The sequence below is a fragment of the Olleya sp. AS48 genome (assembly GCF_038900355.1).
Lineage (GTDB): Bacteria > Bacteroidota > Bacteroidia > Flavobacteriales > Flavobacteriaceae > Olleya.
This window is the reverse complement of sequence record NZ_JBBMRD010000003.1, coordinates 230,687-281,329: the sequence shown is the minus strand read 5'-3', so window position 1 is coordinate 281,329 and position 50,643 is coordinate 230,687. Positions and strand designations below refer to the sequence as shown.

General features: G+C 32.8%; 39 protein-coding genes (1 of these 39 running past the window's edge). 2 read left to right on the top strand and 37 right to left on the bottom strand.

What is annotated here, in order from left to right; genetic code table 11:
• A partial coding sequence (locus tag WNY60_RS06265; protein ID WP_342861851.1) for a choice-of-anchor L domain-containing protein occupies positions 1 to 2,692 on the bottom strand: 2,692 nt, incomplete at its 3' end.
• A gap of 254 nt (positions 2,693 to 2,946) precedes the next feature.
• On the opposite strand from WNY60_RS06265, the gene WNY60_RS06260 reads away from it, so the two are divergent.
• Entirely contained in the window at positions 2,947 to 3,759 is an 813-nt protein-coding gene (locus WNY60_RS06260) for a mechanosensitive ion channel domain-containing protein (protein ID WP_145003566.1), read from the top strand.
• On the opposite strand, the gene tsaB is transcribed toward WNY60_RS06260, so the two are convergent.
• The 35 genes from tsaB to WNY60_RS06085 all read right to left on the bottom strand — a co-directional run bounded on the left by tsaB (position 3,760) and on the right by WNY60_RS06085 (position 47,535).
• Complete coding sequence (gene tsaB / locus WNY60_RS06255; protein ID WP_342861850.1) at positions 3,760 to 4,431, bottom strand: tRNA (adenosine(37)-N6)-threonylcarbamoyltransferase complex dimerization subunit type 1 TsaB; 672 nt, start codon at positions 4,429 to 4,431, stop codon at positions 3,760 to 3,762. It lies immediately after the preceding gene.
• 2 nt (positions 4,432 to 4,433) lie between these two features.
• Entirely contained in the window at positions 4,434 to 5,822 is a 1,389-nt protein-coding gene (locus tag WNY60_RS06250) for a TolC family protein (protein WP_145003572.1), read from the bottom strand.
• Positions 5,812 to 6,927, bottom strand: a complete 1,116-nt coding sequence (locus tag WNY60_RS06245) for an efflux RND transporter periplasmic adaptor subunit (RefSeq protein WP_342861849.1) — start codon at positions 6,925 to 6,927, stop codon at positions 5,812 to 5,814. Before WNY60_RS06245 ends, WNY60_RS06250 begins: the two co-directional genes overlap by 11 nt.
• Positions 6,928 to 6,998: 71 nt before the next feature.
• Positions 6,999 to 8,237: an ABC transporter permease gene (locus WNY60_RS06240; protein ID WP_342861854.1), complete on the bottom strand. Its 1,239-nt coding sequence runs from the start codon at positions 8,235 to 8,237 to the stop codon at positions 6,999 to 7,001.
• A gap of 3 nt (positions 8,238 to 8,240) precedes the next feature.
• Positions 8,241 to 9,470: an ABC transporter permease gene (locus tag WNY60_RS06235; protein WP_339808714.1), complete on the bottom strand. Its 1,230-nt coding sequence runs from the start codon at positions 9,468 to 9,470 to the stop codon at positions 8,241 to 8,243.
• On the bottom strand, positions 9,463 to 10,164 hold the full coding sequence (locus tag WNY60_RS06230; RefSeq protein WP_028283412.1) for an ABC transporter ATP-binding protein: 702 nt from the start codon (positions 10,162 to 10,164) through the stop codon (positions 9,463 to 9,465). The genes WNY60_RS06235 and WNY60_RS06230 overlap by 8 nt, the downstream gene beginning before the upstream one ends.
• A 137-nt stretch (positions 10,165 to 10,301) precedes the next feature.
• On the bottom strand, positions 10,302 to 11,189 hold the full coding sequence (locus WNY60_RS06225; RefSeq protein ID WP_342861847.1) for a carboxypeptidase-like regulatory domain-containing protein: 888 nt from the start codon (positions 11,187 to 11,189) through the stop codon (positions 10,302 to 10,304).
• Positions 11,190 to 11,260: 71 nt separating this feature from the next.
• On the bottom strand, positions 11,261 to 11,482 hold the full coding sequence (locus WNY60_RS06220) for a hypothetical protein (RefSeq protein WP_145003588.1): 222 nt from the start codon (positions 11,480 to 11,482) through the stop codon (positions 11,261 to 11,263).
• A 35-nt stretch (positions 11,483 to 11,517) separates the two neighbouring features.
• On the bottom strand, positions 11,518 to 12,063 hold the full coding sequence (locus WNY60_RS06215; protein ID WP_339808716.1) for a DUF420 domain-containing protein: 546 nt from the start codon (positions 12,061 to 12,063) through the stop codon (positions 11,518 to 11,520).
• Positions 12,064 to 12,105: 42 nt separating this feature from the next.
• The gene (locus WNY60_RS06210) at positions 12,106 to 12,852 is read right to left on the bottom strand and encodes an SCO family protein (protein WP_145003594.1); all 747 of its coding nucleotides are present in this window, start codon (positions 12,850 to 12,852) and stop codon (positions 12,106 to 12,108) included.
• A 10-nt stretch (positions 12,853 to 12,862) separates the two neighbouring features.
• Positions 12,863 to 13,579, bottom strand: a complete 717-nt coding sequence (locus WNY60_RS06205; protein WP_342861845.1) for a hypothetical protein — start codon at positions 13,577 to 13,579, stop codon at positions 12,863 to 12,865.
• 90 nt (positions 13,580 to 13,669) lie between these two features.
• The gene (locus tag WNY60_RS06200; protein ID WP_028283407.1) at positions 13,670 to 14,050 is read right to left on the bottom strand and encodes a cytochrome C oxidase subunit IV family protein; all 381 of its coding nucleotides are present in this window, start codon (positions 14,048 to 14,050) and stop codon (positions 13,670 to 13,672) included.
• A 23-nt stretch (positions 14,051 to 14,073) separates the two neighbouring features.
• Positions 14,074 to 15,072, bottom strand: a complete 999-nt coding sequence (locus WNY60_RS06195; RefSeq protein ID WP_342861844.1) for a cytochrome c oxidase subunit 3 — start codon at positions 15,070 to 15,072, stop codon at positions 14,074 to 14,076.
• Between the two features lie 121 nt (positions 15,073 to 15,193).
• Positions 15,194 to 15,778, bottom strand: coding sequence for a cytochrome c oxidase subunit 3 (locus tag WNY60_RS06190; protein ID WP_099568806.1), 585 nt, complete (start codon positions 15,776 to 15,778; stop codon positions 15,194 to 15,196).
• 1 nt (position 15,779) lies between these two features.
• Entirely contained in the window at positions 15,780 to 16,673 is an 894-nt protein-coding gene (gene cyoE, locus WNY60_RS06185; RefSeq protein ID WP_028283404.1) for a heme o synthase, read from the bottom strand.
• A gap of 96 nt (positions 16,674 to 16,769) precedes the next feature.
• On the bottom strand, positions 16,770 to 17,396 hold the full coding sequence (locus WNY60_RS06180) for a hypothetical protein (protein WP_342861843.1): 627 nt from the start codon (positions 17,394 to 17,396) through the stop codon (positions 16,770 to 16,772).
• 174 nt (positions 17,397 to 17,570) lie between these two features.
• Positions 17,571 to 19,706, bottom strand: a complete 2,136-nt coding sequence (locus WNY60_RS06175; RefSeq protein WP_342861842.1) for a gliding motility protein RemB — start codon at positions 19,704 to 19,706, stop codon at positions 17,571 to 17,573.
• 111 nt (positions 19,707 to 19,817) lie between these two features.
• Positions 19,818 to 20,627: an energy transducer TonB gene (locus WNY60_RS06170; RefSeq protein ID WP_145003617.1), complete on the bottom strand. Its 810-nt coding sequence runs from the start codon at positions 20,625 to 20,627 to the stop codon at positions 19,818 to 19,820.
• A 111-nt stretch (positions 20,628 to 20,738) separates the two neighbouring features.
• Positions 20,739 to 21,464 carry an energy transducer TonB gene (locus WNY60_RS06165; RefSeq protein WP_145003620.1) on the bottom strand — a complete coding sequence of 242 codons (726 nt, stop codon included), beginning with the start codon at positions 21,462 to 21,464 and terminating at the stop codon, positions 20,739 to 20,741.
• A gap of 58 nt (positions 21,465 to 21,522) precedes the next feature.
• Positions 21,523 to 21,894: a VanZ family protein gene (locus tag WNY60_RS06160; protein WP_145003623.1), complete on the bottom strand. Its 372-nt coding sequence runs from the start codon at positions 21,892 to 21,894 to the stop codon at positions 21,523 to 21,525.
• The gene (gcvH, locus tag WNY60_RS06155) at positions 21,887 to 22,267 is read right to left on the bottom strand and encodes a glycine cleavage system protein GcvH (protein ID WP_342861841.1); all 381 of its coding nucleotides are present in this window, start codon (positions 22,265 to 22,267) and stop codon (positions 21,887 to 21,889) included. Before gcvH ends, WNY60_RS06160 begins: the two co-directional genes overlap by 8 nt.
• Positions 22,268 to 22,330: 63 nt before the next feature.
• A complete protein-coding gene (gene sprA, locus WNY60_RS06150; protein WP_342861840.1) occupies positions 22,331 to 29,530 on the bottom strand; it encodes a cell surface protein SprA in 7,200 nt (2,399 codons plus the stop codon).
• Between the two features lie 6 nt (positions 29,531 to 29,536).
• Positions 29,537 to 30,118 (bottom strand): Holliday junction branch migration protein RuvA, encoded by a 582-nt coding sequence (gene ruvA, locus WNY60_RS06145; RefSeq protein ID WP_145003633.1) that lies wholly within the window; start codon positions 30,116 to 30,118, stop codon positions 29,537 to 29,539.
• 48 nt (positions 30,119 to 30,166) lie between these two features.
• Entirely contained in the window at positions 30,167 to 32,464 is a 2,298-nt protein-coding gene (locus WNY60_RS06140) for an NADP-dependent malic enzyme (RefSeq protein ID WP_145003637.1), read from the bottom strand.
• 187 nt (positions 32,465 to 32,651) lie between these two features.
• Positions 32,652 to 33,578 (bottom strand): tRNA epoxyqueuosine(34) reductase QueG, encoded by a 927-nt coding sequence (gene queG, locus WNY60_RS06135; RefSeq protein WP_342861839.1) that lies wholly within the window; start codon positions 33,576 to 33,578, stop codon positions 32,652 to 32,654.
• 2 nt (positions 33,579 to 33,580) lie between these two features.
• The gene (locus WNY60_RS06130; RefSeq protein WP_342861838.1) at positions 33,581 to 34,903 is read right to left on the bottom strand and encodes a cytochrome P450; all 1,323 of its coding nucleotides are present in this window, start codon (positions 34,901 to 34,903) and stop codon (positions 33,581 to 33,583) included.
• A 60-nt stretch (positions 34,904 to 34,963) separates the two neighbouring features.
• Entirely contained in the window at positions 34,964 to 35,986 is a 1,023-nt protein-coding gene (gene ruvB / locus WNY60_RS06125; protein WP_145003646.1) for a Holliday junction branch migration DNA helicase RuvB, read from the bottom strand.
• Between the two features lie 136 nt (positions 35,987 to 36,122).
• The gene (locus tag WNY60_RS06120) at positions 36,123 to 37,913 is read right to left on the bottom strand and encodes a cbb3-type cytochrome c oxidase subunit I (RefSeq protein WP_145003649.1); all 1,791 of its coding nucleotides are present in this window, start codon (positions 37,911 to 37,913) and stop codon (positions 36,123 to 36,125) included.
• A gap of 33 nt (positions 37,914 to 37,946) precedes the next feature.
• Positions 37,947 to 39,023 carry a cytochrome c oxidase subunit II gene (locus WNY60_RS06115; protein ID WP_145003652.1) on the bottom strand — a complete coding sequence of 359 codons (1,077 nt, stop codon included), beginning with the start codon at positions 39,021 to 39,023 and terminating at the stop codon, positions 37,947 to 37,949.
• A gap of 30 nt (positions 39,024 to 39,053) precedes the next feature.
• On the bottom strand, positions 39,054 to 40,433 hold the full coding sequence (locus WNY60_RS06110; RefSeq protein WP_145003655.1) for a quinol:cytochrome C oxidoreductase: 1,380 nt from the start codon (positions 40,431 to 40,433) through the stop codon (positions 39,054 to 39,056).
• 26 nt (positions 40,434 to 40,459) lie between these two features.
• Complete coding sequence (locus WNY60_RS06105) at positions 40,460 to 41,017, bottom strand: cytochrome c (protein WP_186439213.1); 558 nt, start codon at positions 41,015 to 41,017, stop codon at positions 40,460 to 40,462.
• A 9-nt stretch (positions 41,018 to 41,026) separates the two neighbouring features.
• Positions 41,027 to 41,557 (bottom strand): DUF3341 domain-containing protein, encoded by a 531-nt coding sequence (locus WNY60_RS06100; RefSeq protein WP_145003658.1) that lies wholly within the window; start codon positions 41,555 to 41,557, stop codon positions 41,027 to 41,029.
• Between the two features lie 3 nt (positions 41,558 to 41,560).
• On the bottom strand, positions 41,561 to 43,018 hold the full coding sequence (gene nrfD, locus WNY60_RS06095) for an NrfD/PsrC family molybdoenzyme membrane anchor subunit (protein WP_145003661.1): 1,458 nt from the start codon (positions 43,016 to 43,018) through the stop codon (positions 41,561 to 41,563).
• Positions 43,019 to 43,050: 32 nt separating this feature from the next.
• The gene (locus WNY60_RS06090; protein WP_342861837.1) at positions 43,051 to 46,152 is read right to left on the bottom strand and encodes a TAT-variant-translocated molybdopterin oxidoreductase; all 3,102 of its coding nucleotides are present in this window, start codon (positions 46,150 to 46,152) and stop codon (positions 43,051 to 43,053) included.
• A gap of 75 nt (positions 46,153 to 46,227) precedes the next feature.
• Positions 46,228 to 47,535: a c-type cytochrome gene (locus WNY60_RS06085; protein ID WP_342861853.1), complete on the bottom strand. Its 1,308-nt coding sequence runs from the start codon at positions 47,533 to 47,535 to the stop codon at positions 46,228 to 46,230.
• Positions 47,536 to 47,747: 212 nt separating this feature from the next.
• Here WNY60_RS06085 and WNY60_RS06080 point away from each other — a divergent pair, with 212 nt between their 5' ends.
• A complete protein-coding gene (locus WNY60_RS06080) occupies positions 47,748 to 48,146 on the top strand; it encodes an SPOR domain-containing protein (RefSeq protein ID WP_342861836.1) in 399 nt (132 codons plus the stop codon).
• A 70-nt stretch (positions 48,147 to 48,216) separates the two neighbouring features.
• On the opposite strand, the gene infB is transcribed toward WNY60_RS06080, so the two are convergent.
• On the bottom strand, positions 48,217 to 50,643 hold the 3' portion of the coding sequence (gene infB / locus WNY60_RS06075) for a translation initiation factor IF-2 (RefSeq protein ID WP_145003671.1). It continues 351 nt past the right edge of the window; 2,427 of the gene's 2,778 nt are visible here — the last part of the coding sequence; the start codon falls outside the window, past its right edge; the stop codon is at positions 48,217 to 48,219.

Here is a 50,643-nt window from a genome sequence, read left to right as displayed (position 1 = left end):
TTAAATCTATACTTGTAAATCCGTCTGGTGTACCATCATCACAAACTTCTAATGGTGTTGGTGTGATTGCTGTTGGTAATGCATTTACTATAAGATTAAAAGTTGTAGACCCATAACATGTTGGATTAATATTATCGTTAACTCTAACATATACAATTTGTTCTGGCGAATCTATATTTTGATAAGTAGTTGGATTTAAAATAGGATTAGTTTCTGCCTCTAAATCTGTTAAGTTTTCATAAAAAGTAACTGTATAGTTTGCTGGATCTTGACCTCCAAGAATTGTAGTTTCTTGAGTTGTTAAATCAAAAATCTCAAATCCATCTTCAGAAACATCATCACATACTACCATGTTAGAAGGTTGTACAGCTATAGCATTTGGATTAACAATTAAGGTAAATCCTCCGTTTGGTAAGGTAGTAGCTGTATAACAGTCTGAATCAATTAAGCTTTCGATACGAACAAAAATATATTCACCATTGCTACCATTATATGGACTAACTAATGGGTTATCACCTGAATCAGCATCTGCAAATGAGTTATGATACGTTACTGTATATTCTGAAGCTAGTTGCGTACCTAAAACTGTTGCAGTCTGTAATTCTAAATTAAACATTTCAACTCCATCATTAGACACATCATCACAAACCTCCATGTCTGGTGCTTGGTTAAGAACCGAAGTTATCACATCTAGATTAAAAGTATCAACATCTGAACAAGTTCCTGATGCCACATCTTCAATTCTGATATGAATAATTTCTGGATAGGTTTCATTTCCAATATAGTTGGCTGGATCCGCAATAGGATTAAGTCCCAATTGTGCATCTGACAAACTATTATGATAACTAATAGTTACGTCTGCAGCGATTTGACTTCCTATCGCTTCGGTATCATTAACCGTTAAATCAAAAATTTCATTTCCGGAAGGATTATTACATGTAATAATATCAATGGTATTTTCCACCATTGGTCCTGGAATAAATTCTATTAAAACAGAATCTGTCGCTTGACATGTAGCAGAAAAAACAACATCAACACTATAAACACCATTTTCCGTTGCGTTTAAAGTAGATCCCGTTTCTCCTGGTATAACAACTCCGTCTAAATACCAAGTATGAGTTGCTGTAGGTAAGTTTGTATCTAAAGGTACAGAACCTCCTGAACATATTGCTGTACCAGCATCTATGGTAACATCATCTCCTAAATCTCCTCCTAAATTAAATGTTCCTGCTCCTAAAAACACTGCTGCATTGTAGGCTGTATCACCATCATCCGCAATAACTAGTTTAATGTTATAAGTGTTACCAGGCGTTACATTAGAAAAAGCAGTCATAGAAGTTGTATAACCTCTAAAATCGATTGGAGAATTTCCTGGAGGCAATCCTCCTGCTCCATAATAAGAGTCGAAAAAAGTTGGATTAACCGATGGACAACTTGCATTATACGCATTGTCTCTAACCGTAAACACAGAAACAACATCTGTTGTTCCTGGCACGATTGCCAAATTAGTAACTGCAGTCGTTGATAAATCCGTTAATAAAAATGCAAAAGCATCTGTAAATCCACATTGGAAACCTCCATACTCTTCTGATGCGAATAAGAAATCAAAACTTATACTATTAGCAATTGGCACAAAATTAAACTCGATAAAAGAAGCATCATTAGAATCTCCTGGGTTTAATGCTGGTATTGCATTTTCTAAATCTGCATCTCCTGGCCATCCACCACTACTTTGTGTTCCTGTTTCAGGTCCTTCAGCTTCCATTGCATCACCAGAATTTAAAACAATACCTGCTTCAAATGGAAATGCACCTGGAAGTGCTGTAAAATATCCAATCCCATTTTCTTGCCCAAAATTGCTTCCTGTACTCCAATTAAAATTAGAAACTGTAGCACATGGGCTATCAATTAATACATCCTCTATTAATTCTGGAACTGTATAAGTTGTTTGATTTACAGTAATATATGGACTTAAAACTTCTACTTCAATAGTTGTCGAAGCAGAACATCCTGTTGGATTGCTATCTGTTGCTGTAAATGTTACAGTAAACGTCCCTAAATTGTTAAATACATGACTTGATGATAGTCCTGTTGCTGAAGATCCATCTCCAAAATTCCAGTTATAAGTTGCTCCTGTTCCGTCATCTTCAAAAATTGCACTACCATCAAAACTAACAGTACCACCTAAAGGAATTTGAATAACACCTAAACCATCAGCTACTGGGTTTGTAGCATCTATAGTAGGTGTAATTGTTTGACAGGATTGTAAACATGAAATATTAGCAGCCCAACCTGAAGTATTTGCTGCTGCACTACTTACAAACTCTATTGTAATACAACCTGTTGCACTAGTTGTTGATGCAGAAATTGTACCTGGATTATTTGCTGCTCCACCACCAGAATATGTACCAATTACCGCAGCACTTGTATCATCACCATCATAGATAGTCATTACGTCGGAACCTAGTTGTGTACTAAATGTTGTAAATTGTATTTGAATAAATTGATCTGGTCCATCTGGACATAGCGTTAAAACAAAATTCTCGTTATCAGCATAATTAGCCGATGCTCCTCCTGAATCATAAAGCACACCTGAACATTGGGAAAACGTTCCGTTTTGCATCAAAACATCTTGAGATTGAGCAGTGAATAAAGCACCTAGAAAAGTAACAATAAGTAGAAATTTTTTCATTTCTTATTTAGTAAAAGGGTTGAATAATTGGTTAATTTACAATTATACTAAAATACTGCCTAATAATTTGATTAAAATCATCTTAAAAAATGATAAGAATTGCTCATACATAGATCAATTGATACGCATTTTTATAATAAAAACAGACAAAGTTGAATAGTATATATATTAAACAGTTACAATTCAAAAACTCCTACCCAACACTAGAGTTTGCAAATTATATCTATATTTGTTTTAACTTATAAAATCATACAATGGAATTACAAAAATGGATAGACAAAGGGTCTGAAATTATTATTGAATACACGCCTAAAATGTTAGCTGCAATAGCTATCTGGATTATTGGTGCTTTTGTTATCAAACAAGCTCTAAGAGCTTTGAAAAAATTAATGCTAGTTAGAAATTATGATGAAAGCTTACAAAAATTTTTAATAAACCTATTACGTTGGGTTTTAAAAATTGTACTAATTATAATCGTACTAGGGACTTTAGGCATTGAAACTACATCCTTTGCTGCGATATTGGCTGCAGCAGGTTTAGCAATTGGATTAGCTTTACAAGGGTCTTTAGCTAATTTTGCTGGAGGTGTATTAATTATGTTATTTAAACCTTTCAAAATTGGCGACTTGATAGAAGCACAAGGTCAAGTTGGAGTTGTAAAAGAGATCCAAATTTTTACGACTAAACTTACAGGATTATCAAACCGAGAAATTATTATCCCTAATGGCTCTTTGTCCAATGGAAATATTATTAATTTTTCTACTGAAGGTACGCGACGTGTAGATTTGGTTTTTGGCGTTGGGTATGAATCTGACATTAAAAAAACAAAAGAAGTTTTAATGTCTGTATTAACCGCTAACCCTAAAGTGTTAGAAACACCTGCACCTACGGTAAATGTGATTGAATTAGCAGATAGCTCTATTAATTTTGCTGTAAGACCTTGGTGTAAAGCTGAAGATTATTGGGCTGTTTATTTTGAGACAACCGAACAAACTAAAGAAGCACTAGATGCTGCTGGTATTGACATACCTTATCCACATAGTGTTGAAATACAAAAACAGGCTTAATTATTTTTTAGATTTTATTGCTACAAAATCTTTTAAGTAATAGGGTTCAAAATAGGCGACATCTTCGGTGTCGCTTTTTTTGTATTTATTAAAACTTAAAGCACTCATTTGATCTGCAGAAGGTAATTTGTTTTCAATAAACACTGCATTGTCATTATCTAATAACGCTTTAGTTTTAGCCACACCATCACCAATAAAGTAGACTTTATTTTTTGACAAATAAGATTGAAATGACGTCTCATTAAGCACTTGCGCTTCAATTGCTCTAATGCTATTAAACTGAGTATCAAAAATAGCAGAATACACCTCTAAACGTCTAGCGTCTAACATTGGTATAATTAATCCAGAATCTGCTTTTACTTGATGCGCTAAGGCTTCTAAAGTAGATACTGATATTAATGGTATGTTTAAAGCAAATGCTAAACCCTTAGCTGCAGACACACCTATACGTAATCCTGTATATGATCCTGGTCCTTTACTTACTGCTATGGCATCTAATTGTAACGTTGAAATCTTTGCTTCTTTTAACACCTCATCAACGTAAACGTGGAGTTTTTCTGCATGAGAATAACCATTTCCGTAATCTTCTTTTAGCACCAAAGTCTCTCCTTTATGAGAAAGAGAGACTGAGCAGTTAGTTGTAGACGTTTCAATATTTAAAATATATGCCACTTTTATTCTGTTATTGGTTTATCAAGATAAAAATCTAACACTTTAGTTTTAAAAACGTAATTGTATTTTGCGTTTAAAAAAGACGATTGTGCATTTATTAGTCGGTTACGAACTTGTTCTAATTGAAACGATGTACTGACACCTAAATCGTATTTATCTTGTTCGTTTTGAAAAGCTAACTCTTGAGATTCTAAAGATATTTTAGATGCTTCATATTGAATTAATGAAGCCTTAGCATCAGCAAAAGCTTGCTCTACATTGGAAGTTAGCGTTTGTTTTTCTTGCTCTAAAGCTAAAACGATTCGATCTTTACTAATCTCTGCTCTTTTAACACTTGCGTCTGTTCTAAATCCATTAAAAATTGGCACGTTTAAACTAAAACCAACATTGTATCCAAGGTTATTTTCAATTTGCTCTGCAAATCCATTTTTTTGTAATTCAATAATAGCTTCTCCTGACGTTGCATCAAATCCTGTAACTATAGGTAAAACATCGTCTTGTCCTTGTAAATGTTGGTAAGATGTACTTGCACCAACACCAAAACTTAAAGAAGGTAAATAGGCACTTCTAGCAATTTGATAGTTTAATTCAGCATTATCAATATTAAGTTGTGCGCCTTTAATTTCTGGACGATTATCTAACGCGTAGGATAAAATTTCGTTTGAATTGTTGTAAGCTAAGACTGCTTCCGTTAAATCAATATCTACATTTTGAATGTCAAACCCTTGCGATGGTATTTGTAATAACTGTGATAAATTTAATAGTGACAATACCACATTGTTTTCTGCATTAACTAAGCGCTCATTATCTGAAGCTAATTGCGATTTAGAGACTAACAAATCTGCACTTGCTCTGGCTCCTGCATCAACAAGTTCTTGCACTTGCTCTAAACTTTTTTGGCTAATTGCCACTTGCTCCTCTGCTTGCTTTACAGCTTCGCGATTAAACAATATATTTAAATACGCATTTACTACATTTAACGAGATATTATTTTTTAAAATATCTAATTGAATCTTACTACTTTCAATACCTAGTTCTGCTTGCTTTTGAAGATTTGTGTTTCTAAAGCCATTAAATAAGGTAACACCTGCATTTAAACCAAATCCATTACCTCTAGAATCTCTTGAAATCCTACTTCCGTTTTGATCTATAAACGAACCAAAATTCCAATTTTGAGAGGCACTTGCATTTACTGTAGGTAAAAAGTTTCCTTTTGCAGATTTTAAATCTTGTTCTGCAATTTGTTGATCTAGCAGTGACTGTCTAACGGTTATGTTGTTTTGTAATGCGTAATCAACACTTTCTTTTAATGACCACTTTTTTTCTTGAGCAAAAGCTGTGAAGCCTACTAAGAATACTAATGTGAATTGTATTATATTTCTAGTTTTCATCTTCGTTATCTTCTTTTGATGCTTTGTTCCACACTTTAATTTTTTCTCCTTCTTTAACACCTTCTGTGATTTCGACATTAATACCATCAGACAATCCTATTTCCACATCTCTTTTTTCAAAAGTACCTGGAGCTGTTTCAATGTCAACAAATGGTTTTTCAGTAATTCTGTTAAACTGTAATAATGATTCTTTAATTACTAAAATACTGTCCTTGCTTTCCATTTCAATTTCAGCATTAGCACTGTAACCAGCTCTAATTTTAGTTGAAGGTTCTACCGTTACATCTGCTTTAATAGTAAATTGTACTGCTCCATTCTCTTCCATACCTTTTGGTGCAACAAATGTAAGTTTAGCAGGAAACACTTTTTCGTTAATCGCACCTAAAATTACTTTAATATCTTTTCCTTCTTCTAATTTACCAACTTCAGCTTCATCTACTTTACCTTCAAAAATCATTTTGCTCATGTCTGCAATAGTCGCGATTGTAGTACCAGCATTAAAGTTATTACTTTCAATAACCTGATCACCTTCTCTTACTGGAATCTCTAGAATTGTCCCAGGAATTAAAGCGATAATATTTGTATTTGCAGATCCACCACCAGACAATGATCCTCTTTTAATAATTTGGTAATTATTTTGAGCTTGATTTAAGGTTTCTTGTGCTTGGTTTAAAGACAATTGACTGTTTTCAAAATCTTGTCTAGATATAACCCCTTTTTCAAATAAAGCTTTATTACGATCGTATAATGTTTTAGCATTATTAAACGCTAGTTTTGCTGTAGATATTTGTCCACTTGCACCAACCAAACTTTGCTCGTTTGGTACGACTCTAATTTTAGCAATCACATCTCCTTTTTTAACGATGTCACCTTCCTCGACTAGAATTTTATCGATAATACCAGAAATTTGAGGTTTTAGCTCTACTTCTTCCTCTGGATTTAATTTACCTGTAGCTACCGTTTTAGTATTTATTGAGGTATAAAAAGGCTCAGCTGTTTTAAACTCTTCCACTGATTTAGAACTTGAGTCTTTAAAGTATTTTAACACCATTAAAAGTGCTATTACCAAAGCAACAATTACAATTATTTTTATTACTTTTTTCATTTTTATATAGTTTACTCGGTTGATTTTAAAAGTTTTTTAGACTTTACTTTAATTATATTTAATTGATAAAATTATTCTTCTCTTAATGCCTCAATAGGCTTAATACTTGTTGCTTTAAAGGCTGGTATTAGTCCTATTAAAGTCCCTAATACCACCAAAATTATTAAGGCAATAAATACCACTGCTATAGACACTGATGCGTTAACAATAACAGCTTCTGCACCTTGACCAAAAGCACTATCCAACGCTATTAGTATCCAGCCACCAGTAATTATACCTAATAGTCCTGCAACTAAAGTGATTGATACAGCCTCCACAACAATTTGTCTTTTAATCTCATAAGGTGTGGCACCTAAAGCACGTCTAACACCAATCTCTTTAGTTCTTTCTTTAACTGTAATAAGCAATATATTACCAATTGCAAATACACCTGCAATTAAGGTTGCTATACCAACAAACCAGGTTAAAAATTGCATTCCTGTTAAAAATCCAGTGATTTTTGCAAACTCTTTACCTAAATTAAAACTACCAAATGCACGTGTATCATCTGGATGCACTCTATTTAAGTTTCTTAAAATTAGTTTGGAGTCTGCTTCAATTTGCGAAATATCATATTCTGGTTTACCAGTAATCATCATCCAACCAATATTTTCACCCATATTATATATTTGTTGAAAAGTGGTGAACGGAATATGCATATCTTCACTGGGTCCCATATTCCCTCCAGTTTCAAACACACCAATGACTTTAAAATTCATTCCGTTTAACAGAATGTATTCGCCTATCATTTCTTCATCTTTTTCAAAAATTTGTTTATAGATTTCTTCTGAAATAACGACGACTTTCCTGTTTTCATCTATATCAGTTTGATTGATAAAACGTCCACGAATCATTTTCTTTTTTTGAACTTGATCTAATAAAGGATAATCACCACTTACACCAAAATTACCAGACAGAAAATTACGTACTACCAAAGCAGAACTTTGATTTCTTGGTACGACAAACTCAATACCTTCAACATTTTCTTCAATTTTTTTAGCGTCACTTATTTTAAGTTGTACTTGTCTACCTTCCTGAAACCCTTTAAAAGGTTTGCTGGTACTTTGCGCCCAAACAAACACACTATTTGTAGCAAAATCACCAAATAATCTATTAAAAGAATTTTCTAATCCTTTTGCTGAGCCAAGTAATCCGATAAGCAATAAAATTCCCCACCAAACACCAACCATAGTTAATGCCGAACGTAGTTTGTTTTTACTTAAACTATCGTAAACTTCTTGCCATGTATCTCTTTCGAATAAAAACATTATAATTTAGTCATTTCTTAGTGCTACAATTGGTTTAATTCTAGATGCTTTTTTTGCAGGTAAATATCCTGCAATAGCTCCTGCAACAATAAGAATTATAGTTGCACTAATAATTATTGATGTCTTAACTCCTGCATCTTTTAAAAAGTATTTTTCAAGGTAGGGTTTAGCAAATTCTATTACTCCAACACCTATTAACAATCCTACAAAACCAGCAATTACAGTTATTAATATAGACTCTAACAAAATAATAGAAACAATTGATTTTGGTGAAGCTCCTAAAGCTTTTCTAATACCTATCTCTTTGGTACGTTCTTTAACTATAAAGATCATCATGTTACTGATACCAACAATACCTGCTATTAATGTGCCAAATCCAATAACTAAAATCATGATGTTAATACCAAAAGTCATTTGGTTAATAGCTTTAGACTCATTAGCTAAGTTTCTAACTCTAATAGCACGTTGGTCATTTTGAGACACTGAAAAACGATCTTTTAGTTTTCTGGTTAAGGCAGTACTAAACCCAATAGCTTCGTCAAAATTCATGCTTGGGTTATAGGTCAAATTGATTTGATCGATATAGTCGTTATTACCATAAATTTGTTGTGCTGTAGACACTGGCATATACATGTAACGTTCTTCATTATCTCCACCATCATCACTAAACACACCAACCACTTTATATTGGATCCCATTTAAATTAATGTATTTACCAATAGCAGTTGTTTTTAAAAATAAATCCTCTTCTACTAGTCGTCCAATAACAACTACTTTAGTTTTATTGTCAACGTCTAATTGATTGATGTAACGACCGTATTCTACTTTAGTATTTTCAAGATATTGATGGTCTGGATGAACAGCTCTAACACTGTAGCTACTTTTTTCGTTTCTAAACGAAGCATTTACATTTCTGTATATTCTTGCGGTTATGAATTGTACTTTGTCACCAAACTCGTCTTTAATATACTCATAATCCTCATTAGTAAATTGTATTTGTCTACCAGCTTGTAATCCTTTATGTGCTTTTGAGGTTTGTCCAGAATTTATAAAAATAGAGTTTGCTGCATCATCTACAAAAGCAGTATCAAATGTATTCAATAAACCATTACCCAAACCAAATAAAATAGCAAACAATAAAATAGCAAAAGCCACCGTAAAACCAGACAATAAACTTCTAGTTTTGTTCATGTTTATACTCTGAAATATTTCGCGCCAAAGGTCTCTATCAAACATGTGCAGAAGCTCTTTCTTGATTAATAAACACATCCTCCATAATAACACCATCTTTTAAACGCACAATACGCTTACACATATTTGCAATGTCCTCTTCGTGTGTTACCATTAAAATGGTTTTACCCTCATCGTTTAAAGATTGGATAAAGTCCATAATCTCATAAGAGGTTTTGGTATCCAATGCTCCAGTTGGCTCATCGGCTAATAATAATTTTGGATTTGCAGCTAAAGCACGTGCAATTGCTACACGCTGCTTTTGTCCTCCTGACAACTCGTTTGGTAAGTGAGTAGCCCAATTAGCTAAGCCCACTTTTTTAAGGTGAAACATTGCTTTTTCAATACGTTCTTTTCGTTTTAAGCCTTGATAATACAATGGTAATGCAACATTTTCTACTGCATTTTTGTAATTTATCAAGTTAAACGATTGGAATATAAATCCTAAAAATTTGTTTCGGTAAATCGCTGCTTTCTTTTCGGTAAGATTTTTAATAGGGACACCATCAAGTATATACTCGCCTTCATCAGCTTCATCTAACATTCCAATAATATTAAGTAACGTCGATTTTCCAGAACCTGAAGAACCCATAATAGCAACCATTTCGCCTTCTTCAACAGATAAATCAATACCTTTTAAAACATGAAGACTAGAATCGCCAATTGGATAAGACTTATGTAACTTATTTATTTTGAGCATAATTGATTGTTTTTTTGATTGATGATTAACTCAATAACAGTTAGACTACAAAGGATACAATTTGTTACAACATTTATTAAAAAATTTTGTTAAATATTGGTTTTAAAGGTTTTTAATAAGATGCTTTTTTTCATTCTTTATTCATTTGTAAATAAAACATCTGCGCCAATCATAACATTACCTGTCCTATTATCGTTTTTGTAATCAAACTTAACAATGCCTTTTTTCCATTCTTTACCTCTATATTTAGACCAAGTTAGATTTTCCTCTGTAGCATAGGTAAATCTATACATAGGACCTATAACATCATATTTTTTGGACTCGTTATTAGGATCAATAAATTCAATTCCAATACACATACCTTCTTCTGGCATGAATATATCCATATCTTTTAGATTAATATTCAAAGTGTATTTTTTGTTCTTTGGTTTTACTACTAAGTTTTTGGTGTAAAGTTCATATCCAGGTTTTTTATTTTTGGTATCATAATTATAAAATTTAATATTTAAAGATGCTGTAAAAACAGCATTATTTCTTTTTTTAAATTTTATATAAATATTTTTTAACTTTCCTTTTTTTTCCAATGGATTATTTAATAACACGCATGTTTCGTAACCTATTAGAGAACTCACTCCAGCATTACCTACTTTATCTTCACCAATGGTATGTTTTTTATTGTATTTTTTCTTTTTAAAATCAATAACAACTTCATCTAACTCTGTAATTTTTTCAGAAAGCTTAATATCTAACTTTACATTTATCTGGTTTTTATATTGACTTAAAACAATATATTTAGAATTATACCCAATTGAAGACACCTTTAAAGTATCATATAAATGATTTGAAATTTCAAAGCTGTAAGACCCATTATTATTTGAATAAACACCTTTATTTTTAGTCATTAAAGTAATATTTACAAGCTCTAAAGGTTGTTGACTTATAGAATCTAAAACTTTACCTTCTATCGTTTGAGAATAAGAATGGTTAATAATTAGTAGTAAAACTATATTAATAATGTATTTCATACGATAAAATTAAAAAACTCCAAGCAATGTAACATTATTTGGAGTTTTTATTAATTCTATCAATATATAGTTTAGCTTTTTTTTACTTTAAAATATTTCCAATAGATAAAGAAGCCTAAACTAAAAACTATGATGTATGGAATGGACATTAGATAGACAATACCATCGTTAATACCTTTTGCTGCAGCTTGACCTTCTTCGTTTTCTAGAACAGCTCTACACATAGCGCATTGTGCATTAGTCTGTAAAAATGAAACGATTAAAAATAGAAATAAAAAAACTTTAGTTTTCATAATTGTAAGGTGCTTAATAAAGCTTTAAATAGCTGTTACACGTAATAAGGCGAAATCATTAAATACACAATCACACCAGTAACTGCAACGTACAACCATAATGGAAACGTAATTCTAGCTATTTTTTTATGACGTTGTATATTGTTTGTAATTGCCCTAACATAAGTTATTAATACAAAAGGAATGACTACTACCGATAATGCAATGTGTGTTATTAAAATGAAAAAATAAATAGACCTAATTGCGCCTTCTCCTCCAAATTCAGCAGAATCACTTGTCATGTGATAAGCGACATACATTACTAAAAATAATACTGATAAGGAGATTGCAAACTTCATTAAATTTTCATGCAGCTTACGTTTATTATTTTTAATTGCCCAAACAGCTACCAATAATACAAATGCTGTAATACCATTTATTGTCGCATAAATAGGTGGTAAAAATGTTAAAGGCTCTACATTAAAACCTAGGTCCTTTAATTTAACTGTAAACAAAGCTGCAACAGCTAAAGGGATAATAATAGATAGGATAACAATCCACTTATTATACTTTTGTTCGGCGTTTAGTTTTCTTGTACTCATAATTGTAATAAATAGGTCTGGCTAGATTAGGATGCGTTAAATTTACTCTTGTAATAGTTTTGCAATGTCTTCTTTTAAGATTGTAATTTCTTGTTCATTACCATCTTCATCCATTTTTTCTTGCTCGCTAATTACACCTTTATAAAATATTTTAGGATTACCAAAAGCATCTGTTCTAGATCTTAAGTATCCTTCTTTATCTACTAAAGCAAAATCTCCTGAATGTTCAAAGTTTTCAATATTAACAAAGATATTAAAACCCATATTTGACAATTGGTATATTGCCTCTTTATCTCCTGTCATTAAATGCCAATTTGGACTAGTAACACCATAATCTGCAGCATAAGCTTTAAGGATTTCTGGGGTGTCATTATCTGGCATGATACTAAATGATGCAATACCAAACTCTGGATTATCTTTAAATGTGTTTTGTATAGATGCTAAGTTAGAGCTCATTCTTGGGCAAATGGTAGGACACGTTGTAAAAAAGAAATCCACCACATACACTTGACCTAAATAGTCCTTGTTAGTTATTGTTTTACCATCTTGATTAGTAAAACTAAACTCTGGTACTTTTTTACGTTCTTCATTAATCACTAAATAGCCTACATCTGATTTATTTGGCGCATCGCTTTTTGGATTAACAATAACACCTTTGCTTCTACTCTCGTCCGTACGGTTAATATCTTTATTACTTACTCTATCAATAATTTTAGGAATAAAAATAATACCGAATAATAATATAATGAATGAAATACCTACGTAAGAATAATTTGCTTTTTTACTCATGGTAATGCTATTAGTTTGTGTCTCCTTTTAAATCGTCTGCACGTCTAGAGGTCGAGTTAAACTCGCCTTTACGTTTTTGTCTATACTCAGTAAACAAAACACGTAAATCATCTGCTCCCATGACATTTTTAAGCTGTGCAACTTCTGATGCATTATAAGCAGTAAGCGGATAGGCTTGTTTACCTTGTTCTATTTCTTTTTTGGTTCTGTTGTCTAAACGTCCACGCTGATTTAATTCCTTATCAACAATATATACTTTGTTAGTTGCTAAATTAAAGTCTAAGACTTCACTTGATCTTAAGCTATTAAACATTTTTTTAGTATCAGAGTCATCCAACTCAACAAAATGCCAATATTTAAGCTCTCCGTATTTAGTTAATTCTTTTTTAAGTCTATCTGTAGCGTCTGATGTAGATTTAGACACCAACATAATAACTTGAAACTTTTTAAAGCCTTGAAACTTATCGTAGATTAATTCTTTAAGATTAGAGGTTTCAACAACTTTTGATTCTGGATCTTTACCTAAAAAACCTAAAACCGTGATATGATTTTCTAGTTGTAAGTCTGTTGTTGCTGAAGACAAGTTTTGAAAATCAAGAACATTATTTTTAACAACGTCTAAAGGATTGTAGTTATTAGTAGAAGGATATAAAAACAACAAAAAGATTACTGGTAAAAAAAATAAAGCACCTAAGGTAATTCCTTTTTTCAATTTCTTTTTATCCATAATCTCAATGCTTTTTTTTAATTATACAAAAATAAAAAAGGTGGCTTTAATAAACCACCTTTTAACTATATTTTATATCGATTTCTTTACTTAGAAATCTCTTTTGATAAATCCTTTGTCGTATACATCAAAAACGTAACCTCCTTCTTGTAATAATATAAATACTAAGTAACAAATAAGGAATATTCCTGTCCAAACAACAGCACGTCTTAATCCAGGTAATTCATCACGCATGTGCATGAAATCCCAAGTAATATAATATGCTTTAACAATTGTTAAGATGATAAAAATCCAGTTTAAAAGTTTCATCCCTAACACAACGTTGGTTCCCCAAGATGGTTTGTAGATACCTAAAACAACCTCTACAGCTGTAATGATAGATAACAAGATTAAAACTCCCCAAATTTTTTGAGTATTAGATTTAAACTTAATTAATCCTCTAAATATTTCTAATTTATGTGCGTCTGCCATGATATTTCTTTTCTATAAAATTATTAAACTAGGTAGAAGAATGTAAATACAAATACCCAAACTAAATCTACAAAGTGCCAGTAAAGACCAACTTTTTCAACCATTTCGTAATTTTTACGTCTGTCATAGGTCCCTAAAACAACATTAAAGAAAATAATGATGTTAAGCACAACTCCTGAAAATACGTGAAATCCGTGAAATCCTGTAATAAAGAAAAAGAAGTCTGCAAATAATGGCGAACCATATTCATTTACATGTAAGTTAGCACCTTGAACTACTAATTTACCGTTTTCTTTAATTTGTTTTAAAGATTGCTCTCTTGTTAAGATTGTTTTTTCACCTTCTTCGTTAATGATTTGCGTTCTAACTAATACATTAGGATTAGCTTCCATACCTTTAACGATATCACTTACTTGGTATGCTGGTAAAGTACCTTCTCCTACAAACCAAAGTCCATTTTTACGCTCATGCTCTACTCTGTCTGTAGGTGCAGCAGTAGCAAAATCTGCTATAGCTAAACGTTTAAAAGTTTGTTCACCATCCACAGTTACATTTTCTCCAAACTGAAGGATGTTACCACCATTTGTTTGTACAGCACCAAAGTCTCCTTTAATAAAAGTATTCCACTCCCAAGCTTGAGACCCAACAAATATTAAACCACCAATAATGGTTAAAAACATGTACCAAGTCACTTTTTTCTTGTTTAAATGGTGACCAGCATCCACTGCTAATACCATTGTCACTGAAGACATGATTAATACAAACGTCATAAACGCTACATAAATCATTGGATAATTACCATGGAAAAATGGTACGTGAGTAAAAACCTCGTCTGCAATTGGCCAAGCATCAATAAATTTGAATCTTGAAAAACCATAGGCTGCTAAAAACCCAGAGAATGTTAATGCATCTGATACGATAAAAAACCACATCATCATCTTACCATAACTTGCTTTTAATGGTTGGTTACCACCTCCCCAAGTCTTTCCTTCTGTATCAGTAGTTGCAACTGTAGTATTCATAGTGTTAAATTAGTTGTTAAAATGTGGCACAAAAATAATCATTTTATTCAGTTAAAAAAATACCAAACTCTAATTTTATAGTATCTAAATAAGGTTTTGGTCTTATTAGATCAATATTTTTTTAGTTTAGAAAAAAGTATAAGAAAAAAAACAGGTAGATCCATAGCAAGTCAACAAAGTGCCAAAAGGTTTCTGCTAATTCAAATCCAACCATATTATCTTGAGAATATTTACCTCTTAAGTGATTGATTAACACCACTAGTACCGGAATTAAACCCACTAGCACGTGTACTATATGCACTACTGCAATTAGGTAAATATAAGTTACCGTAATATTACTTGTTGGTCCTGTAAAGTTAAATCCTAAGTCTATAATTTGATTAAAACCTACAAATTGATTATAAATAAAAAATAACCCTAACACAAATGTTAAAGTTAACATTGCAGTAGTTAATCCGTTTTTACCTTGCTTTAATGCTCTTTTAGCGATTATAAAAGTAATACTACTTATTACCATTATTATAATACTAATCCAAAATGGCTGAGGCATTTGAAAATCATTTAGCCAATCTGGTCTAGAACTACTTACAATAAATGCACTAGTCCATCCTGCAAACGACATAATTAAAGACGCTATACCAAAGTACAACATCATTTTTTTTGCGCGTCCCGTTTTTTCTTCTAAAGTCCCTTGAGTTAAATCCATTTTATCTTATAAATTTATCAATAACGTATACAATCTGTATTAATGTAATATATAGTACGCTTGACAACATTAATTGTTTTGCTGCTTTTTCAGTCATTTTTTTATACAACTGAATAGCATAATACAGCATGACTAATCCTAAACTTAAAACTATTATTGCTGCAACGATAGATAATTTTAATTGTCCAGTTACACCAAATACTGGAACAATAGACACTAAAATAGTCCAAACCGTGTATAAAATGGTTTGCACTGCTGTACCTTTATCTTGTTTACCTGTAGGCAACATAAAAAAGCCTCCACGTTTATAATCTTCAAATAAAAACCATCCAATTGCCCAAAAATGAGGGAATTGCCAAAAAAATTGTAAAGCAAATAAAGTTCCTGGTTCAATACCAAAATTATCTGTTGCTGCAACCCAACCTAACATAAAAGGAATAGCACCTGGAATAGCACCAACAAATACAGATAATGGTGTTTTTGTTTTTAAAGGCGTGTAAACGCTTGTATATAAAAATATTGAAATGGCTCCAAACATTGCTGTTTGTGCGTTTATTGAATATAAAATACCAATACCTAAAATAGTAAAAACACAAGCTATTAAAAAGGCTGTATTAACCGTCATACGACCAGAAGCAACAGGTCTGTTTTTGGTACGATGCATTAAGGCATCTAAATCTTTTTCAATAATTTGATTAAAAGCGTTACTGGCTCCAACCATAAAATAACCTCCTAAAGCTAGCAATAAAACAATTTTTAGGCTGATAGTATCTGCTCCTAAAAAATAACCAGCAACTGATGAAAACACGACACTTAGAGACAAGCGCATTTTAGTGATTTCTTTAAAATCTGATAATGCTGTATGTTTAATTGTAGGGGTTACAGTTGTACTCAAACCAACGCTATTTTTTTTGCTGATGCAAAGATACTGCTAAAAAGGAATTTGGCATAAAAAAACCACAAGGTTTTTGGGCTTGTGGTTTTTTATGATTTAATAACATCTGTTAAAATAATAATTACTATCAACTTCTTTAAATACTGTTTCCCATTTTGATTCTGTTTTTTTTAATAAATAAATTTTACTGATAACAAATTGACCCTCATGAATTGTTTCATATACTATTGCCTTATCCTTTTTTAAATTATAAACAGGAACAGAAATGTCTAACTTTTTGTTTGTATAATAATTAGTAAAAACTATTTTATGGTTTGCTTCTAAAGCCCATTTTTTTGTGACTTCCTTTGTGTAATTAAATGAATCTTTTAAAAATGTTTCTGCCAATTTATTTACACCTTTACCCATTTTAACATAGTAGTCTCTAATAATTGGTTTTTCATATGAAATAACTGAATCAATTTTATAGTAAACTGAGTCGCTTAGATTAGTTTCTTTACCCTCTTTATAGGCATACTTAAACACTGTGTTTTTTGTATTTCTATATCTAAAAAATTCTTTTATTCTTTTATTGTTAGTTTCTAAATTAAAAAATAAAGAATCAGATTCAGAAAAGTTGCTTTCTGATAAAATTGAACTTAGAATTTTTTCATCTTCGCTCTTTTTCTTACAAGAAAAGATAGTAAAAACTGAAATAATTACTAAAAATAATTTAGCAGTCATCTCCTTATGCATTAAGCGTGTTATCTTGTTCTTCTGTGTATTTATTGTTAAGTTCTTCAGCTGTATTATATCCAGTATCTATTAATAACATAGAATGTGTGTTATAAAAAGTGAATTAAAAAAAAGTAAAATTGAAACTGATTTTTAATTAAAAAAGACTAAAAATATCAACTTTTACAAATCAAAATACCAATTAAATAAGTCTGTTCTGATCCCAAAATTAATCCAAACCGTACTGTTATTATAAACCGAAGCTGTTTGTGCTTCTGGATTAAAATTACGATAACTTAAATTTACAAATGCTTTTAAATTAGAGGCTGGATTAACTAAATAGCCTAATTGTGTACTTGCGTTTACAGATGTTGTTTTTATACCTTGACCTATTGTTACTCCTGTATCAAATGGTCTATCGTTATAATCTTGATAGACATCGCCACCATAACTAAAATTATCCGTACCATCGTTTACATCAAACCCTCTAATACCTGTTACTAATTTTGCCTCTCCAAACCAACGGTCTTTTTGATAGCGTCCAATTAACACCAACTCTCTAAAATTTGCTCCCCAAAGGTGAGCCATAGGCTGATTGTTGTGCGCATAGTTTAATATTATGGTATTATGAGAATAGGTATATGGTCTTACTTGATTGTATTCTGCTTGAAGCATTAAGTTTTTAACTTTAAAGGCATTGTAATATTTTGCACCTAATTGGAAACCAAATTTGTTTTTCCAGCTTTTGTTTCCTCCTGTGACATCGTTTAATGAAAATTCGTCTAAAATAAATTGACCATATACATTTGCATTATCACTAAGTTTATATTTACCTGATGCTCCTAATATTGCATTACCTGCACCTTGACCGGTTTCAAACTCTATAGCTCTAAAAAATATTAATGGGTTTAGGTAATTGATATCAAAACCTCTGTCATTAGTATTTTCCCAGATTACTGACTCAAACAAACCTAAATTAAAACGTTTGGATACATTCCAACTTAAATAATGGTTTGCAATATATTTTGTTCTGAATGCTTTATCTACCACTGCTGCATCACGCACATCTTTTAACCAAGTCCACGTGTTGGTGTATTTAATTTTCCAGAATGTCGTGTTTAATTTTAAAAAAGGATAAGGACTTGCCACATCACTTTGCAATAAACTTCTATAACCATCACCTATAAATTGTTTGCCATGTCCAAACTGGACGTTTAAAAATTTAGCAGGTGTATACGATAAATAAGCTTCTGCTGCAGGATAGTCATAAGCATCCTCTTTAAAGCGTTTGGCAATACCACGACCTGGTATAATTGCAGGATCTGGTCCAAATGCTTTTAAACTTTCGGCATATTGATTATAATATTGTGCAAAACGTCCTTGACTTTCAAAAACTGAAGCAGAAAAACTAAGTTTACTTCCTAAACCTCCTTGTATGTACAAGCCTCTAGTATTGTTATACGTTGTACCAAAATCTGCATCTGTGTCTTTTCCTAATTGTAAATCAAGAATAGGGTCTACTGTAAACCAATAATCTTCACCTTGTATTTGTGCCAAATGCTCATTCCAAAGCTTACGACCTAACCATGACTCAGCATCTTTTTGAAGCTTTAAATTTTCAGCAGAAAAATCGTAATAATTTGACACATCTTCATAACGATAAGGTTTTGATGCTGTATGACTATTAGTTCCTATCCTATTAATATCCTGATCGAATCTAAAGTAGTTTTCATGAGAAAAAGGAATATTGATTTGACTTGTATAAGCTTTATTGGTATACTTAGTTGTTGCTTTTTGCACACTATCAAACTCTTGCTTTGCTTTTTGTTGCAAATCCGTTAATTGCGCAATTTGATTTAAGTCACTATTATTATCTGTTTTAACATCAGTAATACTAGGCAACACTTGAGGTGTGTTTTTCTGGTTTAATGGAAAATATAAATTAAAACTGTATTGCTTAAACGTTGGATTACCATTGTAAGTGGCTGGTTGGATAGTAGGAAAAGTTTCAAAAACGCGTTTAGCTTCTTCTTTTAAATCTTTACTGTGTGCATCAATATAAATAGTTTTAAAGTTACCGTCTTTGGCGACTTCAAAAATTATTGCCATTTGACCAATGTAGTTTTTATCAATACTATCCGGAAGTTTAAATTCTGAATATATTAGTTTATATACTTCTTGATTAAAGCAATAGTCTAATTGTTTTACCTCAGCATCTTGACAATTCTCAAAACGAGGTGGGATTTGATAATCAGTTGCATCTTGAGCGTACATTGCAGCTGAAGCACATAAAAATAGTCCTAAAATGAACGTCTTCATATTTAGATTGAGGTTTTAATTTAGCCGAAAGATACTGCTTTTTATTAACGCTTTAAAATAGAAAAGTCGCCACCATTATCTAGTAGCGACTTAATATTAATTATTTATATACTAATACTTAACCTGAAAAGCAATTGGCAAAGTATATAATACTGAAACCGGTTTACCACCTTGTAATCCAGGCGTCATTTGTGGCACTTTACTAACCACTTTTTCTGCTTCTTTTTCTAATCTTTGGTGTGGTGCTCTTGTTTGCACTAACTCAGCTTCTCCAAACTTATTAATTCTAAATTGGATATAAATTTTTTGAACACCTTCCTTTAAACCCAATTCTGCTCCTAATCCAGCATCAAATCTACGTTTTACAATTTTTGTAAGGTTATCAGACATACATTTACGTCTTTCGTCATTTGTCGTTGCACTTTCACAACCTGGAAAAATAGGCATAACTTCGACCTTCTCAAATGGTAATTCCATATCTGGATCTACTTTTGGAGGATCCAAAGCGCCTAAATCCACTGTAACATTACCTTTTGGTTTTGTTGGCTTTACTATTTCTGTAATCAAATTATCTGTCTCCTTTTTATCAGGCGTATCGTTATCAATAATTTCGGGTTTGATAATATGAACTGGTTTGGTTTTTACAGGCTCAGACGTTTCTATAGCATCAGGCTCTACTAAAACTGAAGGCGCAAACATAGCATCATTTTCAGAATCTACGTATGCTGTTAGTGGTATAATGTAATCATTAGACTGAAAACGCATTTCTAATGCACCATAGGCAGCCAATAGACACATAATTAACCCAATCTGGAAGTACAACGACGAGTTTTTTTGTAAATTTACATCATGCTTTTGTGATTTTTGCACGTTTTTCTCATTTTGGCGAGTGAGATCACGAGATTCTTTCGAATTTTTCATAATATATATAGTTTAAATGTTAATGTTATGACAAAATCACAATAAGCATACCAAAAACAAAAATCCCGTTACTTAATTGCAACGGGATTTTTAATATATATGGAATATGTATTACTCTACTTTGAAAGTAATTGGTAATCCGTAAGGTACATTTACTGCTTTACCTCTTTGTCTACCTGCTTTCATTTTAGGCAACTTACCAATAACTCTTTTAGCTTCAGCTTCTAATTTAGGGTGTGGTGCTCTTGCTTGAATGTTTACAATGTTACCAGTTTTATCAATTTTAAAACCAACATTTATTCTTTTAATACCACTATCTAAACCTAACTCTTGTGCTAAGTCATTGTTAAAATTCTTTCTTACAAACTTTCCGATTTTCTCAGACATGCATTTTTTCTTAGCATTGTTGTTAGGCTCTCCTTCACAACCTGGATATACTGGTACATTTTCAATAATTGAAAATGGTACATCTACATCTTCTTCTACTGCTTCAACCTCAACATCTGCAATTTCGATCTCAACTACTTCTTCTTGAGTAGTTTCAGTAGATTCTATAATTGTTTCTTCCACATCCTCTTCATCTTCAACAACCTCAATTACTTCTGGAGCAGCAGGTGGTGGTGGTGGTGGTGGTGGTGTGTTAAGCATTTCTGTAATTGGAACATCATCATCATCTTCGTTATCAAAAACTAATTGTCCTATATCAATATCTGACTTATCAGTTGTTGTATAATTGATTGCTGAGTAAGATAAAAATAGCATTAATGCTAGTCCTACTGCTACGTAAAGAGAACTATTACGTCCTACGTCTGCTTTTGTATTTTTCTTAGATTCCATATCTGTAAATTTAAACTGAATGCTAAAATAACTATTTATTTGTCAAAAAAACAAGGTATTAGTTGTTTTTAACTTTCAAGTTTGTAATTAAATTAATTAATAACACTGCTAATAGTGTTCCTATAACATTTGCTATAACGTCTTTGTAGTCTGCTTGTCTAGTTTGTGTTGTCACCTCCTGTAATATCTCAATAATTATGCCAAATGCTATGGAAAAAATTACTGTTATCTTAATGGCTTGAGGTTTACTTTTTTTAAAGGTTGTAAAAAAAGTATAAAACCATAAGCAAGTAAAAACAAAATAAGCAGCTGCATGAATTACTTTATCATTATTGTTTGGCATTTCTATAACACCCTTTACCGTTATCAAACATGATACTAGTAAAGCAATGCTATAACCAATACTAATGACAGGAAGTAATTTACGCACCAATTAAAGCCTTATAGTCGTATGCTGATAATAACTTGTCTAATTGAGAGGCATCAGATACTTTTACTTTAACCATCCAACCGTCACCATAAGGATCTGTGTTTACTTTTTCTGGTTCATCTTCCAACGTATCGTTAAAAGCTACAATTTCTCCAGATACAGGTAAAAATAAATCTGAAACTGTTTTTACAGCTTCAACTGTACCAAATACTTCATCAGCCTCAAGAGTTTCATCTAACGTTTCTACTTCAACGTAAACGATATCTCCTAATTCGCTTTGTGCAAAATCTGTAATTCCAACGGTAATTTGGTCTCCTTCAATTTTAACCCACTCGTGGTCTTTAGTGTATTTTAATTCTGCTGGTATGTTCATTATATATTTATTAAGTGAATTGCAAATGTATCTAAATGACTATTAATTTCAAACAATGCTTTCTTAATTTCCAAAATTATATCGTAACGTTAATCCTGATCTAATAGTTGTTTGAGGAAACGCTGTTGAAATTGCATATTCAGAGAAAGAATAATCAAAATAAAACACACCTGTTAGGTTTTTACTAAAGGCATATTCTGCATTGTATTTAAGACCCCAAATAGTTTGACCGTTTGTAATTTGATTATTTTCTAGGTCTAAATAACGTATGATGGTTTTATTATCTCTTACTGATAAATCTGCAGACATAATTAAATCTGAAACGATCGCTTTTTTAGGACCTGCTAAATTAGATTTAATACGTAAATCTTTAATACGATATCCTAAACCAACAACGTACTCGTTACCTGCTATTTCTGTCATTAAATTATTATCAAAACTTAATGATAGCATTCTATCTTTTCTCATTTCTAATAATATTCTAACCGAATTTTTCATTTCCATGTCAAAACGGAATAACGGACTAAACATCTCTGTAAGGGTTACGCTACTATATAAGTTTTCACTTTTAAAATTTCCTGCTTGATCTAAATCTTCGCTAGGTTGTAAGTCATAATCTAGTCCATAGTCTATACCATCAAAATCTAAATTTGTTCTAAATTGTCCTATACTATAACTTGATCTATAACCATGTGTTAAAGAAAAACGTTTGAAACGTTTTTTAAACCATTTCATTTTCATGAAACCAGAATATTTTACGTCCCAGTTTGGTATTGGCACATTTCTTAATGCTCCAAGTTTAGTTTTGCTTGTATTTTGACCTGTATAGGCACTTACAAAAGCAGGTAATAAGACTTGTTGACTTGTTTTTCCAAATCCTTTAGGATAACCGTCAGCATCAACATCGTTTGGATCTGACCCATTTTGTACTGCTAGTCGTCTTGCTATGTCTAACCTATTGCTTCTAAAGTCATCAAAAGCTTGAGAACTAGTCTCGTCACTCTTACCAAAAGCAGTTGGCAATGTAAAAGATGAAATACTAAAATTACCAAATGTATTAGGCGTTAATGATATGTATTGTCCGTTTTCTACTCTGTAATTTTCTGTATAATTTTCTGCGTAAGTCCTAAATCCGACTAAATCTATTTTAAGATCACTAAATGGCTCAAGGTTAGCTGAAAGATCTAATTGCTTAGTTTGGTTAGTAGTATACTGTTGGTTAAAATCAGGAAAAGCAGTTAACCAACCATTTCTGGCAGCTAAATCTCTAACATCACTTTGACTTCCAAAAGTATAACCTATAGTAGGTTTTGCTGTTCCTAAAAACCCTGGAGTTTGTAAATAACCTGGTAAAAAAGTACCATTTGTCTCGCTATATACTGCTTGAATACGTTTTATTGAGGTTAATAATCCGATACCAAAATTACCTATTTTAGATCCTATCCCATCACCTGTTTTTTTAGCCTTCTCTTTTTCTTTATTTGCAATACCTGGAGGTCCAGCAGTTCTAGATGTTCTAGCAACTTTATTTCCTCTAGATTTAGCTTTAGCAGAAATTCCTAAATATTTATACAACTTATTCATGTCTAAAGTTGAATTAATATTATGTGTGTTTCCGTTTGATATTGTGTTTCCTAAATTATAAGTCAAACCATCGTTTCCAACTAAATTACCAAATAAGTCAGACCCTTTTTGCCACTGGAACAATCCTGAGTAAGAATAAGTTGCTTTTAAAAAGCTTAAAGTTGGTATTTTACTAAGTGGAATCTCATAATTAATTCCAATTTGTTGTTGTTGTCTATTTGGATCTCCAAAATCAAAGAAACCATCCCATACATCTAATAATGGATCTGGCTCTCCGTTTATAATATTATCCTTAAAGTAATTTCTAACAATATTATTATTTGACGAAGAATAATTTACCTGAAGCGACTTTGTCAAATTCCAATTAAGATTGTATTGGTAGTCAAAATTATAATTACGTCTATACAACTCTTCTAATCCAATATTGTTTCCTGTTAAATCTAAATCTCTAAATTTTTGACGATTAAATTGTCTATTTAAATCTGTATTTATAGTAAAACTAGCAGGTAATACATTAAAGTTTAATTCTTTTAAAAATTTCCAATACTTACCAGTAAATAACGAATCGTTTTTCTTGAAAGGTTCAATTAACTTAGGTTCAAAATTATAAGCGTAATTTACACCTGCTCTAACCTGTTTGTCAACAGATCTTTCAATCTCAAAGTCACGATGCTCCATTTTGTTATAAGAATAATTTAGAGTTAAGTTTTCTACATCATAAAAACTTGGTTTAGCCTCTCCTGTTCTATTCTTTTTAACACCAATAAAGTTTATACTTTTACGCTTTGTGTATGTTTCCGATTGTTCTAAAATCAAATCTCTTTCTGCATCATCAACAGCAGCATCCAAACGTGTGTCTAACTCAATATCTTCGTATTGTTGATCATACTTTGGTGTAATAACTTCCACTCCTTGACCGTAATTAAACGGAATTTGAATTCCCCATTTTTTAGGCAGTAATTGACCAACATTTACATTAGTTACTACATCATATTGTTTACTATCTTCAAGACTACGCTCATTTGGTCCTTGGTTTACATTTCCAAATCCAGCAGTACTCATTCTACCAGTTGCACTTACACTGGCAAAATCTGCTAATTGCGTATCAACCGTAACAATTGCTGCCCAACCACCTTCGTTTTCTAGTTCTGACAAACGCAATTCGTTAAACCAAATCTCTCCACATTGTAAGTTATTTGTACCATTTTTGACACCAACCATTAATGTTCTAACATCTCCAAAATTAGGATTTCCTTTTATAGCAACACGTTGTTGTCCTAAAACATAACCTCCATATTGATCTATAACTGGGACTAAATCTCCACCAACTACATCATAAAAATTTGCTGTACCATCCGTTAATGTTTGGTTGCTTATCCCTAAAGACTTTATACGTTGTAAAATTTCTAACTCTATATTAATTTCGTTTTCTTCTGGCCAATATGCTTCGGCAGATCCACCTCCATTATACACTTTTAATGGTACTTCTATTTGATAGTAATTTTCTGTAAGGTCATTACCCATTCTAATAAAACCTACTAAATCAGAATCTGTAAGTCCAGGCGTTTCTCCATCTCTAGCATGCATAAACATTCTCAGTTTTTTGTACTGACGCATATCTACACTAATATTTTTAAATACTGCTCTAGAGTCTTTAGCTTTAAGGTCACAAACATCTACAACAAGTGCTTGTTCATTTTGTCTAACAATAGTGTTGTTATTGTTAAGCTGCTCTGGCACTACACTTGGTGGCGAAACGTAACTTCCGTCATTTTCTTGCGTACTTACTGCTCCAACAGTAAAGGCTGTATCCTCAAAATCTAAAGGTGTTGCACCACCATCTAATGACAATTGAAAACGTCTCCAATCACTACGAACCAACTCTAATGTTCCAAATCTTAATGTTGTTTGTTGCTGAAAATCGTTAAGGTACATTCTAGAAAATCTTATAGAACGTAAATCCGTAATACCATTTACAACAAACTCGTCATCTGTACGAATAGGAATTCTAAACTGATACCATCTAGGATATTCAGTCTCTCCATTAGGTAATACTCTTGGATTGTTAGTATCTGTTACGTTTTTTGTATCAACAATATACTCGTTATTAATATTTAAAGATGCTGGAGTTATATCAATTTGATACTCAAAATAACTATCAATAGTATTCATGGTATTATCCCTATTGACATCTTCTACATCTGGTTGCGTTGTTGACCCTCTATTGGTATCACTAAATGCATCTGGAGAGTTACCATCTACACCATTATATAATTTGTATCTGTTAAATACATCACCTTCTGCATTTAAATAATAGTCATAATTATCTTTTGCAGGATCTGCTAGTCCAGAAAAACCTGAGGGAAACTTAGCAGCTTCCTCAACATCATCATATCCATCAAATCCAACATCTTGATTGGTTCTTTCTTGACCTGTTGTATCAAACGCATAAATTAAGGCTTGATTTTGTGGCACTACAGATTGAAACACCGTTTCTGGTAGCAAACTAATATTTCCATCTTGAGGTAAACCGTTTTCATATTGTTTACGTCCATCCTTAAGCACATCTTCTGATATATTACCTAAGTTGATAAATAATTTTCCACCTGGATTTCCTGGGTTTTCCTGAAATGGATCCTGTAACCAAAACTCGATATATTCAACATTTGCTTGTTCAAAATCCGTAGATGTAATCTGTCTTGTTATTCCAGCCCAACTACTTTCCGGGTTTGGTATTACACCACTTTCTGTACCTGGCTCAAAGTTATATGGACCTCGTTCTTGAGGATAATATGTTAAATCTAAAGTATTTAAAACTGATGTTTGACCTTGAGCAATATCCTGTTGTGGAAACAACTCGTTAACAAAAACACGACTAGTATATAATCCTGACATATCATCATCTGATATTCCTGAAGGTCTTTGGCTACCATAAAATATAGGATCAATAGTATACCAGTTAAGCATGGCTCTACCATAACCGTTTTCTATTCCGTTATTATCTAACGCTGTAGAATTATTTACATTAAGTGGTCTACTTGATAAGCTCCAAGATTGTGCAGATTTAAGGTCTATTCCGTTTTGTGTACCTTCAAAATCATCGATATAAGCAGTCGCTTCTCCATTAAAATCTGTTCCTTTTGGCGCACCTGGCAATAAGTATGCAAAATCACCTCTAACTGAAATATTAGATGGTGCATCGGTATCAATATTAGGTAATTTATTAACTAACCTAGATAAAAACGGTACTTCCGAAGAATAATTAGCATTAAGACCAAAAATGGTATTATTTATAGGCTCATTAGCATAATTAGCTTTTTGAGTAATTGGACGTTCATTTAAATTAATATATGTTCCTCCAATTACAAAATTGTCATTAAACTTATGTTCTACATTCAATCCTGTATAACGTTTAGTTTGCTGTCCAAAAATCGAATTATTTTCGGTTGATACTTCAATTGGGATGTTGGATGCTTTTAAACCTTCATCAATAATATAAACACGTCCTAATTGGTAATTAACTGTATAATCTTGTCCTTCTACTAAAACACGTCCTCCAGCTGATACACGAACGGATCCTCTTGGTACATTAAATCCTCCAATTGGGATTCCGTCTCCACCTGAAGATTTATAACGTCCTTTAATTTGGAATTTATTTTTTTGACTCTCGTCTAATGCTGCTGTTTTGGTTGCTTTATAAAGTAAGTCATAGACATACTTTTCTTGATTGGCATTGGTATATATATCTGCTTCATAATCCGACGCATTATTACCTGTGTTACCGTCATTATCTAAAACATCAAATAAATAACGTCCAAAAGGTTCTACTTTAGTAAAAACAATTTTACCATTTTGCGGAATTACAGTAATGCCTGAAACAAAGTCAAAAAAACCGTCTCCATTAGTTTGTGGATCGTTATTGTAATTTAATCTATCAAAATTAAATAAGCGTAATAATGTGGTTTGATCTATAGGTTCGCCTTCAAAATCGGTTCCGAAAGGCGTACCTTCTACAGCAGTAATATAGTTTACAGGAGCAGATTCGTTATAAAAAATATTTAATTTAAAATCTTCTTGGGTTAATTGAAAAGCGCCTGTATCGTAAACGTTTTTCATCATTAAATCCCATATTGGTTGAGAGACACTAGTGATACTACTTTTTAATAGTTTTAATACTAATGCATTATTTGTAACATTAGTAACTTCTCCACTTGAATTTACAGCAACATCTGTTGCTCCAATACCATCATTTGCAAACTCTCCTACCTGAAACACTTGTCCTCCGACTGTGTATTGGTAAGCAACTGCTAAGACTTCGTCATTATTTAATCTTTGGTTTAATGATATATAACCCAATTGTGTGTTTAGGGTATATTCTTGACCTTCTATTAATTTTCTAGTATTTTCTTGCTTTGCATAATCAAAACCTTCATTAAAACCTGAAATTGAGATTCCGCTTTGCGCTGTTGCAATATCTCTAATTGCATTATTTAATTGCGATCCTGCGTTACCAATGTTAGTTGGATCTAATCCATTGTTTCCGTTATCCGGAAATGCATTAGGTCCTCCTGTAACAGAAACGCCTGGATTACCAATGATACTGGTTTCTCCTAAATCTTGGAAAGCGACAAAGTTTCTAACATTTTCAGTACGATTACTTCTGTTAGTTATCCAAACCTCTATTCTTGTTATTTGAATATTATTATTAATAAAAGGGTAATTAGATAGTGCTTGATCGTAGTTATTACGGAAGTATTGTCCTAAGAAAAAGTGACGATTCTCATCATAATCTCTAATAAAAAACTCAAACTCGTCTAATGTTCCACCACCTTGAGCAGTTACTGACCTAGCGTCAGAACGCTGATCAGAGAATACTCCTGTAATTGTTGTTTTACCAAATTTTAATTGTGTTTTTACACCAAATAGACTTTGTGCTCCAGAAATTAAAGAGCTATTAATTGGCATACTAACGTTACCAACTTCAATTTTTTGAATGATATCATCTTCGGTTGGTGTGTATTCTAACTTAATTAAATTTTGAAAATCAAAAGTAGATTGTGTATCGTAATTAGTTGTTACTTGTAATCTTGATCCTACTTTACCAATCATACTTAGACTGATACGTTGGTCAAAATCGAATGAAAAATTACGTCTGTTTCTAGGAGAAAACGATGGATTATCCTGTTTAGTAAATAAGACACCTAAATCCATTTCAACAGTACCTTGTGGTATTATGGATATTGGTCCTTCACCAAAAATACTTTCAAAAAAACTAGAGTTGACATAAAACTCTGGTATTAAGTTTTTCTGAGCTTCTTTTACATCTCCTTTTTTACCGTCGTAAGCATCAATCTTATCCTTATAATACGATTTTAAATTCTGGCTTGATACTAATTCTAGATACTCATCTGGTGTTAAAATTACTGGATAATTAATATTAAACTCTCCAACTGTCTCAGTATATATGTATCTATCCGTTACAGGATCATAGGTGTATTTAGATTGTATACTTGATGGATTTTGCATTTGGATATTCCCTAAACTAAAACCTGTTTTGGTACTATCTTGTTCTACTTCATTTTCTTCTTGAGCAAAAGAAAATACCGAGACTAACAATGCAAAAGCAGTTAGTAAAAAATGTTTAATGGATTTATAAAAGCTAAGTTGACTTGTATTCAAAATAAATTATAAATTTTTTAGGGCTAGTTTGATAATTGTTTCTACGTTAGCTTCTGGTTGGTCTTTGACAATTTTATCCAGTACTTTTTCTGCTTGTTTTTTAGCAAAACCTAATACTTCTAAAGCAGATAACGCTTCATCTTTGTTAGTATTGCTTTGACTTACAGAAACTTCGTCTATATCGTAAATTTTTAAGATTTTATCTTTTAAATCTATTATTACTCTTTGTGCTGTTTTTATCCCTATTCCTTTAATAGATTGAATTAAAGCAACATCATCCACAGCAATACCTTCTCTAATTTGTTTTGGCGTTAAAGATGATAACATGGTTCTTGCTGTATTTGCTCCAATACCACTTACAGAAATTAAAAGTCTAAATAATTCTCTTTCTGATGTTGAAGCAAAACCATATAAAGTATGCGCATCTTCCCTTATTTGAAGATGCGTATACAACTTTAAATTTTCTTGATTAGGAATTTGAGAATAGGTATGCAATGATATATTTAGCATATAACCCACTCCGTTGCAATCGATGACTACATCTGTTGGATTTTTCTCTACTAACTTTCCTTGTATGTGTGTAATCATAAATTTTTGTTAACTCTCCAAATGTAAGAAAATTATCTTTACATTAATTTAGTTCTTGTTTTCTAAGTTTTTTTCCCACTTTTCTTTTTGTTGCGCATCTATTACTGCTATTGCAGTCATGTTTACAATTTCGTCAACACTTGCATGTAGTTGTAAGATATGGACAGGTTTACGCATTCCCATCATAATTGGTCCAACGGACTCTGCATTATTAAGTTCTTTTAATAACTTATAAGTAATGTTTGCTGACTCTAAATTAGGGAAGATTAAAGTGTTTACTTTTTTACCTGCTAGTTTAGAAAACGGGAAACTATCTGTTAACATTTGACTATTTAATGCAAAATCTGTTTGTAACTCTCCATCTACTAATAAGTCAGGATGTCTTTTATGTAAATAGGATACTGCCTCTCTAACTTTAGTTGCTGTTTGGTCTTTTGATGATCCAAAGTTAGAATAAGAAGTCATTGCCATAATTGGTTCCATTCCAAACATTTTAACCACTTTAGCAGTCATTTGCGCAATTTTAGTTAAATCTTGAGCTGATGGGTTTATATTTATTGAAGTATCACTTAAAAACATAGGACCACGTTGGGTCATCATAACATTTGTTGTCGCAATTCTTGTGGATCCTGGTGCTAATCCTATTAGCTCCAACATTGGTTTTACAACCGAAGGATAACTACGAGAGTACCCAGAAATTAATGCATCTGCATCACCTTCATTAACCATCATTGCTGCATAGTAGTTACGTTCTCTCATTAACTTTTCAGCTAATAACAACGTTACTCCTTTTCTTCTGCGTTGTTCCCAATATATTTTTGCGTACTTATTTTTTTGTTCAAGTTGCTCGTCAGATTTAGGATCAATAATTAGTACATCTGCATCAAACTCTAGCTCTTCTTTTAAACGTTCAATTTCTTCTTTTCTACCTAATAAAATTGGTATAGCAACACCTTCTTCGTAAACTATTTGGGCTGCTTTTAATACATCTAAAGAATCTGCTTCTGTAAAAACAACACGCTTTGGATCTAGCTTAGATCTGTTTAATAATAATCTTACAATCTTATTATCGTTACCTAATCTATCTAATAATTGCTCTTCATATTTTTTCCAATCTTCAATTGGCTCTTTAGCCACACCACTTTCCATTGCAGCTTTTGCTACAGCTGGTGGTACCGTTGCTATTAATCTTGGATCAAATGGCTTAGGTATAATATATTCTTTACTAAACGTCAGGCGAGTTTCGCCATAAGCAATATTTACTTGTTCTGGTACAGACTCTTTAGCTAAGTCAGCTAATGCTTTTACAGCTGCCATTTTCATGGCTTCGTTAATTTTAGTGGCTCTAACGTCTAAAGCTCCTCTAAAAATAAACGGAAATCCTAGTACATTATTAACCTGATTAGGATGGTCACTTCGTCCTGTAGCCATAATAATATCCTTACGCGTTGCAATTGCCAAATCATAACCAATTTCTGGGTCTGGATTAGCCATAGCAAATACTATAGGGTTTTTAGCCATAACTAATAACATGGCAGGCGTTACAATATCCGAAGTTGATAAACCAACAAATACGTCAGCGTCAATCATTGCTTCATCCAATGTATCAATTTTACGGTGTGTTGCAAATTCGGCTTTTTGTGATGTTAAATTATCTCTGTCATCTCTAATTACACCTTTACTGTCTAACATGACCACGTTTTCACGTTTAGCACCAAATGCTAAATATAAACGCGTACAAGAAATTGCTGCTGCACCTGCACCACTTACTACTATTTTAACGTCCTCTATTTTTTTATCAGAAAGCTCTAAGGCGTTTAATAATGCTGCTGCAGAAATAATTGCAGTACCATGTTGGTCATCATGCATCACAGGAATATCAAGCTCTTCCTTTAAGCGTCTTTCTATTTCAAAAGCTTCAGGCGCTTTAATATCTTCTAGATTAATACCTCCAAAAGTTGGAGCTATCATTTTTACTGTTTGAATAAATTCTTCAACATTTTCAGTATCCACTTCAATATCAAAAACATCAATATCTGCGAAGATTTTAAATAATAAGCCTTTACCTTCCATTACAGGCTTAGAGGCTTCTGGACCAATATTACCCAATCCTAAAACTGCGGTACCATTAGTTATTACTGCTACAAGATTACCTTTAGCTGTATATTTATAAACGTTATTCACGTCTTTTTCTATTTCTAAACAAGGTTCTGCAACACCTGGAGAATAAGCTAAGGCTAAATCCCTTTGGGTTGCATATTTTTTTGTTGGAACTACTTTTATTTTACCTGGAGTTGGCTTTGCATGATATACTAAAGCTTCACGACGTCTACTTTGTTTGCTCATAATTTCACTTTAAGTTTTAGTGAATTACAAATGTAAGTTTTTAAGACGTTTGAACATAAAAAAAATGAGAGAGACTTTGAATAATCTTTGAATAATTTTAAACTAATAATAACACGATTTTGTATTATTATCTTTTATTAGAAGTATTGAAAACAAAGGTTATATAGCGTTACAAAAGCTTAATATTTTATTTTACAAACTCAATATTACGTTTTAAACCCTCAAACTTTGTGCGTTTTACAGCACTTTTTTGAAACACTTTTTTAAACACCTCTTCAGTAATGTCTTCCCAATCTTGTTTTGTCATAGCTAACAGATCAGGATGTGGATTAAAAAGTGGCTCGTTATGAGGTTTTGAAAACTTATTCCATGGACAAACATCTTGGCAAACATCGCAACCAAACATCCAATCGTCAAATTTACCTTTCATTGCGGTTGGTAACTGCTCTTTAAGTTCTATTGTAAAATAACTAATACACTTACTACCATCAACAACGTAAGGCTCTGTTATGGCTTGCGTTGGACAAGCATCAATACATGCTGTACAAGTACCACAGTGATCGGAAACAATGGAATCGTATTCCAAATCTAAATCAATAATTAACTCTGCAATAAAATAAAAAGAACCCACTTGTTGGGTTAATAAATTACTATTCTTGCCAATCCAACCTAATCCAGATTTTGCTGCCCATGCTTTATCTAAAACTGGTGCAGAATCTACAAATGCACGACCGGAAACATCACCTATTTCTTGATGAATAAAATGGGTTAATTCTTTAAGTTTTTCTTTAATTACAAAATGATAGTCCTGTCCATAGGCATATTTAGATAATTTTGGAGCTTTTTTGTCTTCCTGAACTTGAGAAGGATAGTAATTTAACAATAATGATATTACGGATTTAGAATCATCGACAAGTTTGGTTGGATCTAAACGTTTATCAAAATGGTTTTGCATGTAACCCATTTGACCATGCATATTTTTATTCAGCCAGTTTTCTAGTCTTGGTGCTTCTTTTTCTAAAAAACCTGCTTTACTAATACCACAAGATAAAAAGCCTAAGCGTTTAGCTTCTGCTTTGATTTGTGTTGTGTATTTAGATTTGTTATCAAGCATTATTATCTTATATGAAAACTTAGCTGTGCATTTTTAGGTTTTAAAGTAATTAAAGGAGTAATCTTAATATTTTCAAACTCAGGTTGAATTTTAAATTTTTTGACTAAAGCTGTAACAGCTATAATCATTTCAAACATAGCAAAATTATTTCCAATGCATTTTCTTGGACCTGCTCCAAAAGGAAAATATTGGCTAGAAAACTGTCGTCCACCATCTGCAAAGCGTTCAGGTAAAAAAGATTCTGGATTATCCCATAACTTTGGATGTCTATGGATTTCGTAAACCGAAAACAGCAGATTACTACCTGGTTCAAATTCCATTTCATTAAAAACATCCTTCTCTATATTTACTCTGTCAATAAAATATGCTGGAGGATATAATCTCATGGACTCTTCAAGTACTTGTTGACAAACTTTAGACTGTGATATTCTAGTCATCAAATCTGCTTTATCACCACCAAGCTCAATAAACTCATTATAGATTTTATCTTGCCATTCAGGATGTTTTGCTAATAACTGAAATGTAAAAGTTAAAGCATTGGAAGTGGTTTCATGACCTGCAGTAAAAATTATTAAAATTTCGTCAATTAATTGGTCTTCTGTCATACCTTGACCATCCTCATAGCGAGTTTCCAATAGCATATCAAGTAAATCGTCATAACGTTTACCTGAAGTTGTACGTTGATCAACTATGCGTTTTAGTATAACTCTAGCTTCTTCTGATAAATCTAAATGCTTTTTTAAAGTGCCACCAATTTTAAACCACCATCCTAAATAAGGTTGCCTTAACTCTTTAACTAGCATGCGTTGATTTGCTTCGGTTATATACTGTAACCGCTCCATATCCTTATTGTTGGCTGCTTGAGTGAACAAAGATTTAACTACTGTTTGAAAAGCTAAATCATTAAGAATTGGAAAAAGATCTATGGTTTTATTACTTTCAATCTTATTAAATTCTGAAATAATCGTCAGCTGCATACCATCAAGCAAATTTTGCAATTGCTTTTTATGAAAAGCTGGCTGCATCATCTTACGTTGTTTTTTCCATTTTTCGCCTTCAGACGTTAAAAGACCTTCTCCTACATATTTTACTAAATCTTCAGTTTGAATTTTTGATTTTGTATAGTTTTTTTGATTTTTTTGAAGCACATACTGCGCAAAAGCAGCGTCTCTACAAAAGTATATCTTAGTATTAAAACCTACATTAAGTTTAAACACATCACCTAACGCTTGAAAGTTTTTATTATGAAAAGGCAACGGATTTTTAAGAATCTCTAATGAATGCTTAATAAATTTTAATAGTGAAACTTCTGGAATCTTTTTCATTTATCTAAATAAGAGATTATTATATATGTCCAAAGTTTTAGTGTTTTACATTAAAGTTTATTAAAACAAACCTCCTTGAATTGGACCTTTAATTTTACCTAAATGTTTGTAAGCCAACTCTGTGACCTCACGACCTCTTGGTGTACGCATTATAAAACCTTGTTGTATTAAAAAAGGTTCGTAAACCTCCTCAATAGTCTCAGTACTCTCACTAACTGCAGTCGCAATAGTACTAATACCAACTGGTCCTCCCTTAAACTTTTCTATTATAGTAGATAGAATTTTATTATCCATCTCATCCAAACCATAGGCATCAACATTAAGCGCTTCTAAGCTATACTTTGCAATTTTAATATCGATACTTCCATTACCTTTTATTTGAGCAAAATCTCGGACTCTACGCAGCAGTGCATTAGCAATTCTAGGTGTACCACGACTACGACCTGCTATCTCAATTGCTGCTTCCATAGATATTGGAACATTTAATATATCTGAACTACGTTGTATGATAGTTGTTAGTAATTCTGTATTATAATATTGTAATCTGCTTTGTATACCAAACCTTGCTCGCATAGGAGCTGTCAATAAACCTGATCTGGTTGTCGCACCAACAAGTGTAAATGGGTTTAGGTTAATTTGAACCGTTCTAGCATTTGGGCCAGACTCAATCATAATATCAATCTTATAGTCTTCCATTGCAGAATATAAATACTCTTCTACAATAGGACTTAAACGATGAATTTCGTCTATAAAAAGGACATCTCTTTCATCTAGATTGGTTAATAAACCTGCTAAGTCTCCTGGCTTATCTAATACAGGACCTGAGGTAACTTTAATACCAACACCTAACTCATTTGCTAATATGTTTGCTAAAGTAGTTTTACCAAGTCCTGGAGGACCATGAAATAAGGTGTGATCTAACGCTTCATCACGACCTACAGCTGCTTGAACAAAGATTTGAAGATTTTCTAATACCTGATCTTGACCTGTAAAATCTTCAAAAGATAGAGGTCTTAATTGTTTTTCGACATCAAACTCTTCTGGAGTAAAATTATCGCTAGTTGGGTCAAGGTTATCGTTCATGTTAATGTTCCGCAAAAGCGGTAAACTTATAAATTATATAGCTTAAATAAAGCTAAGGAATAATATAAGCAAATATAAAGAAAAAGCCTTTCTGTTTTTACAGAAAGGCTTTTCAATATGATATTAGATTTAAAATCTAGTGTTGTAATTCTTCTTCTCCTTCTTTTAAAGGAATAATTTGCGGAACAAAATCATCGTCATGTCCTGGTTTGCTATAGTCATAAGCCCATCTGTGAACTTCTGGTATAGCACCTGGCCAGTTACCATGTACATGTTCTACTGGTGTAGTCCATTCTAAAGTATTAGATCTCCATGGATTTTGAACAGCTTTCTTACCGTAAAATATACTTGAAAAGAAATTGTAGATAAATACGATTTGGAAAATACTACCAATAATAGCAAATAAAGTAATAACAACGTTTACACTAGCTAAATCATCAAACAAAGGAAAGTTAGTGTTTGTATAGTAACGTCTTGGTAAACCAGCCATACCTATAAAATGCATTGGAAAAAATACTCCGTAAGCACATACCGCAGTTATCCAAAAGTGTACATATCCTAAATTTTTGTTTAGCATACGTCCAAACATTTTAGGGAACCAATGATAAACACCTGCAAAGAAACCGTAAAGTGCAGAAATACCCATCACTAAGTGGAAGTGAGCTACTACAAAGTAAGTATCATGTACGTTAATATCTAATGCACTATCTCCTAAGATAATTCCAGTTAATCCACCTGTAATGAAAGTAGAAACTAACCCAATAGAAAACAACATTGCTGGATTCATTTGAAGATTACCCTTCCATAAAGTGGTTATGTAATTAAATGCTTTTACCGCTGATGGTATAGCAATTAAAAGCGTTGTAAATGTAAATACAGATCCTAAAAATGGATTCATTCCTGAAATAAACATATGGTGACCCCAAACAATTGTAGATAAAAATGCAATTGCTAAAATTGAAGCTACCATTGCACGATAACCAAAAATAGGCTTACGTGAGTTGGTTGCGATAATTTCTGAAGTAATACCTAATGCTGGTAATAATACAATATATACTTCTGGGTGACCTAAGAACCAAAATAGGTGCTCAAATAAAACAGGAGAACCACCTTGGTAATGTAATACTTCACCTTGAATAAATATATCTGATAAGAAGAATGATGTACCAAAACTTCTATCCATTATCAATAATAATGCTGCAGATAGTAATACTGGGAATGAAATAACACCAATTATTGCTGTTACAAAAAATGCCCAAATTGTTAAAGGTAATCTTGTCATAGACATACCCTTAGTACGTAAATTAATAACTGTAACTACATAATTTAAAGAACCTAATAAAGAAGAAGCGATAAATATAGCCATAGAAACTAACCACATTGTCATACCTAATCCAGAACCTCCTTGAGCCATTGGCAGTGCACTTAAAGGTGGGTAAATTGTCCATCCTGCTGCAGCTGGTCCAGCTTCAACAAAGAAAGAACATACCATAATAACACTTGAAGTAAAGAATAACCAATATGAAACCATGTTTAAAAAACCTGATGCCATATCTCTTGCTCCAATTTGCAATGGAATAAGTAAATTACTAAAAGTACCACTAAGTCCTGCAGTAAGTACAAAGAAAACCATTATAGTACCATGGATAGTTACTAATGCAAGATAAATATCCGCACTCATTACACCATCTGGAGCCCATTTACCTAATAAAGCTTTAAATAATGGATTTGATTCTTCAGGCCAAGCAATTTGCATACGCATCATGATTGACATTACTACTGCTATGATTCCCATGATAAGCCCGGTAATAAGATACTGCTTGGCAATCATTTTATGATCTTGACTAAATATATACTTAGTTATGAATGTTTCTTTATGATGATGACCATGATCGTCATGTCCATGTTCTTCTACGTGTGCTGACATAATCTAAAATCTTTAAATTTAATTTCTTGTTATTTAATTTTTTACTAATGAATCTACAAAAAGCTTTTGCTCTTTCATCCACTCATCATACTCCTCTTGTGTTTCCACTATAATTTTCATTTGCATGTTATAGTGAGACGTTCCACAAATCTTGTTACATAATAGTAAATAATCAAACTCATAAGGCTCTAAACCTTCTTTACCCTCAGCAATTAAAGATTGACTCTTCTCTGTTCTGATTTTGTTGATATTAGCTACTTTATCTTGAATTTCTTGCGTTTCACGCATTTCAGCAGTAGTTTTAGAAGGAGTAAAACCAAACTGAGTAATCATACCAGGAACACAGTTCATCTGAGCTCTAAAGTGAGGCATGTAAGCAGAGTGTAATACATCTTGAGAACGCATTTTAAATAAAACAGGCTTTCCTACTACTAAATGTAACTCTTTAACAATTACATCATCTTGAGCATTAGGGTCAGACTCATCCACACCTAATTCATTAGCCCTATTAATATCAATCAATCTAACATTAGCTTTACCTAAAGCATTATCAGGACCAGAATATCTAGCTTTCCAATTAAACTGTTGCGCGTATAATTCAACAATCATAGGGTCTGATTCTTCATCAATATTCATGATACTTGTCCAAGTAAATAATCCTTGAATAATTAAACCAGCCAATACAATTACAGGTATAATAGTCCATATAGCCTCTAATTTATTATTGTCAGCATAAAACAAAGCTTTTTTACCTTTTTCACCTCTGTATTTAAAAGCGAAATAATGAAGCAAAAACTGAGTAATTGTTTGTACAAAGAAGATTACAATCATAGAAATGATCATTAAGCTATCAATACCAGGTCCATGCTCTGAGGCAGAATTAGACATTAAAGGTAAGTCTCCCCATTTAACAAAACATACTATTGTAATAACATAAATGAAGATTAAAAAACCTATCATTAAGTAACCGTTTATACGGTTATCGTTATCATTTGCTACTTGATTATTATCGTTTGTTTTACCTGCTTGCGTCAAATCAAAGATTTTAACCATTTGCCAGATTGCAACGAAAATAAATACTAAAACTAAAATTGATAAGAAAGTCGTCATTGTTATCGTTCTTCTTTATTTTATTTTTTATTAATAATGGAAATGTTCACTCTCTTTGATGAACGGATTTCCTTTAGCGATTAGAGGTTGTTTAGATATTGCATAAAACACAATAAACATAAATAAACCAGCGAACAATAAAATTGCTCCTATTTCAGGCATACCAATAAACCATCTGTCTCCAACCGTAGCTGGCATAATCATGTTGAATATATCAATATAGTGTCCTGCTAAAATTACAACTCCAGCCATAATTACAAACCAAGGAATACGCTTATAGTCACTATTCATTAATAGTAAAAGAGGGAATAGGAAATTCATAGCTATCATTCCGAAGAAAGGAAGGTTATAATCTTCAATTCTAGTTACAAAGTAAGTTACTTCTTCTGGAATGTTTGAGTACCAAATTAACATAAATTGAGAAAACCATAGGTATGTCCAGAAAATACTAAACCCAAACATAAACTTAGCTAAATCATGAATATGACTATCGTTAACTTGTTGTAATAATCCTTTAGATTTTAAGTAGATAGTAATCATTGCCATAACTGTAACAGCACAAACCATCATTCCTGCGAATACATACCATCCAAATAATGTTGAGAACCAGTGAGGATCTACACTCATAATCCAATCCCATGACATCATCGACTCAGTATAAATAAAGAATACTAAAAATGCTGCAGCAATACGAAATGATTTTTTAAAGTTACTTCTATCACCTTCAGGAGCTTGATCTTGCGCTAATGAAAATTTACGAGCAAAAAATCTATATAGAGACCATCCACCAATAAAAACTAAAGCTCTAATAACAAAACCTGTTGTATTTAACCAAGCTGACTTACCAGCTACTAATTTATCAAACTTATCGCTCTCTGGATTCACCATTTCCGGATCCATCCAAATAAATATATGATCACCAGCCCAAACAGCTATAGCCACAACAATTAATGCTCCAGGTAATACATAATAAGTAATACCTTCCATTACTCTAAATAATAAAGGAGACCAACCTGCTTGTGCAGCAAACTGAATTGCATAAAATGCTAGAGCACCTAAAGCAATCATCATAAAGAAAAATGCAGCAACATAAAGCGCTGAATAAGGTCTATTATGAATTTGATGCATTACATGTTCTGCATGCTCATCTCCATGATGTGCATCTGCTTCAGCATGCGAAGCCTCTTCACCATGAGCATCTGTATTAACGTGAGCCTCAACTTCATGAGTATCAGTAATGGTTGCATGGCTATCACCATGAGAACCATGACTTGCTTCTTCTGCTAGCATCGTTTTAACGTTATCTAAAGTAACGTGATGAGACGAGTAATAACCTGTTCCCCATAATCCCGCTCCTACAATGATTAGGATTAGTGAAACTAATTTTAGTCTATTTGAAAGTGTGTACATATCTATATATAAACTTTATCTAAATCTTATTTTTCTAAGTCTGCCTTTAATTTCTCAACATAGGCAACAACTTGCCAACGTTCTTCCTCGCTTAAAAAGTTAGCGTAAGATCCCATTGAGTTTTTACCATAATACATTACATGATAAATACTACCTGTATTAATCGCTCTACCTACATCGTCATAACTTGGTACTCCAAGAATTTTCTCTCTTTTAACCAAATTACCTTTACCGTCACCTTTGTTACCATGACATATACCACAATAAATGTTGTATAATTCTTTAGCTCTTGGCTCATCAAATTGAGTAGAATCTAAAGGCGATTTAAGTTCAGCTTTAGCTAAATCATAACCAGCAATGTCATTTGTATACTCAAAAGGTGTATAACCTCTAGGTATAGTACCATCTACAGGTAATTGGGCTTCAACTCCGTTTGCAAAGGCATCTGACTCTTGGTAAGCATCGTACGCCACAGACTCATACATGTTTGGCATGTATTGATAATTTGGACGAGAACTCTTATTACAAGAAGTAAACGAGATTGCAATTAAGGCTATTATTGATATTTTAATTAAATGTTTCATTCTATCTAATTAATGTGCTTTATCTACTACGTTAATTTCAACTGCTCCTGTTTGTGATAATAGACTTTGCAATTCAACTTCATTGTTATGAATTGGAAGTTCCATTAAGAAATGATCATCAGTTGTTCTAGGATCTGGATTTTCAGCTTTTTTAAAAGGCCACATTTTACTTCTCAAATAAAACGTTATAACCATTAAATGGGCTGCAAAAAACACTGTAAGCTCAAACATAATTGGTACAAAAGCTGGCATGTTTTCTAGGTAACTAAAACTAGGTTTACCACCAATATCTTGAGGCCAATCTTCAATCATAATGAAATTCATCATTAAAACTGCTACTGTTAAACCAACACAACCGTACAAAAATGCACATATAGCTAAACGTGTTGGTGCTAATCCCATCGCCTTATCAAGTCCATGGACAGGAAAAGGTGTATATATTTCTTCGATTTGATGTTTTGCAGCTTTAACTTTTTTAACTGCATTCATTAACACATCGTCATCGTTATAAATAGCGTGAATTACTTTTGAAGCTTCCATATGCTACTTTAAGTTTTTTGATTCGTTATTATTAACCTCAGAAGTTCTGGCATCTGATCCAGTACCTACTAAGCTATCTCCTCTTTCTCTGATGTTTTTGTAACGTTGCCCAGAAGATTTCAAAATAGTTTTAACTTCTGCTTGAGCTATTACTGGGAATGTTCTAGAATACAATAAGAAAAGTACGAAGAAGAAACCAATTGTTCCAATAAAAATTCCAATATCGACAAATGTTGGTGAGAACATCGTCCAAGAAGAAGGTAAATAATCCCTGTGTAAAGATGTTACGATAATTACAAAACGTTCAAACCACATACCTATGTTTACTACAATCGAGATAAAGAAAGAAAACATGATACTTGTACGTAGTTTTTTAAACCACATAAACTGTGGTGAAAATACGTTACAGCTCATCATCATCCAATAGGCCCAAGCATAAGGACCAGTTGCTCTGTTCAAGAATGCATATTGTTCATATTCTACACCAGAATACCAAGCAACAAACAACTCAGTTATGTAAGCCACACCCACGATAGATCCTGTAAGCATGATTACAATATTCATTAACTCTATATGTTGCACTGTAATGTAGTCTTCTAAGTTACATACCTTTCTCATGATAATAAGTAAAGTGTTTACCATAGCAAATCCTGAGAAAATCGCTCCTGCCACAAAATATGGAGGAAAGATTGTTGTATGCCAACCAGGTATAACAGATGTTGCAAAGTCAAAAGATACAATAGTGTGTACTGAAAGTACTAAAGGAGTTGCTAAACCAGCAAGTACAAGAGAAACCTCTTCAAAACGTTGCCAATCTTTAGCACGACCTGTCCAACCAAAACTTAATAAGCTATAAATTTTCTTTTGGAAAGGTTTGATAGCTCTATCACGTAACATTGCAAAATCAGGTAATAATCCAGTCCACCAGAAAACTAATGAAACCGATAAATACGTTGAAATCGCGAATACATCCCAAAGCAATGGTGAGTTAAAGTTTACCCATAACGAACCAAATTGATTAGGAATAGGTAATACCCAATACGCTAACCATGGACGACCCATGTGGATGATTGGAAATAAACCAGCTTGAACTACCGAGAAAATTGTCATTGCTTCTGCAGAACGGTTAATTGCCATTCTCCATTTTTGACGGAATAATAAAAGTACTGCAGAAATTAATGTTCCCGCGTGACCAATACCAACCCACCAAACGAAGTTAGTAATATCCCAAGCCCAGTTTACTGTTCTGTTTAGACCCCAAGTTCCGATTCCAGTAGAAACGGTGTATATAATACAACCTATTCCCCAAAGAAAAGCTACAAGTGCGATAGAGAATACAATCCACCACTGTTTGTTAGCCTTACCCTCTACAGGTGCTGCGATATCTACAGTTACATCGTGGTAAGATTTCTCACCTGTAACCAAAGGTCTTCTAATAGGTGCTTCGTAATGAGACGCCATAATCCTTTATAATTGTTTATTAATTAATCTTTTTATGCTTCTTTCGTGTTTCTCACTTTAGTATGATACTGAACATTAGGTTTAGTACCAACACTTTCTAATAAGTGATACATACGATCGTCTTTTAAAAGTTTTGCAACTTTACTTTCCTTATCGTTAATATCTCCAAATATCATTGCTCCACTACTACATGCAGCTGAACAAGCTGTTTGGAATTCTCCGTCTTTAATCTCACGTCCATCGCGCTTAGCGTCAAGAATAGTCTTTTGTGTTTTTTGAATACACATAGAACATTTTTCCATTACACCACGAGAACGAACAGTAACATCAGGATTAATTACCATACGACCTAAGTCATTATTCATGTGGTAATCAAACTCGTCATTTCCGTTATATAAGAACCAGTTAAAACGTCTTACTTTATACGGACAGTTGTTTGCACAATATCTTGTACCCACACATCTGTTGTATGCCATATGGTTTTGACCTTGTCTACCGTGTGCTGTAGCAGCAACAGGACATACAGTCTCACATGGAGCATGATTACAATGTTGACACATTACTGGTTGGAATGCTACTTGTGGATTATCTGCAGGATCTTCTAATTCTCCAAAACCTCCTAAAGAACCATTATCTCCAAATAAACCAGAGAAACCTTCTTTTTTAGCATCATCTTCAGCAAATGTATCTTCTGATGAGTAATATCTATCAATACGTAACCAATGCATATCACGACTACGTCTAATTTCTTCTTTACCAACTACTGGTACGTTGTTTTCAGCATGACATGCAATAACACATGCTCCACAACCTGTACAAGCATTTAAGTCAATTGATAGATTAAAATGATGTCCAATTGAACGGTCAAATTCATCCCATAAATCAACCTCAGGAGATGTAACCGGAGTTTCTTGGTGATTTAAAGATACCATAGGAACTTCATTCCAATAGTGCTTATCTTTAGTATTAAAAATCTCTAATGTCGTTTCTTTTATGATATCACCACGACCCATCAATGTGTTTTGTAACTGTACACATGCAAATTCATGCATTCCAGTTGCAGGCTCAATAGATACGCTTTGTACTGTGTTAAAATCTTTATAAAGTGTAAAAGCATTTACACCTGTTTTCATTTCATCTTTAAGACCAGCAGATCTACCATATCCAAATGCTAAACCAACAGATCCTTTTGCTTGACCTGGTTGAATGATTACTGGAACATTAGATAAAGTAGTATTACCTAACTTAAGGTTAACGTAGCTACCATTTAAAGCTCCTGTAGAATCATTTTCATTGATAATATTCCAAGCTTGAGCATCAGATTTAGAAACCGTTAAATAGTTATCCCATGATGTTCTAGTAATTGGATCAGGAAACTCTTGTAACCAAGGGTTGTTGGCCTGTTGACCATCACCCATTCCAACTTTAGAATATAATGTTAATTCTGTACCGCTAGTTTTTACACTTGAAGCTAATGCTCTTGCTGCATCGCTAGCAGGTAATTCATCCTGAGCAATCTCTTCAGTTACTTCTTCAACAACTGGCATTGAACTAACAAATGACCCATCATGTAAAGCTTGGTTATAAGAACTACCATTAAGAATAGTCTCTTTCCAAGTTGCTTTAATATAATCATTTAATGAACTAGTATTGTCGTTCCATTTTAATAAAACATCTTGAAATTGTCTTGTATCAAATAAAGGTCTGATTGTTGGTTGCATTAACGCAAAGTGACCCTTCTTTAATTCAACATCACCCCAAGACTCTAAATAATGAGGCGTTGCTGCTATATATTGTGCAACTGAAGCAGACTCATCTTCTTTAGAAGTGAAAGCAACAGATAAACTTGTATTTTTAATTCCCTCTGCAAATTCAGAAGCGTTAGCTAAAGTATACATTGGGTTAACACCACTCATAATAATAGCACCAACCTTACCTGCTTTCATGTCAGATATTAAAGTTTGTACTGATTTATTATTTCCTTGTCGTGTTTTTATAGGTGTTTTAGGATCAAAAGACTTACTACCTAGTTTTTTATTAATTTCTAAAGCAACAGTTTGAGCATTCACATCTTGAATACCTGTAACTAATACACCATTGCTACCAGCTTTAATTAACTCAGAAGCTGCTTTTTGAACTGATTCTTTAATCTTAGCAGGTAAAGCGTTAGCATTTACAGATCCACCAACGATTAAACTATGCAATTGTGCCAAAGCAAGTTTTTGCTGAGAAGGTGTTAAAGGTACACGCTTATCTGCATTAGCACCAGAAAGAGACATATTAGCCTCAAACTGAATATGACGAGACATTTTACCATCTAGTGGTATACGTCCTTTAGCATAAGCAGAGTCAAAACCTCCACCTTGCCAATCACCTAGAAAATCTGCTCCTACTGAAACAATAGTCATTGCTTTAGAGAAGTCATAATTAGCTAAACCACGCTCACCATACATTGCTTGATAAGCATCTAAAGCTGCTGACTCTGAAATAGCATCATAAACGACATGATTTACGTTACCATATTTTTCAGTAAATTCTGCAACTAATTTTGAGGTTGAAGGACTGGCATACGTTTGAGTTAACAAAACAATTTGCTTTCCAGAATTCTTTATATTATTTAATGCTGTTGTCGTTTCAGATTCGAAATCTGACCAAGAAATAGAGGTACCACCTTTTTTTGGTCCTTGCACTCTAGTACTATCATATAAGTCTAAAACCGAAGCATTAACTCTAGCATTGGCACTACCATTAGTAGCAGCTAAAGTATTGTTTTCAATCTTAATTGGACGACCTTCTCGAGTCTTAACTAAAACACTTGCAAAATCAAAACCATTAGCAATAGTTGTTGCGTAATAATTAGCAACACCAGGAACAATTCTGTCTGGCTGTACTACATACGGTATCGACTTAACTACTGGTCCTTCACAGGCTGCTAAAGAAGCAGCTGCTGTACTAAAACCAACATACTTTAAGAAATCACGACGTGTTGTTGAAGAAGCCTCTAATGTATCCTTATCACCTAAGAACTCATCAGTAGGAATTTCTTGAACAAATTCGTTTTGTTTTAGCGTCTCAACAATAGAGCTATCTTTTAGCTCCTCAACACTTTTCCAGTATTTCTTGTTTGATGACATATTATATAATTGAATTTATTTCTTTATTAATTATTTTAAGGTTTTCCATTTTAAAGGAAAATAAAAATCTTGTTTTTAGTAATGACACTTACCACATTCTAAACCTCCCATTTGAGCTGCAGTAAAATTATCCTTACCATACTTTTTGTAAAGTTGCTCATGGATTTTAGTGTAATATGCATTGTCTTTAACTTTCACGTCTGTTTCTCTGTGACAGTTAATACACCATCCCATTGTTAAAGGTGCATGTTGATACATAATTTCCATTTCTTCAACAGGTCCATGACATGTTTGACACTCAACACCTCCAACAACTACGTGTTGTGAGTGATTAAAATAAGCGAAGTCTGGTAATTTATGAATTTGGATCCATTTTACTGGAGCTGTTTTTCCTGTGTACTTTTGTTCTGCATCATCCCAACCAACTGCATTATAAAGTTTTTTGATTTCAGCATTGTAATCCACTCCATATTCTGACAATCCTTCAGCTTGCGTTTCGGCAGCAACTTCATAAATAGATTTATGACAATTCATACAAACATTTAATGAAGGTATACCTGAATGCTTACTAACTCTAGCAGAAGAGTGACAGTATTTACAATCAATACCATTTTCACCTGCGTGAATTCTATGTGAATAATGTATAGGCTGAATTGGCTCATATCCTTGATTAACTCCAACTTGCATAAAGAAACCGTAAACAAAATAAGCACTAGCTAACAATAATACGACTACTGAAACTAAAACTAAAAATTGATTTTGAACAAATGCTTTCCAAATCGGTGTACGCTTTGTCGTCTCAGACAAATCAACACCTTTTGCCTCAGCAAAATTACGAAGTGTCTTGTTAACTAAAAACAAAGCACCAGCTAACAATGCGAATAAAACACCTAATGCTCCTAAAATTATTTTATTAGAAATACCTCCTTCAGAAGTCGCATTAGACGATCCAGAAACAGTAGGGTCACCTGCAGCCACAGGAGCAGCAGTTGGCTCTGTAGCAGTATACGCTAAGATATTATCAATATCAGCATTAGTAAGAGTAGGAAACGCACTCATTGCAGCACCATTGTACTCATTATAAATCTTGTTTGCATACGCATCTCCAGATTTAATAAGTCCTGCGCTATTTTTTATCCATTTGTACAACCATTCTCTATCTAAACCTTCAGTTTCAGCTAAACGAGATTCCACTTTACGTAAAGCAGGACCAGTCATTTTTTTGTCTAGCTTATGACAAGCTATACAATTGGCGTTAAATAAAGATTTACCTGCAACTGCGTCGCCTTCTTGAGCGAACATTGAGGTTGAGAATACTAGTAAAAAAATTAAGCTTAAACGAAGATAGTTACTACTTAACTTACGGTGAATCACCTGTTTCATATTATATATTGAATTTACTTCTAAACTTTGGTATGATTTTTTCATTGCTGCATATTGAATACAGTTAGAAAAACGTTACGCAAAAGTAATACTTAAAGTCGATTTTTAAAATCTTAAAGAAGTCTTAATTGCTAATTTAGATAAATTCTAAATAATAAATTGAGTTACTTTTTAGTTTAATACATTTACATTTGCAATAAATACTATTAAAAATGAAAAAAACACAATTTAAAGCCATTTGCTTAACTTCCTTAATTACAATATGTTTTTCAGCATTTAGTATGGCACAAAGCGGAACAGTAGTCCTTAATGAAGATCCTGCTATCTCTAAATTATTAGATATAAAAAAGGAAATGAATAAAGATGATAAAAATAGTGATCGCTATAAAATACAGATATATTCAGGAAATTTAGGTAGTGCAGAAAGCATTAGATCTAAGTTTGAAAATAGCAATGGAAACATAAGTTCTCAACTTGTTTTTGAGACTCCTAACTATAAAGTATGGGTAGGTAGTTTTAGAACACGTCTAGAAGCAGAAAGAGCTTTAGTAGATGTACAGAAGAAATTTAGTGATGCCTTTATATTTAAACCAAAAAAAGAAAAGGACTAAAATTAGTTAGTTTTAAAACATAAAAAAAGCGATTCAAATGAATCGCTTTTTTTTATAACTAAACTTAAATTTATTTAAGTTTTTTCTTAACTTCTACTTCATGGAAAGCTTCAATAACATCTCCAATGTTAATGTCATTGTAGTTCTTAATTTGCATACCACAATCGTATCCTTTAGAGACTTCTTTGGCATCATCTTTAAATCGCTTAAGCGAGTCTAAAACACCTGTGTAAGTTACAACTCCATCGCGTATTAAACGTATTTGAGAGTTTCTAAATATTTTACCATTCATTACCATACAACCTGCAATAGTACCAACTTTAGAAACTTTAAATATTTCTCTAATTTCAGCAGTACCTGTAATCTCTTCTTTAACCTCTGGAGATAACATACCTTCCATTGCGTCTTTAAGATCATTTATGGCGTCATAAATAATAGAATATGTTCTAATATCAACTTCTTCTCTATCTGCAATCGTACGTGCATTTCCAACAGGACGCACATTAAATCCAATAATAATGGCATCTGAAGCTGTTGCAAGTAATACATCACTTTCAGTAATAGCACCAACACCTTTATGCAGAATATTTACTTGAATTTCTTCTGTAGACAGCTTCTGGAACGAGTCAGTTAATGCTTCAACAGAACCATCCACATCTCCTTTAAGGATAATATTAAGCTCTTTAAACGTACCTAAAGCAATACGACGTCCAATTTCGGCTAGCGTTAATGTTTTAGTTGTTCTTACATCTTGTTCACGTTGTAATTGTGTACGCTTAGTTGCAATTTGCTTAGCTTCACGCTCATCTGCAAATACGTTAAACTTATCACCTGCTTGAGGTGCTCCGTCTAAACCTAATACAGATACTGGTGTTGATGGTCCAGCTTCCTGTACATCATGACCACGCTCATCTTGCATCGCTTTAACTTTACCACTATTTTTACCTGCAAGTACATAATCACCTACACGCAAAGTACCAGCTTGAACTAATACTGTAGATACATAACCTCTACCTTTATCTAAAAAGGCCTCAACTACGGTTCCTACTGCTGGTTTATTTGGATTAGCTTTAAGCTCTAATAATTCTGCCTCAAGTAATACCTTTTCTAATAATTCTTTAACACCTGTACCTACTTTTGCAGAGATATCATGAGACTGGATTTTTCCACCCCAATCTTCTACAAGTAAATTCATTTGTGCTAAACCTTCTTTAATTTTTTCTGGATTAGCGTGTGGCTTATCAATCTTGTTTATGGCAAACACAATTGGTACACCTGCTGCTTGTGCATGAGATATTGCTTCTTTTGTTTGAGGCATAATATCATCATCCGCTGCTGCTACAATAATAGCAATATCTGTAACTTGAGCACCACGAGCACGCATCGCTGTAAAGGCTTCGTGACCTGGTGTATCTAAGAATGCTATTTTTTGACCATTATCTAATTGTACACCGTAAGCACCAATATGCTGCGTAATACCTCCAGACTCTCCTGCAATTACATTTTCTTTACGAATATAATCTAACAGAGACGTTTTACCATGATCTACGTGTCCCATAACGGTTACGATTGGTGCACGTGGTTCTAAATCTTCTGGCTTATCTGCAACGTCTTCTATTGAAACATCAATATCAGCAGTAACAAATTCTGTTTTATATCCAAACTCTTCTGCAACGATCGCAATAGTTTCAGCATCTAAACGCTGATTCATTGTTACCATCATCCCTAAAGACATACACGCTGAGATAATTTGTGTTACTTGAACATCCATCATCGTAGCTATTTCGTTTGCTGTAACAAACTCTGTAACTTTAAGTATTTTGCTTTCTGCAGCTTCTATTTGTTGATCAATTTCTGATTGCTCTCTATGTTGATCTCTTTTCTCTCTTCTATACTTAGCACCTTTACCTTTAGAAGATTTACCTTGTAATTTTTCTAAAGTTTCACGTACTTGTCTTTGTACTTCTTCCTCACTTGGTTCTGCCTTTACAACAGGACCTCCTGATTTACGACCACCTGGTTTTTTACCTTTGTATCTGTCGTTACCACCTCTTGAAGGTGATGAAGACGTTCTATTATCTCCTGGTTTAGATATACGACGACGCTTCTTTTTATTTGCGTTATCATCTTTTTTAGGATCTTCTTTTTTCTTTTTAGGCTTGTTAAACTGAGATAAATCAATTTTCTCTCCTGCAATTTTAGGACCAGAAAGTTTAGTATACTTAGTTTTTAAAGTCTCTTCAACAGGCTCTTGAGGTTTCTCTTCTTCCTGTGGCTTAGCGACTTCCTTTTTAGGCGTAATAGCAGGCTTAGCTACTACTTTAGAATCCGGTTTAGATTCTGTCTTAGCTTCAACTTTAGTTTCTACCTTAGGCGTTTCTTTAGCTTCTGGAGTTTTCTCAACTTTAACAGGCTCTTTTTTAGGCTCAGGAACTACTTCTTCCTTTTTAGCTACTTTTTTACCCGAATCTAAATCTATTTTGCCAACAGTTTTAGG

Coding starts and splice junctions, on each gene's coding strand:
- WNY60_RS06140 (WP_145003637.1), bottom strand. CDS start 32,464: ATGAGCAAACAAAGTAGACGTCGTGAAGCTTTAGTATATCATGCAAAG.
- ruvB (WP_145003646.1), bottom strand. CDS start 35,986: ATGAACGATAACCTTGACCCAACTAGCGATAATTTTACTCCAGAAGAG.
- WNY60_RS06115 (WP_145003652.1), bottom strand. CDS start 39,023: ATGACGACTTTCTTATCAATTTTAGTTTTAGTATTTATTTTCGTTGCA.
- WNY60_RS06215 (WP_339808716.1), bottom strand. CDS start 12,063: ATGAGTACAAGAAAACTAAACGCCGAACAAAAGTATAATAAGTGGATT.
- WNY60_RS06190 (WP_099568806.1), bottom strand. CDS start 15,778: ATGGATTTAACTCAAGGGACTTTAGAAGAAAAAACGGGACGCGCAAAA.
- queG (WP_342861839.1), bottom strand. CDS start 33,578: ATGCTTGATAACAAATCTAAATACACAACACAAATCAAAGCAGAAGCT.
- WNY60_RS06175 (WP_342861842.1), bottom strand. CDS start 19,706: ATGAAGACGTTCATTTTAGGACTATTTTTATGTGCTTCAGCTGCAATG.
- gcvH (WP_342861841.1), bottom strand. CDS start 22,267: ATGAACATACCAGCAGAATTAAAATACACTAAAGACCACGAGTGGGTT.
- WNY60_RS06205 (WP_342861845.1), bottom strand. CDS start 13,579: ATGGATAAAAAGAAATTGAAAAAAGGAATTACCTTAGGTGCTTTATTT.
- WNY60_RS06195 (WP_342861844.1), bottom strand. CDS start 15,072: ATGAATACTACAGTTGCAACTACTGATACAGAAGGAAAGACTTGGGGA.
- WNY60_RS06230 (WP_028283412.1), bottom strand. CDS start 10,164: ATGCTCAAAATAAATAAGTTACATAAGTCTTATCCAATTGGCGATTCT.
- WNY60_RS06235 (WP_339808714.1), bottom strand. CDS start 9,470: ATGTTTGATAGAGACCTTTGGCGCGAAATATTTCAGAGTATAAACATG.
- WNY60_RS06165 (WP_145003620.1), bottom strand. CDS start 21,464: ATGGAATCTAAGAAAAATACAAAAGCAGACGTAGGACGTAATAGTTCT.
- nrfD (WP_145003661.1), bottom strand. CDS start 43,018: ATGGCGTCTCATTACGAAGCACCTATTAGAAGACCTTTGGTTACAGGT.
- WNY60_RS06180 (WP_342861843.1), bottom strand. CDS start 17,396: ATGACTGCTAAATTATTTTTAGTAATTATTTCAGTTTTTACTATCTTT.
- WNY60_RS06080 (WP_342861836.1), top strand. CDS start 47,748: ATGAAAAAAACACAATTTAAAGCCATTTGCTTAACTTCCTTAATTACA.
- WNY60_RS06260 (WP_145003566.1), top strand. CDS start 2,947: ATGGAATTACAAAAATGGATAGACAAAGGGTCTGAAATTATTATTGAA.
- WNY60_RS06085 (WP_342861853.1), bottom strand. CDS start 47,535: ATGAAACAGGTGATTCACCGTAAGTTAAGTAGTAACTATCTTCGTTTA.
- WNY60_RS06100 (WP_145003658.1), bottom strand. CDS start 41,557: ATGGAAGCTTCAAAAGTAATTCACGCTATTTATAACGATGACGATGTG.
- WNY60_RS06090 (WP_342861837.1), bottom strand. CDS start 46,152: ATGTCATCAAACAAGAAATACTGGAAAAGTGTTGAGGAGCTAAAAGAT.
- WNY60_RS06110 (WP_145003655.1), bottom strand. CDS start 40,433: ATGTACACACTTTCAAATAGACTAAAATTAGTTTCACTAATCCTAATC.
- WNY60_RS06250 (WP_145003572.1), bottom strand. CDS start 5,822: ATGAAAACTAGAAATATAATACAATTCACATTAGTATTCTTAGTAGGC.
- WNY60_RS06170 (WP_145003617.1), bottom strand. CDS start 20,627: ATGAAAAATTCGAAAGAATCTCGTGATCTCACTCGCCAAAATGAGAAA.
- WNY60_RS06220 (WP_145003588.1), bottom strand. CDS start 11,482: ATGAAAACTAAAGTTTTTTTATTTCTATTTTTAATCGTTTCATTTTTA.
- WNY60_RS06225 (WP_342861847.1), bottom strand. CDS start 11,189: ATGAAATACATTATTAATATAGTTTTACTACTAATTATTAACCATTCT.
- ruvA (WP_145003633.1), bottom strand. CDS start 30,118: ATGATTACACACATACAAGGAAAGTTAGTAGAGAAAAATCCAACAGAT.
- WNY60_RS06120 (WP_145003649.1), bottom strand. CDS start 37,913: ATGTCAGCACACGTAGAAGAACATGGACATGACGATCATGGTCATCAT.
- WNY60_RS06245 (WP_342861849.1), bottom strand. CDS start 6,927: ATGAAAAAAGTAATAAAAATAATTGTAATTGTTGCTTTGGTAATAGCA.
- WNY60_RS06200 (WP_028283407.1), bottom strand. CDS start 14,050: ATGGCAGACGCACATAAATTAGAAATATTTAGAGGATTAATTAAGTTT.
- WNY60_RS06105 (WP_186439213.1), bottom strand. CDS start 41,017: ATGAAACATTTAATTAAAATATCAATAATAGCCTTAATTGCAATCTCG.
- WNY60_RS06210 (WP_145003594.1), bottom strand. CDS start 12,852: ATGAGTAAAAAAGCAAATTATTCTTACGTAGGTATTTCATTCATTATA.
- WNY60_RS06130 (WP_342861838.1), bottom strand. CDS start 34,903: ATGAAAAAGATTCCAGAAGTTTCACTATTAAAATTTATTAAGCATTCA.